Source organism: Candidatus Arthromitus sp. SFB-mouse-Japan (genome assembly GCF_000270205.1).
Classification (GTDB): Bacteria; Bacillota; Clostridia; order Clostridiales; family Clostridiaceae; genus Dwaynesavagella.
Window position 1 is genome coordinate 173,014 of sequence record NC_015913.1, and the last position, 57,671, is coordinate 230,684.

At 28.7% G+C, this 57,671-nt stretch carries 48 protein-coding genes, 3 rRNA genes and 1 other RNA gene (2 of these 52 only partly in view); 44 read left to right on the plus strand and 8 right to left on the minus strand.

The genetic code is table 11. From position 1 onward, the window contains the following. Positions 1 to 501, minus strand: partial view of a hypothetical protein gene (locus SFBM_RS00885; protein ID WP_005807431.1) — the 5' portion only. Its footprint begins 129 nt before the window's first position; 501 of the gene's 630 nt are visible here — the first part of the coding sequence; the start codon lies at positions 499 to 501; the stop codon falls past the left edge of the window. Positions 502 to 600: 99 nt separating this feature from the next. Beyond that, positions 601 to 960, minus strand: a complete 360-nt coding sequence (locus tag SFBM_RS00890) for a DUF1540 domain-containing protein (protein WP_005807428.1) — start codon at positions 958 to 960, stop codon at positions 601 to 603. A 148-nt stretch (positions 961 to 1,108) separates the two neighbouring features. Between SFBM_RS00890 and SFBM_RS00895 the strand changes: the two genes are divergently transcribed. The 11 genes from SFBM_RS00895 (at position 1,109) to SFBM_RS00940 (ending at position 11,500) form a co-directional block, all read left to right on the plus strand. Continuing rightward, on the plus strand, positions 1,109 to 1,957 hold the full coding sequence (locus SFBM_RS00895; RefSeq protein ID WP_005807426.1) for a YitT family protein: 849 nt from the start codon (positions 1,109 to 1,111) through the stop codon (positions 1,955 to 1,957). Between the two features lie 308 nt (positions 1,958 to 2,265). Next, positions 2,266 to 3,141 (plus strand): DUF11 domain-containing protein, encoded by an 876-nt coding sequence (locus SFBM_RS00900; protein ID WP_005807423.1) that lies wholly within the window; start codon positions 2,266 to 2,268, stop codon positions 3,139 to 3,141. Between the two features lie 181 nt (positions 3,142 to 3,322). After that, entirely contained in the window at positions 3,323 to 3,487 is a 165-nt protein-coding gene (locus tag SFBM_RS08025; RefSeq protein ID WP_005807422.1) for a hypothetical protein, read from the plus strand. Between the two features lie 43 nt (positions 3,488 to 3,530). Next, positions 3,531 to 4,427 (plus strand): hypothetical protein, encoded by an 897-nt coding sequence (locus SFBM_RS00905; RefSeq protein WP_005807420.1) that lies wholly within the window; start codon positions 3,531 to 3,533, stop codon positions 4,425 to 4,427. A gap of 21 nt (positions 4,428 to 4,448) precedes the next feature. After that, positions 4,449 to 5,363 carry a hypothetical protein gene (locus SFBM_RS00910; RefSeq protein WP_005807417.1) on the plus strand — a complete coding sequence of 305 codons (915 nt, stop codon included), beginning with the start codon at positions 4,449 to 4,451 and terminating at the stop codon, positions 5,361 to 5,363. A 74-nt stretch (positions 5,364 to 5,437) separates the two neighbouring features. Continuing rightward, complete coding sequence (locus SFBM_RS00915) at positions 5,438 to 6,445, plus strand: hypothetical protein (RefSeq protein ID WP_007441791.1); 1,008 nt, start codon at positions 5,438 to 5,440, stop codon at positions 6,443 to 6,445. Positions 6,446 to 6,627: 182 nt separating this feature from the next. Next, positions 6,628 to 7,947 (plus strand): efflux RND transporter periplasmic adaptor subunit, encoded by a 1,320-nt coding sequence (locus tag SFBM_RS00920; protein WP_005807414.1) that lies wholly within the window; start codon positions 6,628 to 6,630, stop codon positions 7,945 to 7,947. Further along, the gene (locus SFBM_RS00925; protein ID WP_014017815.1) at positions 7,944 to 8,603 is read left to right on the plus strand and encodes an ABC transporter ATP-binding protein; all 660 of its coding nucleotides are present in this window, start codon (positions 7,944 to 7,946) and stop codon (positions 8,601 to 8,603) included. Before SFBM_RS00920 ends, SFBM_RS00925 begins: the two co-directional genes overlap by 4 nt. Before the next feature lie 23 nt (positions 8,604 to 8,626). After that, positions 8,627 to 9,835, plus strand: a complete 1,209-nt coding sequence (locus tag SFBM_RS00930) for an ABC transporter permease (protein ID WP_007441790.1) — start codon at positions 8,627 to 8,629, stop codon at positions 9,833 to 9,835. After that, entirely contained in the window at positions 9,828 to 10,340 is a 513-nt protein-coding gene (locus tag SFBM_RS00935; protein WP_005807409.1) for a hypothetical protein, read from the plus strand. Before SFBM_RS00930 ends, SFBM_RS00935 begins: the two co-directional genes overlap by 8 nt. Positions 10,341 to 10,417: 77 nt before the next feature. Next, on the plus strand, positions 10,418 to 11,500 hold the full coding sequence (locus SFBM_RS00940; protein WP_005807407.1) for a hypothetical protein: 1,083 nt from the start codon (positions 10,418 to 10,420) through the stop codon (positions 11,498 to 11,500). Between the two features lie 8 nt (positions 11,501 to 11,508). Here the strand turns inward: SFBM_RS00940 and SFBM_RS00945 are convergent, their stop codons facing one another. Beyond that, positions 11,509 to 11,922 (minus strand): hypothetical protein, encoded by a 414-nt coding sequence (locus SFBM_RS00945; protein ID WP_005807405.1) that lies wholly within the window; start codon positions 11,920 to 11,922, stop codon positions 11,509 to 11,511. Positions 11,923 to 12,166: 244 nt separating this feature from the next. On the opposite strand from SFBM_RS00945, the gene SFBM_RS00950 reads away from it, so the two are divergent. The 6 genes from SFBM_RS00950 (at position 12,167) to SFBM_RS00975 (ending at position 20,344) form a co-directional block, all read left to right on the plus strand. Then, positions 12,167 to 13,686, plus strand: a 16S ribosomal RNA gene (locus tag SFBM_RS00950). 181 nt (positions 13,687 to 13,867) lie between these two features. Then, positions 13,868 to 16,761 (plus strand): 23S ribosomal RNA (locus SFBM_RS00955). 55 nt (positions 16,762 to 16,816) lie between these two features. After that, a 5S ribosomal RNA gene (gene rrf, locus SFBM_RS00960) occupies positions 16,817 to 16,933 on the plus strand. Together the 16S, 23S and 5S rRNA genes form the textbook arrangement of a ribosomal RNA operon. Positions 16,934 to 17,000: 67 nt before the next feature. Next, positions 17,001 to 17,912: a CPBP family intramembrane glutamic endopeptidase gene (locus tag SFBM_RS00965; protein WP_007441789.1), complete on the plus strand. Its 912-nt coding sequence runs from the start codon at positions 17,001 to 17,003 to the stop codon at positions 17,910 to 17,912. A gap of 247 nt (positions 17,913 to 18,159) precedes the next feature. Continuing rightward, positions 18,160 to 19,449, plus strand: coding sequence for an alkaline phosphatase family protein (locus tag SFBM_RS00970; protein WP_005807390.1), 1,290 nt, complete (start codon positions 18,160 to 18,162; stop codon positions 19,447 to 19,449). Between the two features lies 1 nt (position 19,450). After that, a complete protein-coding gene (locus SFBM_RS00975) occupies positions 19,451 to 20,344 on the plus strand; it encodes a phosphatase PAP2 family protein (protein WP_007439715.1) in 894 nt (297 codons plus the stop codon). Positions 20,345 to 20,376: 32 nt separating this feature from the next. On the opposite strand, the gene SFBM_RS00980 is transcribed toward SFBM_RS00975, so the two are convergent. From SFBM_RS00980 to SFBM_RS00990, 3 genes are read right to left on the minus strand one after another with little or no spacing between them, the layout of a single operon-like run. Then, complete coding sequence (locus SFBM_RS00980; protein WP_005807387.1) at positions 20,377 to 21,093, minus strand: amino acid ABC transporter ATP-binding protein; 717 nt, start codon at positions 21,091 to 21,093, stop codon at positions 20,377 to 20,379. Continuing rightward, entirely contained in the window at positions 21,086 to 21,730 is a 645-nt protein-coding gene (locus tag SFBM_RS00985; protein ID WP_005807386.1) for an amino acid ABC transporter permease, read from the minus strand. Before SFBM_RS00985 ends, SFBM_RS00980 begins: the two co-directional genes overlap by 8 nt. A 24-nt stretch (positions 21,731 to 21,754) precedes the next feature. Next, positions 21,755 to 22,558, minus strand: coding sequence for a transporter substrate-binding domain-containing protein (locus tag SFBM_RS00990; protein ID WP_005807384.1), 804 nt, complete (start codon positions 22,556 to 22,558; stop codon positions 21,755 to 21,757). Positions 22,559 to 22,726: 168 nt separating this feature from the next. On the opposite strand from SFBM_RS00990, the gene SFBM_RS00995 reads away from it, so the two are divergent. Then, a complete protein-coding gene (locus SFBM_RS00995) occupies positions 22,727 to 23,410 on the plus strand; it encodes a hypothetical protein (protein ID WP_005807383.1) in 684 nt (227 codons plus the stop codon). Positions 23,411 to 23,440: 30 nt separating this feature from the next. On the opposite strand, the gene cls is transcribed toward SFBM_RS00995, so the two are convergent. Continuing rightward, positions 23,441 to 24,907 carry a cardiolipin synthase gene (gene cls / locus SFBM_RS01000; protein ID WP_007439714.1) on the minus strand — a complete coding sequence of 489 codons (1,467 nt, stop codon included), beginning with the start codon at positions 24,905 to 24,907 and terminating at the stop codon, positions 23,441 to 23,443. Between the two features lie 178 nt (positions 24,908 to 25,085). On the opposite strand from cls, the gene SFBM_RS01005 reads away from it, so the two are divergent. From SFBM_RS01005 to SFBM_RS01010, 3 genes are all read left to right on the plus strand, one after another. Then, positions 25,086 to 25,340 (plus strand): hypothetical protein, encoded by a 255-nt coding sequence (locus SFBM_RS01005; RefSeq protein ID WP_005807381.1) that lies wholly within the window; start codon positions 25,086 to 25,088, stop codon positions 25,338 to 25,340. Positions 25,341 to 25,446: 106 nt separating this feature from the next. Beyond that, positions 25,447 to 25,821 carry a hypothetical protein gene (locus tag SFBM_RS08120; protein ID WP_014017816.1) on the plus strand — a complete coding sequence of 125 codons (375 nt, stop codon included), beginning with the start codon at positions 25,447 to 25,449 and terminating at the stop codon, positions 25,819 to 25,821. Continuing rightward, entirely contained in the window at positions 25,776 to 29,339 is a 3,564-nt protein-coding gene (locus tag SFBM_RS01010; protein ID WP_014017817.1) for a glycoside hydrolase family 2 TIM barrel-domain containing protein, read from the plus strand. Before SFBM_RS08120 ends, SFBM_RS01010 begins: the two co-directional genes overlap by 46 nt. A 49-nt stretch (positions 29,340 to 29,388) precedes the next feature. Here SFBM_RS01010 and SFBM_RS01015 read toward each other — a convergent pair whose 3' ends face one another. After that, a complete protein-coding gene (locus tag SFBM_RS01015; RefSeq protein WP_005807378.1) occupies positions 29,389 to 29,937 on the minus strand; it encodes a GNAT family N-acetyltransferase in 549 nt (182 codons plus the stop codon). 895 nt (positions 29,938 to 30,832) lie between these two features. Here SFBM_RS01015 and SFBM_RS01020 point away from each other — a divergent pair. The 23 genes from SFBM_RS01020 to SFBM_RS01125 form a co-directional block, all read left to right on the plus strand. Beyond that, entirely contained in the window at positions 30,833 to 31,069 is a 237-nt protein-coding gene (locus tag SFBM_RS01020; protein WP_005807376.1) for a BMP family ABC transporter substrate-binding protein, read from the plus strand. 1,458 nt (positions 31,070 to 32,527) lie between these two features. Continuing rightward, entirely contained in the window at positions 32,528 to 32,860 is a 333-nt protein-coding gene (locus tag SFBM_RS01025; RefSeq protein ID WP_242821633.1) for an ABC transporter permease, read from the plus strand. Beyond that, positions 32,803 to 33,084, plus strand: a complete 282-nt coding sequence (locus SFBM_RS01030; RefSeq protein WP_007440715.1) for an ABC transporter permease subunit — start codon at positions 32,803 to 32,805, stop codon at positions 33,082 to 33,084. Before SFBM_RS01025 ends, SFBM_RS01030 begins: the two co-directional genes overlap by 58 nt. Positions 33,085 to 33,810: 726 nt before the next feature. Then, positions 33,811 to 33,936 (plus strand): hypothetical protein, encoded by a 126-nt coding sequence (locus SFBM_RS08280; RefSeq protein WP_369727692.1) that lies wholly within the window; start codon positions 33,811 to 33,813, stop codon positions 33,934 to 33,936. A gap of 285 nt (positions 33,937 to 34,221) precedes the next feature. Continuing rightward, a complete protein-coding gene (locus SFBM_RS01040) occupies positions 34,222 to 35,064 on the plus strand; it encodes a hypothetical protein (protein WP_005807372.1) in 843 nt (280 codons plus the stop codon). A 245-nt stretch (positions 35,065 to 35,309) separates the two neighbouring features. Then, complete coding sequence (gene gap, locus SFBM_RS01045) at positions 35,310 to 36,317, plus strand: type I glyceraldehyde-3-phosphate dehydrogenase (protein WP_005807370.1); 1,008 nt, start codon at positions 35,310 to 35,312, stop codon at positions 36,315 to 36,317. Positions 36,318 to 36,389: 72 nt separating this feature from the next. Next, a complete protein-coding gene (locus tag SFBM_RS01050; RefSeq protein WP_005807369.1) occupies positions 36,390 to 37,583 on the plus strand; it encodes a phosphoglycerate kinase in 1,194 nt (397 codons plus the stop codon). 18 nt (positions 37,584 to 37,601) lie between these two features. Beyond that, a complete protein-coding gene (tpiA, locus tag SFBM_RS01055) occupies positions 37,602 to 38,348 on the plus strand; it encodes a triose-phosphate isomerase (RefSeq protein ID WP_014017818.1) in 747 nt (248 codons plus the stop codon). 12 nt (positions 38,349 to 38,360) lie between these two features. Continuing rightward, positions 38,361 to 39,893: a 2,3-bisphosphoglycerate-independent phosphoglycerate mutase gene (gene gpmI / locus SFBM_RS01060; protein ID WP_005807365.1), complete on the plus strand. Its 1,533-nt coding sequence runs from the start codon at positions 38,361 to 38,363 to the stop codon at positions 39,891 to 39,893. A gap of 22 nt (positions 39,894 to 39,915) precedes the next feature. Then, the gene (gene eno / locus SFBM_RS01065) at positions 39,916 to 41,211 is read left to right on the plus strand and encodes a phosphopyruvate hydratase (RefSeq protein ID WP_005807364.1); all 1,296 of its coding nucleotides are present in this window, start codon (positions 39,916 to 39,918) and stop codon (positions 41,209 to 41,211) included. Between the two features lie 226 nt (positions 41,212 to 41,437). Continuing rightward, the gene (locus tag SFBM_RS01070; protein ID WP_005807361.1) at positions 41,438 to 42,274 is read left to right on the plus strand and encodes a shikimate dehydrogenase family protein; all 837 of its coding nucleotides are present in this window, start codon (positions 41,438 to 41,440) and stop codon (positions 42,272 to 42,274) included. After that, positions 42,275 to 42,706, plus strand: coding sequence for a type II 3-dehydroquinate dehydratase (aroQ, locus tag SFBM_RS01075; RefSeq protein WP_005807360.1), 432 nt, complete (start codon positions 42,275 to 42,277; stop codon positions 42,704 to 42,706). Positions 42,707 to 42,715: 9 nt separating this feature from the next. Continuing rightward, positions 42,716 to 43,495: a shikimate kinase gene (locus tag SFBM_RS01080; RefSeq protein ID WP_005807357.1), complete on the plus strand. Its 780-nt coding sequence runs from the start codon at positions 42,716 to 42,718 to the stop codon at positions 43,493 to 43,495. 14 nt (positions 43,496 to 43,509) lie between these two features. Further along, positions 43,510 to 43,740 (plus strand): preprotein translocase subunit SecG, encoded by a 231-nt coding sequence (gene secG / locus SFBM_RS01085; protein ID WP_005807356.1) that lies wholly within the window; start codon positions 43,510 to 43,512, stop codon positions 43,738 to 43,740. 64 nt (positions 43,741 to 43,804) lie between these two features. Further along, entirely contained in the window at positions 43,805 to 45,883 is a 2,079-nt protein-coding gene (gene rnr / locus SFBM_RS01090; RefSeq protein ID WP_014017819.1) for a ribonuclease R, read from the plus strand. Between the two features lie 5 nt (positions 45,884 to 45,888). Then, positions 45,889 to 46,350 carry an SsrA-binding protein SmpB gene (gene smpB, locus SFBM_RS01095; protein ID WP_007441189.1) on the plus strand — a complete coding sequence of 154 codons (462 nt, stop codon included), beginning with the start codon at positions 45,889 to 45,891 and terminating at the stop codon, positions 46,348 to 46,350. Positions 46,351 to 46,405: 55 nt separating this feature from the next. Then, positions 46,406 to 46,765: a transfer-messenger RNA gene (gene ssrA / locus SFBM_RS07850) on the plus strand. A 278-nt stretch (positions 46,766 to 47,043) separates the two neighbouring features. After that, positions 47,044 to 52,800 carry a DUF4214 domain-containing protein gene (locus SFBM_RS01100; protein WP_014017820.1) on the plus strand — a complete coding sequence of 1,919 codons (5,757 nt, stop codon included), beginning with the start codon at positions 47,044 to 47,046 and terminating at the stop codon, positions 52,798 to 52,800. Positions 52,801 to 52,916: 116 nt separating this feature from the next. Continuing rightward, positions 52,917 to 54,380: an amino acid permease gene (locus SFBM_RS01105; RefSeq protein WP_007440680.1), complete on the plus strand. Its 1,464-nt coding sequence runs from the start codon at positions 52,917 to 52,919 to the stop codon at positions 54,378 to 54,380. A gap of 114 nt (positions 54,381 to 54,494) precedes the next feature. Continuing rightward, complete coding sequence (locus tag SFBM_RS01110; protein WP_005807347.1) at positions 54,495 to 55,022, plus strand: dihydrofolate reductase family protein; 528 nt, start codon at positions 54,495 to 54,497, stop codon at positions 55,020 to 55,022. 28 nt (positions 55,023 to 55,050) lie between these two features. Further along, positions 55,051 to 55,539, plus strand: coding sequence for a hypothetical protein (locus SFBM_RS01115; protein WP_005807346.1), 489 nt, complete (start codon positions 55,051 to 55,053; stop codon positions 55,537 to 55,539). A gap of 69 nt (positions 55,540 to 55,608) precedes the next feature. Then, entirely contained in the window at positions 55,609 to 56,337 is a 729-nt protein-coding gene (locus SFBM_RS01120) for a DUF4097 family beta strand repeat-containing protein (protein WP_005807344.1), read from the plus strand. A 148-nt stretch (positions 56,338 to 56,485) separates the two neighbouring features. Further along, a protein-coding gene (locus tag SFBM_RS01125; protein WP_005807342.1) for a PTS mannitol transporter subunit IICBA crosses the window boundary here: on the plus strand, positions 56,486 to 57,671 show its 5' portion. 659 nt of this gene lie beyond the right edge of the window; the window shows 1,186 of its 1,845 coding nt (coding positions 1–1,186); the start codon lies at positions 56,486 to 56,488; the stop codon falls past the right edge of the window.

Here is a 57,671-nt window from a genome sequence, read left to right on the forward strand (position 1 = left end):
TTCATAAGTATAAAGAGTTTTGGAGATCTTTTTAGGTTTAGATATTGTAAAGGATTGTATTATATTTTGATTTTGTTCAATAAACCATGCTGGATTGTCTTTGAATAAATTTTTAAGCTGGTTTTTTACATTGTCATTTGAAATTACAAATAATAGAGTACCATTTTTTTCTTTTATTCCATTAGCCCAAAGAGTTGCAGCTTCATCTCTATTTAATATTTTTACAAAATTTGAAGATTGTTCCCATAGTGTGTTCCTAAAGCTTAAATTTTCAATTATTTTTAAGTATATTTTTTTTATGTTCTCAAGTGTGACAAGAGGATCATCTGATAACTCACCATTTTCAATATTATGCTTTTGATCGCTGATTAATTGAGATTCATCAACAACTGAAACTTCACAAGAATTTTTGATTTTCTTTTTGTTAGCTAAAGCGTATACTGGGTTTATACTACATAGAGTGTATGCTCCAATTATAAACGATAGAATAAGTCTCTTCATTTAATATGTACTCCTTTATAATTATCTTTTAGTTTAGTTTTTCTATAAAATTGAGAATTATTCTAAAAAATAAAAACAACACACTGGATGTATGTTGTTTTATTTGCAAAAAGTATTACAGTAGGTAAAATTTGAATTCATAGCATCACTACCTATGATATTTACATTTTGTGAGGAACACATACCTGATTCATTGAATTTGCATGCTTTTGCATCGCATTCAATTTCTGGATACATAACTATACCTGAATTTGTGAAGAACTGTTTGATTTCTCCATTTATATTTAAGTTTGATAAAGAGTTTAATGTGTTTTCTAAATTTCTTTCTTGAAATGTTGAACAGTGAGTATCGGGGGTAATTGATGCATTCAAGCCACTTACGTGAATTTTATTTGCAGTACACATATTATTTGTATAGTGAACACAATTATTTGCAGAGCAACTTAGGGAACCATTCATTATCTATCACCTCTAACAAAAATATATTTTTTAGTATTATTAACTTATTTTCAAATAATATTCTAAGTTTTATTAACAAAATTAATAATAATCAAACAATTAAATGTGTTAAAATAAACAATGATAAATTAGAAGGTAGGAGAATCTGATGAGGATCAAGATTATTTTTTTTGAATTATGTACCATATGTTTTGCTTGTCTTTTGATAGCTGTAGGATTAAATTTATTTTTAGCTGATGCTAAACTTGTAAGTGGAGGATTGACTGGTATAGCACTGCTTATAGAATATACAACTGGTATCAACTCGGGTATATTATATTTGATTTTAAATCTTCCTCTATTTGTTTTAAGTTATTTTAAAGTTTCATTGAAGTTTACGATATATTCTATAATTGGAACTGTTTTATTATCTGTATTTTTATATTTGACGAGCCCTCTTAAATCTGTACTTAATATACATGATGTATTTTTAAGCGGGGTAATCGGAGGAGTTATATCGGCTATTGGATATTCTCTTATGTTCAAAGTAAGAGCGACGACTGGAGGGATAGATATATTGGCCGTTATAATAAGGAAGAAAAATCCAGCTAAAAATATTGGAGACGTAACATTTACAGTTAATTTAATTATTGTAATAGTTTCCATATTATTATTAAAGGATATAACAAGAGCATTATATTCTTTAATATCAATGTTTGTTACATCTACGGTTGTAAATAAAATGATATTTGGATTTAATAAGAAATATCTAGTTCTTATAATAACTAAGTCACCTGATCAAATATCTGAATATATTTTGAATGTTATAAAAAGGGGTGTAACATCTATAGAGGCTGAAGGATGTTATACAAAAGATAAACAAAATATACTTTATACGGTTCTTGATATTAACCAGTATGTAAGTTTAAGAAGAAGAATACAAAATTTTGATCCTAATGCATTTTTATCTGCGATTGAAACAAAGAGTGTCACGGGTAATGGATTTAATGAGATATAAAACTAAGTTTGTAACGATTTAAAACTATTTTCATATATTGGAATTAAAAAATATTTTATAAGTTATGATTATTTTTTAAGAAAAGTATGAGGATGCAGGTATTAACAATAAAACTAGTAAAGATATGATCAATATAGAGAAGATGCTTCTAAATACGGAAGTATCTTCTTTTTTTGATCATGAGTACGGGTAGTACAGATAATGGTGATATGTTTTATATAATAGATGGAGTTAGTAAAATGATAGAAGTTAGTTGAAAGATTAGAAATTTAAAACAAATTAATTAGTAATTTAAAGGAGATTTTAAATTGGAAAATAATGATATTAATTATAAACTAGATGAAGTGGATGATATTAGTAAAACGCATCTTTATGATGAGATAAATCTTTATAGAGCTACGGTATATACAAACTTTATATTAAATTTTATATTATACAAGCCACCATATAATTTACCAAATGAGCTTGTATTAGATAATACTGGATTTTATTACGTTTATGATGCGGATAAAACTTTAGTTAATGGTGAATCTATTAATTTATCAATTGGTGTTAAAGGTACATTTATGGTACTTAGAGCCTTAAATGGGAATAAAACGCTCCAAATAAATTTATCAGATACTTTAACTGAAATTAATAATTATAGTTTAGATTATAAATGTTTAGATACACCATATGGATTTAAGTTATCAGATGTTATAAATAACTTGGGAACAGATTTAAATGATATAAAAATAAATTTTAAGGATGGAGATGGTCAGGGAGATGCAAATCTTTCATTGATTCAAACGGGATTTTCTGTAAAGGATGATGGTGAGAAAACAGTAACATTTAATTTCACTATAGAAAATAATGGAAGTGAAGTTGCGAGAAAAGTATTATTTAAGGATATTTTACCTAATAGTGTTAGTTTAAATCTTGCAGGAATTTATATAAATTCAGTTTATCCAAATAGTAGGGATGTAAAATTAAATTCTAAGAGTTTATTTGTTAGGGTTCCTGATATATCTGTTGGTGAGTCTGTTACTTTAACAATTGTTTGTAGATTAAACGATGAATCTTGTAATGAATTTAATGTTGGGGTTATAAGTTATGTTTCAAAGGTGGTTCCTGATGGAACGGGAGCACAAGCATCCAACATAACAATTAAGCAGATTGTTAGTAATTCTAAGGAGATACAATAGCTAAGAAACTATTTATAATTAGTAACACTTAATAGTTTATGCTCATATACTTAAAATAAAAAACTTAATAGTTTTATTTTTAATATATGGGGACGAATTTATAATTGATTTTAATAAAATGAGAAATGTAAGGTGCCTCTTATTTTGGGCACCTTTTTAAATTAGATTGGAGAGTGAAATTATGAATAACAATATTCCAAAAAAAGGAAATAGAGAGATTTTTAATAGTGAGGTTCCGTTTTCGATATATGAAATTGAGAAAATTATTTCAGGAGATAATTTGAATTCTAATTTTAGAGAGGAAAATGGAGGTCATTATAAAGTAGAAGAAATTTTAGACAAATAAGATAACGAATTATTTTAGAAATTTATTTTAAGAGGTTATTAAAATGGAACAAGATAAATTAAAAGATATAAATGATCTTAAGGCTATTATGGATTTTAGAGTGGATGAAAACATTACTCAAATTAAGTTTAATATTAAGTTGGTTCATCCTCCATATAATTTTTCTGGCATAAGTAATCAATTAATCTTAGATAATTTAGGAAAATTATATAGTTTAAATTCTAAGGGAACAAATACTTTGGATGGTGAATCGTATTCTTTCCCACTTAATATAGAGGGTTTATTTGTAGATATTAATACGGTTAATGATGATAGAATTTTAGAACTAGATTTAGAATTATCTAAAAATGAGGTTTCTAATTCAAATAAATGTATGGATACTCCTTATGGATTTAAATTATCTCAGATTGCTAATAATGTAGGAGATAATAGTACACTTAATATTACAAACGGTGTAAATGGGGATGCAGCATTAGATAATAATATGATGAAGTCTGGGGCTAATTTGATTATCAATCAAAGGGCATTTTCTATAAGAAGAGGTGGTAGTAAGTACTTCTTATTTAATTTTAATATTAAAAATGTAGGAGAATTTAGTGCTCAGAGGGTATTATTTAAGGATATTATACCTAATGGATTAGTTTTGTGTAATAGGGGAATGTTTATTAAAAATAGTGGATCTCCAATGATGAGAATATCGAGTGATAATTATACGATAAATGGAAGAGAGTTATTTTTAACGCTTCAAAATATTGATAAAAACAATAGCATTTCTTTAATTTTAGTGTGTTTAGAAAGTTCATCTTGTCATATGAGTGATTTTAATGTTGGGTGTTTAAGTTATGTTTCTTATTATGGTGTTAATGATGCTACAACACCGACTAGCTCTAGAACCTTAGTTATAAATGATCTTAGTAATATAAAAAAACTTTTTAATTAGTCAAAGGGGCAGCAGATTAATATGAATGATTTTATAGAAACTGGATCAAAGATAACCCCAAGGGTTTTATCAAGTAATGAAAACGTAGATTCTAATACTAAAAATAATAGAAAATATACAATTTATTTGATTAACAAAGCTCTTAATGAAAATCCAAAAGGCATAATTAATCGACTTATTTTAGATAATTGGGGAGATTATTATTATGATTATAGGGTGACGGATTTAAATTCATTAATTGCACCACTTGAGTTTAATTCTTATGGATTTTCCTTTATCTTATCTTCTTTGAATGAAGATAGATATGTGAAAATTAATTTATATAAAAACCCTCAAGAGGGGATGCGTAACTTGCTTTCTCCAAGAGATACAAATAAAAGATCTTTATGTACTGACACTCCTTATGGATTTAAATTATCTCAAATTATGGATAATCTTTTAGATATTGATCAGATATCCTTAGATGGTAAACCGGATGGGGAAAATTTTGATGGTATTATGTATCCAGAGCTTACAATAACCCAAAATATTAATATAGATCGCGATAATTCATGTAATTACGCCATTTTCAAATTTAATATATTAAATCCAAATGTTTCAGGAAAAACGGTTTTAGTTGCGAGGAGGATTTTATTTAAGGATATACTTCCATTAGGAACTTTATTTAAAGAAGTGCTTTTAAATGGAAGGAAGTGTGATAAAGAATTTGTTAATTTAGATGGAAGAAGATTGTTTGTAAAATTACCTATCATAAAAGAAGGGGAATCTGTTGAGCTTAGTGTTGTGTGTTTAATAGATGAATTTAGTGGAGAGGCTTTAAACACAGGAGCTTTAGTTTATGTTTTTAATAATTTATTTAATGCGGAAGAAAATTCGCTTACAACTAAGGTTTACACACTTTTAAGCAATTCATTAAGTTTGGGAGATATGATTTAAAGGAGTAACTTTTTGATTCTTATTTTCATATAGTTAAAATAAAATATTTTATTATTTTTATGAGGATGAGATTTATGGATCATAATAAAATTGATGATGTGAAAGAGACTTCACAAACGTGTGATACATCTTTTGAAGTGGGAGGAGATCCTTTTACTTTTTGTAAGATTCAGGGCATTATTGAAGAAAGTGAAAACTTTGATCATAGTAATTCAGATGAATACGCTATATGTTTTGATGTAAATTGTAATTGCAATGAGAATTTAATGGACTCAAATTACAGTAATTCCAATGAAAAATGTTCTAATATATCAAAATATTTTTTAGAAGTTATTTTGAAAAGCTCAGGAGATAATTCTTATAGTATTGCTAACAATTTAATATTAGATAGTTGTGGAAAGTATACTTGTGATATTAATCAATTTGTATTAGATGGGAATCAATTTTTCCCAAATATATATAAGGTAGGAATACTTGAAAATATATATGCAAGAAATAGTGATAGATGTTTGGAATTTAGTTTGTGTGATGTGAGAGATGGTTGTGAAGAGTGTAGTGAAGATGAGAAAGCAGACACATCTTATGGATTTAAATTATCTCAAATCATATCAAATTTGGGAGATTTATCACAAATAACTAAAGATTTAACCGTTAATGAGTTTGGGAATATTGAATTTACGCAAAAAGCTGTTATATTTAGTAAATATAATAGGAAGCATATAATTTTTAGTTTTAAGCTTAAAAATGTGGGAAGTAATACTGCTAGTAAGATATTATTTAAGGATGTATTACCAGGTGGCGTATGTATTTACGATAATGCAATTTTTATAAATGGCAAATATGTAAATAAAGATAACCTAAGTATGGATGGGAGAAGAATCATTATAAAATTTGATGATATTGGTGCAGATGAGGAGATTGATTTAATAATGGTTGGATCAATGCAAGATGGGTATGAGTCCATTAATTGTGGAGTCTTAACGTATGTTAGTGGATTTAAAGAAACTTATGGTGTTAAAGTAATGAGTGTTGTTCAGGTTTTAAGTAATATTAAAGCTTTAAAATTAAAAGGATGTAATTAATTACATCCTTTTTGTATTTACATAAAAATATTTTGAATAGGAGAAAATAACAGTATTAAATAAATATAACAATTTATTAATATACTATGAATAAGGTTATTAACAGTATAATGAACCAATTATTTGAAAATAATAAGTTAGTGTTTATAGTAGATAACTACACTTATTAGGGGGATATATACATGATTTTAAGAAGAAATAGTTCTAGTCTATTTGTAGTTTTTTTATTAATTGTCTTAAGCCTTATAGTATTGTTTTTATCATCGAGAGTTGTTAAAGGAATAAAAGTTAAAAATGAAATTAATGTTAAAGTTTGTAAGGTTCAATCTGGCAATGTTCAAGATCAAATTGATGTAAGGGTAATTGTAAAGTCCCAAAATTATAAGGAATATTATGGGAATCAATTGAGGATCAGAAAACTATATGTGAAACATGGAGATTATGTTGAAAAGGGTAAAAAGCTTTTATCTTTTGATAATAATGATATTATGAGTCAGTATACCCAAGCGAAGATACAACTTGAAAATGCTGTATTACAAAAGAATCAAATGCTAATAACAAGAGATAATTTTAAAAAACAGAGGATTGCCTTACAAGAAGAGATAGACAGATTAAGGGAAGATCAAGAGGATAATGAGAGCTTTATTGCAGAACTTGAAGAATCTTTTGAAGATAAAAAAACATTATCTTCAAAGAATGGTTTAACTATATCTGATTATAGTGAAGAAATTGATAAGCTTATAAAAGAGAGTGAGGGATTAAGAAAAATTTCATTAGAATTGGAAAGGCAAATGGATACTATACCTGAGATTACAGATGATCAAATAAAGCTTTTAGATAATGCTATAGTTTTAGCAGAGAATAGTCTGAAGAATATCTCAGATAAAATTGAGATGTGTAAAGATATAACAGCTGATTTTAATGGAGTTATTACGGATATAAAAGTAAACGAAGGGAGTTATACTCAACCAGGATCGGTGATACTTGTTCTTCAGGATCTTCAAAATGTAAAGGGTATCTCTTTAATTCCCCAACAAAATATTTCAAGTGTAAAAGTTGGGCAAGAAATTGTAATAAACGATCCTATTGGTGTGTATAACGGGAAAATAACAGCTATAAGTGATTTAGCAGTGAATTCTAACAATTATTTGAATATTATAAATGAAGATATGAGGGATAATTATTTAGTTGCTGATATTGAGATATTAAATCCTAATGATAAATTAAAGGTTGATTTTGATTTAAATGGGAAAATTAATTTAGATAATACAATGGATATTTTAAGGATACCAATAGAGTGTATTTTATATGATGAATCTAATACTCCTTATGTGTTTATAGTTAAAAATAATATCGCTTGTAAAAATATTATATATCCAGGGAAAGTTTCCAATAATTACATAGAAATTGTTGGGGGTATAACTTTAAATGATAGCGTGATTTTAAATCCTCCCAAAACTTTATCTGACAAGACAAAGGTAAAGGTTGTGTCAAATAAATGATGATGAGTCTTAAGAATATAACAAAGTTTTATAAAGATGGAAATTTAGAGTATAGAGCTTTATATAATATTTCTTTTGATATAGATTATGGAGAATATGTTTTTATATATGGGGGAAGCGGATCTGGTAAAACTACGTTATTAAACATTTTAGGATGTATGGATACTTTTGATTATGGTAAGTATACTTTTTGTGATATGGATATAGGAAATAAAAAAGATATTGAATTATCTAGACTTAGAAATGAAAAATTCGGTTTTATATCTAACAGTATTAAGTTGATACCTGAGCTTAATTTATTTGAAAATGTTGGAATACCACTTTTGTATTCAAAATTCTCAAAAGAAGAAAAAAGAGAAAGAATACTCAAATATTTGTCTATGTTTTCTATAGAGAAATATAAATATTTATCTATTGACTCTTTGTGTAAAAAAGATAAGCAAATGGCTTGTATAGCTAGAGCGTTAGTTGGAGGAGCTAAGATAATTATAGGAGATGAGCCTTGTAAGTACTTAGAAAGAAGTGATTGTAAAGAAATATTTGAAATTCTTTTTAGTCTAAATAAACAAGGTATTACTTTAATAATAAGTGGGGCTGAATTAAATCCATACTTAGATGTTGGTAAAGTTATAAATTTAAGAGATGGAATGATGTAGTATAAATTTATTAGGAGGTAGTTTTGATTATTGATGATATAAATTTATCCATCAAGATAATTTTGAGAAATAAATTTAGAACATTTATAGCGATAATTGGAATAGTCACAGGGGTTAGCTTACTTATAGTTACATTTTCATTATTAAAAATTGGAGAGATGAAGATTTTATCTAATATAGATAAAATAGGAAAAAATATTATAAAGATAAATATGATAAATTCTGAAAATTCTGATAAATATTTAAAATATTATTTTAATTTTGAAGATATAAAATCTCTAAAGAATTCAAGTTTATCAATAAATTCAATTTCCCCAGAAGCTTATTTTAAGGGTACTATAAGTAATGAATTTGATAACTTAACATCTTATGTTATAGGTGGTACTGAGGATTATAAGGATTTTATGATGATGGAGATGCTCAATGGTAGATTTTTTTCGAGGTATGAGTGCGCAAATAAAGAAAATGTAGTAATAATTGATAATGTTATGAGCAATAATTTATTTGGAACAGAGGATTCTATAAATAGAGAAGTTTACATAGGGAATTCTAAAAAATTATGTAAATATAAAGTGATAGGAGTTATAAAGCATCCATCCAATATATGGGAAATGAATGATAGTGTAGTATCGTTTTCCATAATACCTATTTCTACATATGTAAAGGATTTTAATAAGGATCCATTCTTTGATTATTTGTATATCTCTTTAAATAATAAGAAGGATATGAATATAATTGGTGACTCAATAATTAATTTTTTAAAGATTAAGAATAATATTACAAAGGATATATATAAGGTGGAAAATTTTTTAAGATCTGAAGATAAAATAAATGAAATAAATAATTTGATTATTAAAATAATAAGGATAATTGGATATATATTCATAGTTATAAGTGGAATTAATATAACAAATGTTATGCTTTTTAGTGTTAATAATAGAGTTAATGAAATAGGATTGAGAAAAATAAGTGGAGCAAATAAGTATGATATATTTATTCAATTTATAACTGAATCTTCTATATTATCTTTAGTAGGGGGTATAATTGGGGTATTTTTAGGTAGTATGGTTACATTTTTTTTAGGTAGGATAATAAATGAAAATTTAAATATTAATTTTATAAATTTATTTAGATTTTTAATAATTTCCTTAATTACTGGAGTTATATTTGGGCTATTTCCAGCGATTAAAGCCTGTAATATTAATTTAGCAGATATTTTTAATAATGAATAAAAAAAATATTATTGGGAATAATGAGATATATTTATTGTGGGGTGATGTCACTTTGTTGTACAATGATGATTTTAATAATCATGTTTCAGGTGAAACGGAGAATTTTAATAATGGATATTCATTTGATGGTGAGTATTCTGGAAATAATTTAGGTGATTTTAACTATGATTCACAGGATAGTATTTCAAATATTGTTCAATATTATAATAATAGGGAATCGTATTTAAAGAGTTTGGTAAGCAATTTTTCAAGTAATAATCTAAATATAGAAAACCAAATAATTGAGTTATTCAATAATGTAAGAAATATTTTAGAAAATAGAGATTTAAATCTTATAAAAAATTCTATAAACTCTATTTCTCAAGGAAGAGAAAATGCACTTAGATTTATAAATGATCAAAATAATTATTTGGACGAAAACACAAAGCAAATTATGAATGTGATAATAGACGAGTATTCTAATCACTTAAATTATTTAAATAAGGCTGTTAATATTTTAAGGTAATATCTAAGTTAATCTTAAAAATTTTATAGGCTTATAAATATTTTCATTATTGTTTGAATTTTAAGAGGGAGATTGTAGTGAATCATATAACTGGTAAACGACATTATGCTACTATTATATATATTTTACTTATATCATATTTTATATTTTTAGTAACGACAGGTCTTGGAATATTGCAATATGGGAGTACTAAAAATTTAGATTTTTTAAAGAATAAATATGAGGAAATTGAAGGAAAATACAATTATTTAATAAGTAATATGTCTGTAGGAAATATAGAGGAGAATAATAGGGAAATATTATATTTAGATGAAATGAGAAGTGAGATACTGGATAGTGTTGATAAGGAAGGAGAATTTTGGAAAGTTGAGTTAAAAAATATTATATTACAAAAAGAGGAATTACTTTTAAAAAGTTCTTTTGACAGAGATACGAATTATTTGCGTTTGAAAAATGAAACTGATGAGTACAATCTGTATTATAGTTTAGGTAAGAAACCTTTAGATTATTTAGATGGATTTTTTATAAGGTATTTTCTATTTCTTTTTAATAGTTTAGGACATCAAATATTTTTAACTTGTACAGTTTTGGGGATATGTTATTTATATATAAGTGATACGAAGTATATAGGATTTTTTAAAACAATAGGTATTATCTGTGTACCTTTATTATGTATACAAATATTTAGTTTAATTTTTTGTATAGCGTTAGATAGTAAGATAGATATATTTTACCCTGTACGTGTTGTTGGTGATTTTAATATTTATAATTTTAATAATAATTTATCGACAATAAATAATGTTCTCCCCTTGTATATCGTTATTTTAAAAGTTTTATTATTAGAAGGATTATACATAGTTTTTATAGTTAGTTTTATAAAAATTATTGATTTAGTATTCGTTCGATATTGTATGAAAATTATGGGAATATTGGTTTTTTTATTTAGTATGTTTGGGATGTTATACACGAGATATTCAAGTATATCATTTTTATCTTATGGTAAATTTTTAGATATAGTTAGAGGATATGAGGCTATTTATAGGGGAGATACATATTTGAATATTAAATTTTTATCAATATTTATATTTTTTGTTTTGGTAATTTTAGGTTTTATATATTTTTTAAAAAAATATTTTTTGAATGATGAGTATGTAAGTTGATAAAGAAATTATTTTGTATATACGAAATTTGTATTGCAATCTTTTACCCAACCATTTATTTTATTTCCATTTTGATTATTTATTGATACTTCGTACCATAAAATATTCATTATATATATTTTAGAAATTATATCTACAGAGGAGTTCTCGGAAAGTTCTAATAATTTAGGAGAAAAATCGAATGGGGCTAATTTTATAGTTGTAGTGTTTTTTATACATACGTTTTTTATATTCAGTAGTGTAGGTTTAAACTCAAGATTTTTAGTATTATTATAAATATTTTTTGTGTTATCGATTTTTTTTAGCAATAGATGATTTTGTTTTGATATATATAATATTTTTATTTTTTGTTTTTCAATCTTATTTAAAAGATATAAAATGATTACAAACATAATTGTAATTAAAATAATAAATAATTTCATAATTTAAACCTCAGAATTAATTTTATATAAAAAAATTATATTTATTAAAAAGTAGAAATATGATAAAAGAATTTAGGTAAAATGTGTAGAAAGGTATTGACATGGTGGTATGAAGTTTGGTAATATGAGTGAGTTAGCTGTGGGACAGCCAGGAGGAAGGTTAGATAGATTATAGATCATTGACAATTGGATAGGGAAAAGGAATGAAGAGAAGAAGTCAACGTTAATTTTGAGAGACTGGGAGAAGGATAAGAGTTTGATCCTGGCTCAGGACGAACGCTGGCGGCGTGCCTAACACATGCAAGTTGAGCGGAGATATATGGAGCTTGCTTTATATAACTTAGCAGCGAACGGGTGAGTAACACGTAGATAATCTATCCTATACTGGGGGATAGCCCGATGAAAGTTGGATTAATACCGCATATAGCTATATAGTTGCATGATTATGTAGTGAAAGATTTATTGGTATAGGAGGAGTCTGCGGCACATTAGCTAGTAGGTGAGGTAAAGGCTTACCTAGGCGACGATGTGTAGCCGGTCTGAGAGGATGAACGGCCACAATGGAACTGAGACACGGTCCATACTCCTACGGGAGGCAGCAGTGGGGAATATTGCACAATGGGGGAAACCCTGATGCAGCAACGCCGCGTGAGTGAAGAAGGTTTTCGGATTGTAAAGCTCTGTTAGCAGGGAAGAGGAAGGACGGTACCTGCAGAGGAAGCCACGGCTAACTACGTGCCAGCAGCCGCGGTAATACGTAGGTGGCAAGCGTTGTTCGGAATAACTGGGCGTAAAGGATGCGTAGGCGGTTAAACAAGTTATATGTTAAATATATAGGCTTAACCTGTAGAAAGCATATAAAACTGTTTAACTAGAGTGCAGGAGAGGTAAGTGGAATTCCTAGTGTAGCGGTGAAATGCGTAGAGATTAGGAAGAACACCAGTGGCGAAGGCGACTTACTGGACTGTAACTGACGCTGAGGCATGAGAGCATGGGGAGCAAACAGGATTAGATACCCTGGTAGTCCATGCTGTAAACGATGGGTACTAGGTGTGGGTTGTGAATAACAATTCGTGCCGTCGCAAACGCAATAAGTACCCCGCCTGAGGAGTACGATCGCAAGATTAAAACTCAAAGGAATTGACGGGGACCCGCACAAGCAGCGGAGCATGTGGTTTAATTCGAAGCAACGCGAAGAACCTTACCTAAACTTGACATACCTTGAATTACCTTGTAATGAGGGAAGCTCGCAAGAGCAAGGATACAGGTGGTGCATGGTTGTCGTCAGCTCGTGTCGTGAGATGTTGGGTTAAGTCCCGCAACGAGCGCAACCCTTGTTGTTAATTGCTAACAGGTTAAGCTGAGCACTTTAGCGAGACAGCCTAGGTTAACTAGGAGGAAGGTGGGGATGACGTCAAATCATCATGCCCCTTACGTTTAGGGCTACACACGTGCTACAATGGTGAGAACAGAGAGAAGCAAGCTAGTGATAGTGAGCAAAACTTATAAAACTCATCTCAGTTCGGATTGCAGGCTGAAACTCGCCTGTATGAAGATGGAGTTGCTAGTAATCGCGAATCAGAATGTCGCGGTGAATACGTTCCCGGGTCTTGTACACACCGCCCGTCACACCATGAGAGTTGGCAACACCCGAAACCTGTGGGCTAACCATATAGGAGGCAGCAGTCTAAGGTGGGGTCAGTGATTGGGGTGAAGTCGTAACAAGGTAGCCGTAGGAGAACCTGCGGCTGGATCACCTCCTTTCTAAGGAAAGAAAGAAGTGGATAACTTTTTCCTATTCAATTGTGAGTGACCTATAATTGGAAGGTTACTTAAGGATATAGATCTTTGAAAATTGTATATAAATAGTAAAGATGCGAAAGGTAGCAAGTTAAATTATTAGCAATAGTAATTTAAGAGCTGGAAGAATATAGAAAGAAAAATAGGTCAAGCTACTAAGAGCGCACAGAGGATGACTTGGCATCAGGAGCTGATGAAGGACGTGATAAGCTGCGATAAGCTACGGGTAGACGCAAATAGTCATGGATCCGTAGATTTCCGAATGGGGGAACCCACATAGTGAGAGACTATGTATCTAGTAATGAATTAATAGTTATTAGAAGGTAGACGCAGGGAACTGAAACATCTAAGTACCTGTAGGAAGAGAAAGAAATATCGATTCCCTAAGTAGTGGCGAGCGAAAGGGGAAGAGCCCAAACCCAAGGAAACTTGGGGGTTGAGGGGGTCTATAATTGAGAAAGTAGGTTAGATGAATATAGATGGAAATCTAAGCCGAAGAGTGTAATAGCCACGTAATTTAAAACTGAAATTGAGAGAGACTTACCCAGAGTACCACGAGACACGAGGAACCTTGTGGGAAGCAGGGTGGACCACCACCCAAGGCTAAATACTACCTGATGACCGATAGAGGAGTAGTACCGTGAGGGAAAGGTGAAAAGAACCCCGGGAGGGGAGTGAAATAGAACCTGAAACTGTGTGCTTACAACCGCTCAGAGCACGTAATATGTGTGATGAGGTGCTTTTTGTAGAACGAGCCAACGAGTTACGATGTGTAGCGAGATTAAGGTCTTAAGGACTGTAGTCGAAGAGAAATCGAGTGTTAATAGCGCGAATAGTTGCATGTTGTAGACCCGAAACCGGGTGACCTATCCATGATCAGGTTGAAGCGAAGGTAAAACTTCGTGGAGGACCGAACCACGTTGGTGTTGAAAAACCATGGGATGAATTGTGGATAGCGGAGAAATTCCAATCGAACTCGGAGATAGCTGGTTCTCCCCGAAATAGCTTTAGGGCTAGCGTTAATACATAGAATATAGGAGGTAGAGCACTAAATGGGCTAGGGGCCGTAAGGTTACCGAACCTTATTAAACTCCGAATGCCTATATTTGTTTATTAGCAGTCAGTCTAAGAGTGATAAGATTCTTGGACAAAAGGGAAAAAGCCCAGATCACCAGCTAAGGTCCCAAAGTATGAGTTAAGTGGTAAAGGATGTGGAGATTCTAAGACAACTAGGATGTTGGCTTAGAAGCAGCCATTCATTTAAAGAGTGCGTAATAGCTCACTAGTCGAGAGTTTCTGCGCCGAAGATAAACGGGGCTAAAACTCATCACCGAAGCTGTGGAATGGAAACATTGGTAGGGGAGCGTTGTATAAGAGTTGAAGCTAAAGCGGGAGCAATAGTGGATTTTATACAAGAGAGAATGTTGGCATAAGTAGCGAGAATTAGGTGAGAATCCTAATGGTCGAAAGCCTAAGGTTTCCTGGGGAAGGTTCGTCCGCCCAGGGTAAGTCGGGACCTAAGCTGAGGTCGAAAGGCGTAAGTGATGGATAATCGGTAGATATTCCGATACCACTAATTATTGATTGATCGATGGAGGGAAGCAGAAGGATAGGATAGCCAACAGATGGAGGTTGGTCTAAGAGAAGAGATAGCATGTAGAGGCAAATCCATATATGCGATTAAGTTGATTCTTTATGGGGAGACGAATGAGTTGAAGTATCTGATTTCACACTGACGAGAAAAACTTCTAGGTAGATAATTAGTGCCCGTACCACAAACCGACACAGGTAGGCGAGGTGAGAATCCAAAGACCAGCGGAAGAATTGCAGTTAAGGAACTCGGCAAATTGACCCCGTAAGTTAGCGAGAAGGGGTGCCATAGAGATATGGTCGCAGAGAATAGGCCCAAGCAACTGTTTATCAAAAACACAGGTCTCTGCAAAAGCGAAAGCTTAAGTATAGGGGCTGACGCCTGCCCGGTGCTGGAAGGTTAAGGGGAGCTGTTATCGTAAGAGAAGCAGTGAACTTAAGCCCCAGTAAACGGCGGCCGTAACTATAACGGTCCTAAGGTAGCGAAATTCCTTGTCAGGTAAGTTCTGACCCGCACGAATGGCGTAATGACTTGGGCGCTGTCTCAACTGCAAATCCGGCGAAATTGTAGTGCAAGTGAAGATGCTTGCTACCCGCGATTGGACGGAAAGACCCCGTAGAGCTTTACTGTAATTTAGCATTGAGTTTTGGTAATATTTGTACAGGATAGGTGGGAGACTGGGAATCTAGATCGTCAGATTTAGAGGAGTCGATGTTGGGATACCACCCTGATATTGCTGAAATTCTAACTGGGATCCATGAACTGGGTACAGGACACTGTTAGATGGGCAGTTTGACTGGGGCGGTCGCCTCCAAAAGAGTAACGGAGGCGTTCAAAGGTTTCTTCAGAAGGGATGGAAATCCTTCGTAGAGCGTAAAGGCATAAAGAAGCTTGACTGCGACACCTACAAGTGGAGCAGGTACGAAAGTAGGACTTAGTGATCCGGTGGTACCTCGTGGGAGGGCCATCGCTCAACGGATAAAAGCTACCTCGGGGATAACAGGCTGATCTCCCCCAAGAGTTCACATCGACGGGGAGGTTTGGCACCTCGATGTCGGCTCGTCGCATCCTGGGGCTGAAGTAGGTCCCAAGGGTTGGGCTGTTCGCCCATTAAAGCGGCACGCGAGCTGGGTTCAGAACGTCGTGAGACAGTTCGGTCCCTATCCGTCGCGGGCGCAGGAGATTTGAGAGGAGCTGTCCTTAGTACGAGAGGACCGGGATGGACTAACCAATGGTGAACCAGTTGTTCCGCCAGGAGCACGGCTGGGTAGCTAAGTTAGGAAGGGATAAACGCTGAAGGCATCTAAGCGTGAAGCCCACCTTAAGATAAGATCTCCCATAGCGTAAGCTAGTAAGACCCCTTGAAGAACACAAGGTTGATAGGTAAAAGGTGTAAGTATGGTAACATATTTAGCTGATTTATACTAATAGGTCGAGGGCTTGACCAAAATTAGCAATATATTATTTATATACAATTTTGAGAGATTAAAATATTTCTCAATATCTGGTGATTATAACGTGTAGGCAACACCCCTATCCATACCGAACAGGAAGGTTAAGCTACACTGTGCTGATGGTACTATAGGGTTACCCCTATGGAAGAGTAAGTCATTGCCAGTTTGTTTTAGAAGTAAGAGCATCGCTCTTACTTCTTTTTGTTTACTATAATATATTATTTGGAGGAATTATGATAAATTATAATTTGGATCGTAATAGCATGGATTTTAATTCAACTAATATTCCAATTAATGAAAGTAATTTTAAACCTAAGTTTTATGTTATTTTTATTATAGTACTATCTATATATTATTTCTTTTCTCCAATACTTTCACAAATTATTATTAATATTTTTAGAAATAACTTTAATTTTGATGAATTGAATTTGTTATCTGAATTATTTTATAGATTATTTCTACCTAATTTTTCCATATTATTGATATTATTTCTTTACATATTGTTAATTGAAGAAAGGAAATTGGGTTTTTTATTTATAGGGATAAAAAAGAACTTTGCACTATCTAACATTAAAGGCCTGATATTATCAATAATTTTTTTGTTTTTATTGGTATTTGTATTTATTATTAAAGATCAAGTTATATTTTTTAAATTTAATAGTGAATTTAGTTTTACAACTGTTTTTCAGCTTTTATTGGTTTTTATATTTATTTATATAGAAATATTTTTTTTAGAAATATTGTATAGAGGATGGCTAATTAATATACTTAATTCAAGATATAATATTTATTTATCTTTGGTACTTGCTTCTCTACTTTTTACTCTTATATATTTTATAGAGTATCAAAGATTGGGAATATACTTATTATATGTGTTTATTTTTAATATATTTTTATCATTTATGTTTTTGATTTATAAAAATATATTTGTAGTTACCTCATTTCATGCATTTTATAAATTTTTAAAGCAGTATGTTTTATCTATAGAGGATATGGAAATAAAATTAAATTCTATTTTTTATACGGGTATAGATATTAATAATGCTATTTATAATATTGAAAATAGTAAATATTCTTTAATTATAATTATTAGTTTAACTATTGTTGCATTTATGATTTATAACTCTAAAAATAAAAATAATTAATATTTGTAGAAATTTTAAATTTTTTAGTTCTTAATTATATTTTGAATAGTTGAATTTTGTAGTAATATATGGTATAAATAAAGTATGCTTTATAGAAAGTATAAAGCATGAGATGTGTTGAATTTATAATCCCAAAGGATAGATACATCTGAAAATTCCCCTCTCTACCACATTTTTGTGGTAGAGCCCCCAATTCGTATTGATTGTATGGTTTTTGGCTTTTATATTTTTAAAAAGGTGAGTAATTATGAAACAATATATTTTGGTTATTTTTATTAATTCTTTAATGAGTAGAGACTATGATATTATAAAGGAATTCGATAACTTTAATTATATTATTTCAAAAGGTTCAGTTGTTAGAAAGGTTAAAAATCATTATCCTAATTTTAAAAATCCAGTTAATACAACCATTCTTACTGGAGAGCCTCCCGAAAAACATGGAATTTATTTTAATAATTATAATGTTAAAGTTAGGAAATATAGAGATAAAGAATATGAGGATATTCAATCTCCTAATATATTAGATTTATTTAAGAGTAATGGAAACAATGTTAGTGTTATTTCTTGGCCTAATGTAGGTTATAGTAGTTTTAAGTACAATTTTTCAGATATTAATAGTGTAAATATAAAGGATTTATTTAGGGGAATTGTAAAAGGTTCTTCTTTTTATATGCTTAGAAATATATTTAAATATTTAAATGTATTGAGAATTGGAATACAGCCAGAAGCAGATAATTTTTCATCTATTTTAGCTATGGAAATTTTAGAAAGTAAAAAATCTAATATTTTGTTTATGAATTTTAATCATTTAGATTATGTAAGACAGAGATATGGAATTAATTATGGACAAACTTCATTTGATGCATTAAGAGATATTGATAGAAAAATAGGGGATTTGCTTGCATGGTGTGATAATAAAAATATATTGGGTAATTTGACATTATCACTAGTATCAGGAGGAAGTCCATGTGAATGTAAATATATAATAAATATTAATTATATGTTTATCAAGAGTGGATTATTGAGTGTTACTAAAAGTGGAAGAATTGACAATTACATAGCTTATGCTCATTGTGAAGGTGGTAGTGCATTTGTATATTTAAAAAATCCAAATAACATTAATGATTATGGAAAGGTTAAGGTGTTTTTGGATGATATAACTAAGAAGTATAGTAATTATATTAAATGTGTTCATGAAGTATCAGAGTATGAAAGATTTAATTTAGATGAATTTTCTTTTAGAATAGAAGGACGTGTTTTTTGTATTTTTAGTGGAGAATTAGATAAAAAGGAATTTATAGATAATATGACAGTGTTTTCTTATATTAATGAAAAGATTAATAAATCATTTTATGGATATTCTAATGATTATGAGAATTCACAAGGGATGTTTATTAATTATGGTTATAAAATTAGACAAGGTATTGAGTTAAGTGAGTGTAATCTCGTAGATATTGCACCAACTATAGCATCTTTTATGGGACTTGATTTTAGGAGTAGTGGTAGAATTATTAGAGATATTTTGGAGGAACGTTGATTTGGAATTAATACAGTTTTTACAGAGTTTTTCCTCTGATATATTAAATATTATTATGTTAATTATAACATCATTTGGAAGCGCTTATTTTCCAATATGCATAATATGTATTATTTACTGGTGTTATAATAAAGATGTAGGCTTTAAACTTGCTATTATTATGGCTTGTTCAGGGGTTTTAAATAGTATTGTTAAAAATTTAGTTCAGTCGCCTCGTCCTATTGGAGTAGATGGTATAAAGTCTATTGGAGAATTTTCTGCTAAAGGATATTCATTTCCGAGCGGACACACTCAGAATATAACGGTTTTTAGTACAAGTTTAGCTATATTCATGAGAAGTAAAATGGTACTTTTTATAAGTATTATTTTTATATTTTTGGTTGGGTTATCAAGGCTATATTTAGGATTACATTGGCCTATCGATATTTTAGGCGGGATTATATTAGCTATTATAGTTTCTATAGTTTTAAACGAGGTATTAATAAAGCTTGATAGTTTTAAAACTAATATATTTATAGGAAGTTTAATCTTAATATTTTTTCTGGGAATACTTCTCGTAGGAAATAATTTTATGGGAGAAGATTATTATAAGACTATGGGCATATTTGTTGGAGTTTTTTTGGGACATTTATTTGAATATAGATATGTTAATTTTTCTCCTGAGGCAAGTAATGTAGATAATATAATGAAAATTATATTAGGTATATCTACAACAGCATTATTATATATAGTTCTTAGTTACATATTTAAAATATTTTCTATGCCTTTATTTTATATGGTTAAGTATCTTATATTAGGTTTTTGGATGTTTGGTGTTGTTCCTCTTATTTTTAAATTAAGTAATCTTTATTATAAGGAAGCGTATGAAATAACTAATATTAAATATAGGAAGTAAAAACAGCTTAGAAATTTATTCTAAGCTGTTTTTTATAATACTTTACTTAAGAACTCTTTAGCACGAGCACTTTTGGTATTGTTAAAGAATTCGTACGGAGAATTTTCTTCAATTATTTCCCCATTATCCATAAAAATTATTTTATTTGATACTTTTTTTGCAAAGTTCATTTCATGAGTAACTATAATCATAGTCATTCCTTCATTGGCAAGTTCGTGTATAACGTGAAGAACCTCTTTAACCATTTCTGGATCTAATGCAGAGGTTGGTTCGTCAAATAGTAGTACATGTGGTTTGTTTGCAAGAGATCTTGCTATTGCAATTCTTTGTTTTTGTCCACCAGATAATTTTGATGGATAGCTATCTTTTTTATTGACTAATCCTACTTTTTTAAGTAAATATAATGCTAACTCCTTAGCTTCTTCTTTAGGTACATTTTTGACTTTTATAGGTCCTAAAGTTATATTTTCAAGTACAGTCATATGAGGAAATAGATTAAAATGTTGAAATACCATTCCCATATTTTCTCTTATTTTATTTATATTGGTTTTTTGTATATTTGTATCTTCGAAAATAATTTCACCATTAGTAGGTATTTCTAATAAATTCATGCATCTAAGTAGAGTACTTTTTCCAGATCCACTTGGACCAATAATAGATATTACATCGCCTTTTTTTATGTTACATGAAATGTTTTTAAGTACATGATGTTTACCGAAATATTTATTTAAATTTTTAATTTTAATCATTATCTTTATTTAATTTCCTTTCAAAATAATGTATAAATTTTGATAAAGTAAATGTTATTATTAAATATATTAGAGCAGCAACTAGTAGAGGTTCTAAGGTTAAATACGTTAAGCTCCTTATTTGGTTTGCTTTATACATTAAATCTGCTAGTCCTATATAAGAAACAATAGCTGATTCCTTTATAAGTACTACAAATTCGTTTGCAAGTGCTGGGAGTATATTTTTAATAGCTTGAGGAATTATAATTAGTTTCATTGCGTTGAAATGATTCATTCCAAGACTTTTTGCAGCCTCCATTTGGCCTTTATTTATAGATATTATACCAGCTCTCATTATTTCAGCTATATATGCTGCACTATTTAAAGATAATGCAATAGATGCTGATGTAAGTTCTGTCATATTTATTTTAAGACCATAATGTATAATAATTAATTGTACGATTAATGGAGTACCGCGTATAATCTCAATATATATAGATGCTATTGCTCTTAATATTTTGTATTTTGAAATCTTTAGTATGCATATTACAAGTCCAAGTATGCTTCCAAATATTATTGTAATTAAAGCTAAAAGTAGAGTTAATTTTATACCATCTAGAAAGAATGGATAATATTTTATTAAAAAACTGAAATTCAAAAATCAATACCTCCATTTTATATTTTATTTATTAAGTTTTTCTGAGATTTTAATTGATTCATTGAAGAATTCATTGATTTTGCCTTCTTTAATTAATCTTGAAATTGTTTTGTTAATTTCAGCGAGTAAATCTTCTTGTCCTTTTTTAATACCAACAGCAGATCCTGCAACTTCATTATTTAAAATTTTGTCATTTATTACTGTTAATTCAGGATTTTTCTTTTGATATTGAAGTGCAACTGGCATTTCCATTAGTATTGCATCAACTTTTTTAGATAATAACTCAAGAACTAATTCAGGTATTCTTAGGAGTGTTTTTATTTCAGAATTTTTTAAATATTCATGAGCAAGTCTATCTTGAATACTTCCGAGTTGTACACCCACAGTTAAATTATTTAAATCATTTATAGATTTAATATTATTATTTAAAGTAAGTATAACGTGTTGAGCTGTATAGTATATTTCTGAGAAATCTATACTTTGCCTTCTTTCTTCTGTTGGAGATATTCCAGATAATATAAAGTCTACATTGTTTGAGTTTAATGCATCCAGTAGTCCAGAAAAGTCTAAATTTTTAATTACAAGTTCTACTCCTAAATCTTTTGCAATTTCTTTTGCAATTTCTATATCAAATCCAACTATTTGTTCATTTCCATTTTTATCTATAAAAGGGAATTCATATGGTGGATAATCCGCAGAAGTTCCCAGAGTTATTTCCCCTTTTTCTTTTATTGATTCTAATTTATTTTCATTTGAATTGCATGATATCAAAAATATGGGTAGTATAAGGATTAAAAGCAACCTATTTAATATTTTGTTTAAATTCATTTTTAATAAAACTCCTTACATAATTCTAATAATAATGTATAATTATACATTATTTTATATTTTGTATTCAATCAAAATATTTTTATGTAATAAATGCTGTATAAGCTTGAAATATATATGCTATAATATTTAGCATATTATAGTAAGAAATTTTAATAGGGGAAACTTATGAGTTATTTATTGCGGTTTAAGAGGAATAAAAAGGAAATAATTTGGACTTTTATTATTACATGTGCACTGGTATGTCTCTCGGCTTTTATGTTTTTATATAATAGATATATTATATATGTTAAGAATATGGAGGCTTCACAAGTAAATTTAACGAATCACTTGAATTATACTTATAGGGATAAATTTTATGGTAATATTGATGTTGATTATGATATTAATTCTAATACATATATTGGGACTGTCGATTTTTATATACCAAATGAGACATATACTTTTACTTTATCTTCTAGAGGACATATAATAGGGGATGGATATCTTCATAATAATAAAGATAATTTAATAAGCCAAAGATTTGCAAGGCAATTAAGAGAGAGTTTAGAAGAAGATTTAAAAGATGAATTTCCAGAAATATTTAAAATATATACTGAAATGCAAGTGCTAAAAGGTAAGTATGATCACAAGGATTTTTATAATAAAAATATTGATGAACCACATGTGGTTCATATATATCTAAATACAAAATATATAATTTCTAAGAAGAGATTTAATGATATAGTAAAGGATATAAAAAATGTATTAATGGAACGAGGATATACAAATTTAAATAATGTTCATGTCAATTACATGGTGAGAAAAGAAGCACCAGCACTTTATTATTCTCCAATAGATTTTAGTAATTAAAAAATAGGGCGATAGTATCTGCCCTATTTTTTAAAGCAATGATGAAAATAATCTTGCTATATTTTCGTATAATCGTTGGTATATTGATATATTTTTAAATGATTCTATGTTTGCAAGAGTACTATTTTCAATATCTTTTTTAAATATATCTATAAATTTATTACAAATATTATGATCGTATATTATTAAATTTAATTCATAATTGAGTTCGAAGCTTCTTATATCAATGTTGGTACTTCCAACAGTTACAATATAATCATCAATTATTATAAATTTAGAGTGTATAAATGAATTTACATCATAAAAATATATTTTACATCCAATATTTGAAAGTTCTCTTAAGTATGTTCTTGATGCATAATAGACTAGCTTATGATCAGGTTTTCCGGGGAATATTATGCTTATTTCTACACCTGATAATATGGAAATTTTTAATATATCAAGAAATCCAGTTGATGGGATAAAATATGGGGTGCAAATTCGTATAGTTTTTTTAGCTATACTTATGAGTTTTATTATAGGAAGTATCATACTATCTTTTGATAAATTAGGACCACTTTTTATTATTTGAGTTAATAATATATTGTCTTTTTTAGGTTTTGGGAAATAATTTGATATATCATTTATTATATCTTCTTTCGAATAATTTTTATTTTTTAGTTTTTTTAAATTTGTATAATCATCTATGAAAACATCCTGTATAGCAAGGGAACATTCTCCTTTTATCATTAAATGTGTATCTCTCCAATTTCCAATAGATGATCTGCCGAGATATTCATCACCAATATTAATTCCACCAGTAAAACTAGTATTTCCATCTATTATAACTATTTTTCTATGATTTCTATAATTTATATGGGTGTTTATAAGTTTTAAAAATGGTGTTGACATGTATGAGTAAAATAATACATCAATTCCATTACATTTGAGTTCATTTATATATTTTTTAGGTAGCTTATGACACCCTATTTTATCCAATATAAATCTTATTTTTACGCCCTCTTTAGATTTTTTAATGAGTATATCTTTTATTTCATTTCCGATATGATCATCTCTTACTATGAAGTATTCCATATGTATGTGATGTTTTGCATTAATTAATTCTTTTTTTAATGATTCAAATTTTTGTATGCCATGTGAAAATATTTCTATTTTTGAATGTTTAATTAAGGGAGATATATTAATTTTAGAAACTAAATCTATTGTTTGTATAATTTCATCATAATCACTATTTTTTGGTATGAAATCAGTTGAATTATTATTTAGTGTGTAGTTAAATAAATTAAGATTAGACAATAAATTATTTTTTAAATAAGGTCTTCGTATGTCTTTTCCAAGAAATGAATAGAATATGAAACCTATGGGCCCAAAAAAGACCAATATTAAAATCCATAGTAGTGTTTTTTCGGGAGAGCGTTTTTCGTTTATTAGTACAAAAAATACTATTGATAAATTTATTATAAAGAAAGAAATCATAATTAAATTTAAGTATTGCATATTAATCTCCTTAAAGTTAAATAAAAAAAGTAATGACATTAATTAATAAATATTTTATACTTAAATTCAAGTTTTAAATATATTATTATTAAGTATATTTATAAAATATTTGTAACATAATTTATAATATATAAGAACTTAAGGTAAAAATTTGCTTTAATACAAGGGGGGTAATCTTATGAAAAAAATAAATAAGGGAACTGCTATTGCAGCAATATCAGCAATAGGCATAGCATCAGTTGTAACTATAGCAGGAGTTGTATCTAAAACTTTAAAGAGAAATTTAATTAAGGATTTAAATGATTCTGACTTTAAAGATTTTAATTCATATGGTAAATGTTGTTCTTCAAATCATAATATAAAGGATGATTCCTATGATGAGGTTTTAAGACATAGAAAAGGTAGATATTATCAAAAAATGGGAATGTATTAATAAGGTACTTGCATATGCAAGTACTTTTTATTTTTTACGTAATAAAAAATAGTATAGTGAGGTAAGATAATCGTATGTTTACTTTTGTTATTTAGGATGGTGAATCTTGTTAAGTGTAAGGAGAATATTAGGAAAGGTACTTAAGTTATCTATTTTATCAATTATGTTGATAATAATTGGAATCTTAATATTTATAAATAAAAATATTAAAGGAGCGGTAATTTCAAATGGTTTTTTTAATGAGTTTCCTAAAATTCATGTTGATTTTAATGAATGGGATGATAGAGTTGATGTATTTCAGATAAATAGGGAGTTTGCTAGGAGCTTTTTTCTACCGTATCCTAATCGTGAAACTTTATTGATGGATGTTAAGAATGAACCATTAAATAGTGTAAGGATAAAAGATTCTGATAATATTAGAGTTTTAAATGGTAAATGGAGATTTTTTCACTTGATTATGCACCAGAAGATAGAAATTTAGATTTTTATAGGAGAGATTATGATGTATCTAGTTGGGAATATATAAATGTGCCGAGTAATTGGCAAATGGAGGGATATGATTTCCCCATATATGTTAATTTTAGATATCCTTGGACTGGATTTGAAAATTTAGAATTTTATAAGGCTCCTAAGATTTTTAATCCTGTTGGTAATTATAGGAGAGATTTTTATGTAGATGAATCTTGGCTTGATGATAAAGTTTACATATCATTTCAGGGTGTTGAATCTTGTTTTTATTTATGGATAAATGGAGGATTTGTTGGATATAGTGAGGATAGTTTTTCACCTAGCGAGTTTGATGTTACCGATTTTTTAGTATGTGGTAATAATTCTATATCTGTTCAGGTTTTTAGATGGTGTGATGGAAGTTTTATTGAAGATCAGGATTTTATTCGGTTAAGTGGAATTTTTAGGGATGTATTTTTATATAGAACCCCTAAGATACATATTGCAGATTTTGAGGTTATAACTAAAGCGGATGATAACTATATGAATTTTGATTTGTTAGTTAATATTAATATGCTCAATCACATTAATGAGAATAGGAATTATACCATATCGGCCGTTATATTTGACGAGAAATGGAATTTAATAAATAGTGTTGAGAATATGGGTAATTTTGACAGGAATTATCCATATAGAGATGCTATCAAGAGTGATTTTAGTTTATGTTTGAATATAAAAGAGCCTAATAGATGGTCGGCAGAGGAACCTAATTTATATAATTTAATAATTTCTCTTAAAAATGATTTGCTTAATGAAACACAATCAATACATACAAGGGTTGGATTTAGAGCATTTGAGATAAAAGGAAATAAAATGTACATAAATGGGAAACCGATTTTGTTTAAGGGTGTAAATAGACATGAAACTCATCCATTAAAAGGAAGGGCATTATCTACACTGGATATGGAATTCGATATAAGAGAGATTAAGAAAAATAATATAAACTCTGTAAGAACTTCACATTATCCTAATCATCCTTATTTTATTTCATTATGTAATGAATATGGAATTTATGTAGTTGATGAGGGTAATATAGAGGCACATGGCGTTGAGGGTGAGATACCTGGGAATAAAGAGATTTGGAAGAATGCATGTTTTGATAGAATTAATTCACTTGTAGAGAGAGATAAGAATAATCCTAGTGTTTTAATATGGTCTCTTGGAAATGAGAGTGGAGGAGGAAGTGTATTTAGAGATTTATATAATTATGTTAGTTTAAGAGATGGAACCAGAGTAATACACTATGAAGGCGAGAGAGATGAATACTATGCAAGTGATGTTGTAAGTAAAATGTATGTTAAAATAGATGACATTGAGAAACAGAGTAAATATATGTATCACAAGCCTTATATTTTGTGTGAATATGCTCATTCTATGGGAAATAGTGGTGGAAGTTTAGATAAATATATTGAAAAATTTGAGAGTATTGATAATGTTCAGGGAGGATTTATATGGGATTTTATAGATCAAGGAATTTATAGAGATGTTCCTGATATGGGTATTTTTATTAATTCTCATAGTATATTTCATGGAGATTTTGAAGGATATATAGAAAATGGATACAAAGATAAAGGGTATAGGGGATGTATATTCTATGATAATGTTAGTAATTTAAAGTTTGATGAATTTACCATAGATTTAAAGGTAAAACCAAGTGTATATGAGGGAGAAGGATGTGTTTATCTAAAGAAAGGTAATGAATTTGGATTAAGGGAAATTATGAATTATGATAAGTCTAATAATAGGGCTGTTGAATTTTATGTAAGAGATAATTCTGGGATATTTGAGACAATTGTATTTATAACACCTAAGGATTGGGTGAATAATTTTCATAGTGTAAGTGCGATATATAAAAATAAGATTATGAGATTATTTATAGATGATAATTTGGTTGGAGAGAAGACATTTAATTATAATATAGCATATTTCAAAGATGGTATTCAAATTGGAGGAAATGATGGTTATACTCACTGTGAAAGTATGAATGGGATAATAGATGAGGTTAAGTTATTTTCTAAAGGAATGGATATAGAGGAATTACGTAAAAAGAGTTTTTATAATATAGATGCTACAAGGATAATATGGAATGATTTTGATAATGAGAGAAATATGATTATGAAAAAATTATCCAGAGATAAATATTTGGCTACGGGAGGTGACTTCAATGATTCTCCAAATGATTCTGCATTTTGTGCTAATGGTATATTGTTAGCATCTAGAAAGATTAAACCACAAGTAAGTGAGGTTAAGTATGCATATCAAAATATAGATATTAGGGATTATGATATTTTAAATGGTAAAGTAATTATTAAAAATAAAAACTTATTTAAAAATTTAAGAGATTATATATTGAAATGGGACTATTTAGTTGATGGCAAAATAGTAAGAGGAGATACAGCTATAGTTAATGTTGATCCCATGAGTGAAATTATATTTAATGTACATGATATGGATAAAATTAAGGATTTAAATGGAAAAGAATTTTTTTTAAATATTGGATTTGTATTAAATGAAAGTACAAATTGGGGTAACAGGGGGTTTGAAATATCAAGGAATCAATTAAAAATAAACTTAGATAATTTGTTTTATGAAGTAGGTAATGTTAGCAAGGTAGTTCAAAATTTTATGATTGATGATTTGTCGGATAAATTGGAAATTAAATCTAAAGAATATTATATTGGATTTAATAAAATATCAGGTACTCTCCAAAATTATAGGTATAAGAATGAGGATTTAATAAATTCTGAATTATATGTTGATTTTTGGAATCCATTAAATGATAACGAAAGATTATGTAATATATATAATAAGATAGTATTCTGGAAAAATATATTTAATAGAAGTAGGAATAATAGTTACAATATTTTGCATGAAGATGGTTGTATATTGGTAAAATTTTACAAACCAATCTATGATTTAAATAATTCAGTTCTTATTACAACATATAAGATAGATGAGTACGGGGAAATTAGTATTGAGCTATATATGGAGTTATTAAAGAATGGTATACCGCATGCTAGGTCAGTAGGATTTAAGATATTTATACCTACTAATTTTAAAAATATTGAGTATTACGGAAGAGGACCATTAGAAAATTATAATGATCGAAATAAAGGTAGTAATTTAGGAGAATATAAAAGCGATGTAGATAGTCAATTTACAGATTATATGACTCCTCAAAGAACAGGGAATATAACAGATATTAGATGGATAAATTTTTATAGGAACAATGGTATAGGTATTAGAATCAAATATATTAATGAATTTCTTCAAATAAATGTTAGTTCATATAATGATGATGAATTTGAGAAAAAACATTCTTATCAAATGAATAAATATTCGTCAATTATAGTAAATGTTAGATCAAAGGATTATGGAAGCACATTCGAAAGTTTTGAAGATGAATGTATTAACTATATTGATAAAAATCATATATATAATTTTTCATTCAAATTATCACCTTTATTAACGGATAATGTATTAATTAATTGAACACTGAATCTTGAATTAGAATATAAGTCCATTGTTTTAATTAATATATTTATTTAATTCGATATATATGATATATGGATTTTTTATAAGTAATAAAGTTTAATTTATTTATATAGTATACACGTTTTAAGGTATTACGATCTATTAGTGAGCCAATAAAATCAAACATCATATTATTTTCTAGTATATGCCTTGATATCGTATTCGAATCTTCGACTAGAGAATATATTTTATTTATATTTGTATTATTAAATATATAATTTAAAGTATTAAATATTGCTTCACACATAAAACCATTATTTCTGTAATGCTTTATCATAAAATATCCAAGTTCATTAACTAAATTCTCATTTATATATCTAGGAATAATAGATAAAAAACCTATTGGTATTAAACCATTATTAAGTTTAATTATAAAATATCCTAATGAATTGAAACAACGTATTTTATCATTATGTGAAATAAATTTTTTAATTTGATATTTGGATGCATGCTTAGGTATAGGCATATTTAGTTCGTGATCAATATTTTTTAATATATAAGATAAACTTTTTTCACAAATAGGTTCTATAAGTAAATTTGAAGTTTGAATAATCATAATTAGTCCTCAAAGGTATTATGAATATATATTCATAATACCTAATTCTAATCAATATTTTATTATGTACTAATATAATAACTATATATTAAAAAAATACAAAAATCAATTTTAAAATTTATATAATATGATTATTTTTTCAATATATAGAGGAAATATTTTATAAATTATTAAAATAAAACGTTTACATAATATTAGATTTTAATTATATAGATTATCTAAATAGGTTTAATTGTCATTTTAATAAAATAAAAAATAATTTTTATACAAATTACTAAAAAAAATGAGTTAATTAATATGATTTATTGCTATATAACTAATATAGAATGATTAAAAGATTTTAATTAGTTGGGAGGTTATAAAAAATATGAACAATAGAAAGTTTTTTGTTGTGTTCATTTCTATATGTGTTTTGATTTTTTCTTAGTAGGTTGTAATTCTATTGTACCCACTTAAGAAAGTACACTTAATAACAATCTAAATTCTGTATGAGTAGTTGAGGGAATAGAATTAGAAGCTGGTATGATTACTGATGAAAGATCTATTAGTGATAAATATTTTAATGGTATAACTTATAAGGGACTGGCAAATGCTTAAGGAATATTTTAGAATTGACCTTTAGGCGTTTAAACCTAAACAAGATACAGATTTCATATCTTATATTTGGATATTATCAAAAAATAATGATTTGATTATAGATGTTGGATATAAGTTAAAGGAAGCTATTATCGATGTATCTAAAAGGAATATTTAAGTTAATTATGTCATGATAGATGATGTATTGGAATATAACAAAGTTTACAATATTAATTTTAAAGGATAATAAGGATCGTTTTTAGCTTATATGGCTACAAAGACTAATAAAGTTGGTTTCATTTGAGGAATTGATTCTCCGTTGATTAAAAAATTTGAAGTTGGATTTGTTGATAGAGTTAAAAATGTTAATACGGAAGTAAGAGAATTTAGGTATGCAGCTACATTTTTAAATATATCTAGAGGTTATGAAATAAGTAAGTTTATTTTTGGTGATGGTGTTGATATGCTATATTATGTTGTTGGAGATATGGGTATAGGTATATTTAGAGATTTAAAAGAAACTGGAAATTATTGTATTGGTTTAGATCAAAATTAGACACTTACATTTTCCGAATATGAAGATGTAATACTTACTTTAATGATTAAAATTTAGATATTACTGTATATGATGTTGTAAAACAAACTTTAGAAAATGGATTTGTTGGTACTAATGTTGGATTAGGATTAAAGGATGGGGCCATATCTTTAGTTGAGAATAAAAATAGAAAAGTTAATCAAGAAATATTAGATAAAGTTGAAGAGTGTAGTAATAAGATAAAAAATGGAGGGATAGTTGTACTTAAAATTATTGAAGAACTTAAAAATTTTAATATGTAATCCTGAGTGATTTAAAGCTACTTTTATAAGAAGAGAATAGTTTTTTTATAAAAGTAGCTTTTATTATTAAAAGAGGTTATGAGTATGAGTGATAGAGTAACAATTATAAGGAAGGGAGAGCTTATCGATACCTTAAATACCAAAGATATATCTCATAGAAGAACTTGCAAATCTTGTGGTAGAAATACCAGTTGATCTCAATGTATATATTTAAAAACCAAGGTAACTTGAAGATGTATTAAGTATTCGAAGTTTAATGGTAAAAGATAATAGGAGTATAGATGTGATTAAAGATTTAAATTTAGATGTTAAGTTTGGAGAAATATTTGGGATTATTGGAGTTGATAGTAATTGACAAAGTGAATTTGTAGAACTTTTAACTAGTATAAGAAAATGTTGTGGGGATGAGATATTATTTGATGAAGAAAGTATTAAAAATTTATCACCAAAGAAGGTCATAATAATAATTTAGTAAGTATACCGGATAATAGGCATAATGTGAGATTAGTACTTCAACATTCTTTATATAAAAATTCAATTCTAGAAATGTAACACTTAAGTAAATTTTTAAAAGAGATTTTTATTGATTATGGGAAAATAAGAGATCATGCAAAAAGAATTATAGATTAATTTGACGTGAGAACGATAAGTGATAGGGTGAAGGTCATAATTTTATTCGGAGGTAATCAACAAAAATTCATAATATGTAGAGAAATTTATAAAAATTCTAAATTTATGATGTAGTGTAACTAACTAGAGAACTTAATGTAGGCTCTATTGAATATAGTTACAAAATACTTATAGAGAAAAGAAATAATGGTAAGGTTATTTATTATAGCTTTATTAAATATTAAATTTATCTAATAGGATAGGAGTTATATATAGTGGAAGTATTCTTAGAATTTTTGATATGAAAAAAGTGGATAAGAATGGGATATTAATGACAGGAAGTGTGGTTAATGAATGAAAATTATAAGGTTAATAATATACTCAAGTCTATTATTTTTTCTTTATTATTTATAGTTATTTTTTGTAATGTGCTTCACAACAAAGCGGATTTATTGAATCACTTACATTACTTTTAAAATCTTTTTAGGATGGTAGTTTTAGTAGCTTATTTAGTTTATCTGAAACTCTAGTGTATACAACAACCTACATATTTACTGGATTTGATCATTTGGATGCATTTAAAACAAATTTATTTAATATAGTCGTTGAAGGACAATTTATTATGGACATTTTGGGTGATGTAATAATTAAAGTAGTACTAGTTATACCTATGTTTATATATTTGAGTTTAATTATTTTAGGGAATAATGATAGCTGGATCTTTATACTGGCGTATTTAAAAGTAAAGTTAAATTTAAATGAGGTTGTTAATATTATAATGATGAATTTTATAGCTATGAATGTTTTGAATTTATATATAAGTACTTTCTTAAAAGAACCGGGATGTTACTTAGATTTATTAGTGATGAATCATTTAGAGCTAATTATAGATTTGTTATAGGCATTGTACTTGTTGTAATTGTATATTTTTTTATAAATAATACACGTGTTGGATATGAACTCAGAAGTGTTGGATATAATAAATATATATTCGGATATGGTGGAATTAATATTAAAAAATTTATAATAATTTCCATGGTAATATCTGGACTTGTAGCTGGATTGGTAAGGATATATTTGTTCTTGGGATTCAGTATAGAGTATCTAAACTTTTTAATTTTTTAAATTATGGTTTTGGTGGTATAGCTGTAACTTTAGTTGCTAGGAAAATCCTATAGCGATAGTTTTAATATCTTTATTGTTAGGTGCATTGAATGCATCTGCCTTAGAATTGCAGTTTAATATAATACCTAAAGATATTGTTTTTTTTGCGCAAGCAGTTATAATCTTGTTTATATAAGGTAAGTATTTATTTAAATATATTATAATAGGTTTAAGAAAAGAGGTGTAAAATAGTAGGAAATACATATTTTTAGACTTTATATTTATCATGGTTACAATGCTTAGATTTGCAACTCCACTAATATTTGCATCTATAGGAGCAGTTTTTTCTGAAAATATAAAGTTGTAAATATATGAATAGAAGGAATGATGGTGATGTGAGCTTTTTGGAGTTTGGGGAACCTATATATTAGGAAGTTCTATTGTAATAATTTTAATGCATTATTTGTTTGTGGGTATTACAGCAGTTATACATGGAATATTGAGCATATTTTTAAGAGTGAATCAAAATTTATCAGGGATTGGTATAAATTTATTTGCAACATCTATAACAAGTTATTTGGATCTCGGGGTCAAACAGATACAGTTAAAGTGGTACTGTATTCTAAAGAAATGTTTGAGAATATACATATTGTATTAAAATTATTGTCTAAATTAAATTAGTTTGTAATAGGTGCACTTGTAGTTATTGTATTATTACGGTTCATTTTATATAAGATTAGTATAGGGATAAGGGCGCTTGGTGAACATACAAAAGTTATAGATACCTTAGGAATAAATGTTTATGAAGTTAGATTTGTATGTGTGGTATTATCGGGAGTTTTGGCATGGCAACATTCTATATTGCTAATATAAATTTGATTAGAGTTGGTATAGTTAATTGAAGAGGATATATAGCCTTGGTTGCTATGATATTTGGTAATTGGAAATCATATATAACTTTTATGCATGTGTGATTTTTTCTTTATTATAAAAAAATTGGGTTAATGTATCTACAGAGATATATTATATGTTACCATATATATTGACCATGGTTGCGCTTATATTTTTCGCAAAGGAATAGTAATTTTCCATTATCTTTAGGAGAATTTTATGAAAAGGGTAAAAGATGATTTTATAATTGATAGAAGGGACTAATTTATGAGAAAATTATATGTATTTATTTTTATAGCAATATTTTTAATTATGAGCTCTTGTAGTGCTAATGGATATGATGTTATTTATATTCATAGTGATGAATTTGAGACTCTTGCTGAAGAAAATTTTAAGTATAATATGGAAAAACTGTTGGATAATTTTAAAGTTTTGAATATACCTAATGATGAAGAATTTATAGAATATTTCAATAAATTATCAAATGAACAAAAGAATAATAAAAATATATTTATTGTATCTGAAAAATTTTCAAATGTAGACATTTCAGATAAAATAGATAAAGTTATTTATATAAATAATAAGTTTAATATGGATATAAATAACTTATTGATAGATCAAAAACCTGTAAGTTATTTGCTAGGTATAATAAGTGGATTGGTGACAAGAAGAAACAGTATATTTATACTTTATTCAGAAGATTATGTTGATCATAGAGAGATTATTGATGCATTCATTACTGGTGTTAGGGAAGTTAATCTAAGAGCATATGATTCATTATCGAGTTTAGAAAATGTTAAATGTATAACACTAGATAATAAGGAGGAAATACAGGAGATTATCAACAGTGAAAGTGATATTGTATTTAATTTATCTAAAGAAGATATTATTGTTGATGATAAGTTTTTATTTGATTTAAATATGGATAATATTTCTGAAAATTTAGTAAGTATTTTATATGATTATGGGAGTTTTATAAATATACTTGAAAGTGGAAAAATTGCAACTTACTCAATTGGAATACACGATGAAAGTATAAAATTTAATCTGACTAATTTGCCTGAAGAAGTAGTTAATATATTTAATAAATATTTAAATAATATTAATTAGATTATAATAGGGTTTTAGAATCTATGTTCTAAGACCCTATTTTTTGTTTGTATATAAAAAATTATTAGTTATTAAAAATAATTATTTAAAAAATTAATTTTATGTTTTATAATTTATGTTATAAATTTATTTAAAAATATCATTGATTTCGATATTTTTAATATGTTAATTAAATAACAAAGAATATTTTTAACCATTCAGTTAAAGATATTAGTATATTTATTAGAAATTTAGGAGGAATTCTAATGGTTAAAATAGGGATTAATGGTTTTGGAAGAATAGGAAGAAATGTATTTAAGGCTTTACTCGAAAACTATGGAAGCGAACTACAGGTTGTTGCTATAAATGATTTGACTAATGCTAAAACTTTAGCACATTTGTTAAAATATGATTCACTTTTTGGAAAATTTGAAGGTACAGTTGAAGCTAAAGAAGATTCAATTATTGTAAATGGCAATGAAATAAAAATATTTGCAGAAAGAGAGCCATCAAATATTCCTTGGTCTAGTGTTGGATGTGAAATAGTAATTGAGTCCACAGGATTCTTTACTGATGGAGAAAAAGCTAAGGCACATATAAATGGAAGTGTTAAAAAAGTTTTAATTTCTGCTCCAGCTAAGAATGAGGATATAACTATAGTTATGGGAGTTAATAATGATAAATATGATCCTTCAAAGCATAATGTGATATCAAATGCTTCTTGTACAACAAATTGTTTAGCTCCATTTGCTAAAGTTCTTCATGAAAATTTTGGTATAGTTAAGGGTCTTATGACAACAGTGCACTCTTACACAAATGATCAAAAAATATTAGATGCACCTCATAATGATTTAAGAAGAGCTAGAGCTGCTGCTGAGTCTATGATACCTACAACTACAGGAGCTGCAAAAGCTGTTGCTTTAGTATTACCAGAACTTAAAGGTAAGTTGAATGGATTTGCATTGAGAGTTCCAACTCCAACAGTTTCTTGTACTGATTTAGTTGCAGAACTTTCAAAAGAAGTGACTGTTGAAGAGGTTAATGCGTCATTTAAAAAAGCATCAGAGACTATTTTAAAAGGAATTTTAGGATATGAGGAAGCTCCTCTTGTATCTATGGATTATAGACAAGATAAGAGAAGTTCTATAATTGATGCTTTGTGTACGATGGTAATAGAAGGCAATATGGTTAAAGTTGTTTCTTGGTATGATAATGAATGGGGATACTCAAATAGATTGGCAGATTTAGCACAGATGGTTGCTAAAAGTTTATAAGGAATGTATTTAAAGGTTGGTTTTATTTAAGATCAACCTTTATTGATAATTGGAATTTAAGGGGTAAGATATATGACATTTAATAAAAAGAGTATAGAGGATATTCAGTTAACTGGTAAAAAAGTTTTGATTAGATGTGATTTTAATGTTCCTATAGTAAACGGTAAAATAACTGATGAAAATAGATTATTAGGAGCGCTTGATACTATTATATATGCTCATAAGAATGGTGGGAAGGTTATACTTTGTTCACATTTAGGGAAGGCAAAAGGCCCTGATCCATCTATGAGTTTAAAGATTGTTGCTTTGAGACTTTCAGAACTTTTAGGTGTTGATGTAAAGTTTCTCCAGAGTGATTTGGTAATTGATGATAACATAAGAAGTGAAATAGATAAGATGAATAATGGTGACATATCACTTCTTGAGAACACAAGATTTAGATGTGAAGAAGGTAAATGTGAAGATAGTTTTTCGAAGGATTTAGCATCTATTTGTGATGTTTATGTTAATGATGCTTTTGGTACTGCTCATAGAGCTCATTGTTCAACAGTTGGGGTTACTAAGTTTGTAGATACAGCTGTTTGTGGATATTTAATACAAAGGGAATTGGAATTTTTGGGAGGAATGATTGAAAATCCTGAAAGACCTTTTGTTGCTGTTCTTGGTGGAGCTAAAGTTTCAGATAAGATAAATGTTATAAATAATTTATTAGATAAAGTTGATACTTTAATAATAGGCGGTGGTATGGCTTATACCTTTTTGAAAGCTCAGGGTTATTCAATTGGGATAAGTTTAGTTGAAGAAGATAAGTTAGAGTATGCGAAAGATATGATAGAGAAAGCTAAAATAAAAGGCGTTACATTGTTACTTCCAGTGGATCATGTTACAGGAGATAAGTTTTCAAATGATGCGATCAGAAAAATTACTAGCGATGAGAATATAGATGATGGATTTATGGGATTAGATATTGGAAATAAGACAAGTAAATTATTTGGAGATGCTTTAAGAAGTGCAAAAACAATAATTTGGAATGGACCTATGGGAGTTTTTGAATTTTCTAATTTTAATCAAGGAACAATAGAGGTTGCTAAAGCTATGGCAGAATCTGGTGCTGTAACAATAATAGGTGGGGGAGATTCAGCAGCAGCTGTTAATATTTTAGGTTTTGGAGATAAAATGACCCATATATCTACGGGTGGAGGAGCTTCTCTCGAATTGTTAGAAGGTAAAGTTTTACCTGGAATTGATGTTTTGAATAATAAATAATAAAGTAGGTGTATTTTGGTGAGAAAGAATATAATAATGGGAAACTGGAAAATGCATTTTACAATTGAGGAAACTGAAGAATTTTTAAATAGTTTGTTACCTAAAGTTAAGAATGCTAAAACTGAAGTTGTTGTGTGTCCTCCATTTACTTCTCTTGCTTTATCTTCAAATATACTTAAGGGTTCAAATGTAAAATTAGGTGCTCAAAATGTACATTTTGAGGAAAAAGGAGCATTTACTGGTGAAATTTCCCCAAATATGCTTAAGAATTTAGGAGTTTCTTATATTATAATAGGTCATAGTGAGAGAAGGATGTACTTTGGAGAAACAGATGAGACAGTTAATAAAAAGATCCATATGTGCTTAAAACATAAATTTAACCCAGTTTTATGTGTTGGAGAGAGTTTGGAAGAAAAAGAAAGTAATAACATGGAGAAAGTATTGACTCGTCAAATAGAAAAAGCCTTTTTTAATATATCTGAGGAAGATGCAAAAAAAGTTGTAATTGCATATGAACCAATATGGGCTATTGGAACTGGCAAGACAGCAACAAGTTCTGATGCTGATAATATAATTTCTTTTATAAGAAAAGTTATTAGTGGTATTTATAATAAAGAAGTGTCTGAGAATATAGTTATGTTATATGGTGGATCAGTTAAACCCAATACTATAAAAGAGCAAATGTCTATGGAAAATATAGATGGTGCTTTGGTTGGTGGAGCTTCTATAGTTGTTGAAGATTTTGAAAGGATTGTTAATTTTTAGGGGGAGCTCATTGTGGATAGAAATGCGTGTATTTTATTAATTTTAGATGGATTTGGGATATCACCAGATTCAAATGGTAACTCCATAGCTAGAGCTAAAACAAATAATATAGATAGAATTACTAGTGTTTATCCAAATGCTAATTTATATGCAAGTGGTATGAATGTAGGTTTACCTGATGGTCAAATGGGTAATTCTGAAGTTGGTCATTTAAATATAGGTACAGGAAGAATAGTATATCAGGAACTGACAAGAATAACAAAATCAATAAATGATAGTGAATTTTTCGAAAATGAAGATTTAATAAAAACTATGGATAATTGTATAAAAAATTGTAGTAATCTTCATATTATGGGACTTGCTTCAGATGGAGGGGTGCATTCTCATATTGAACATTTAAAAGCAGTTCTTAAACTTGCTAAGGAAAAGAATGTTAAGCAAACATATATACATTTGTTTACTGATGGAAGAGATGTTTCTCCAACCTCTGGATATACTTATGTTCAGGATATTATGAATTATATTGATGAAATATCATATGGAATAATCTCAACTATTTCTGGAAGGTATTATGCAATGGATAGAGATAAGAGATGGGATAGAGTCCAAAAGGCGTATGATGCTATAGTTCGTGGAATTGGAGAAGATAAAATCTCTAAAAATCCTGTTGATATTTTAAAAGATTATTATAAGGATGGTATAACGGATGAATTTGTTCCTCCAACTTTAGTAGAAAGAAATGGTAATATTAGAAATAAAGATTCTTGTGTGTTTTTTAATTTTAGACCAGATAGAGCTAGAGAACTGACTTATGCTATAACTGATAAAGGATTTAAGGATTTTGATGTCGAATATTTAGATATTACATTTTTATGTATGACAATGTATGATAAGAAATTAAAGGATGTATTGGTAGCATTTAAACCTGAAACTTATTCTAATACATTAGGAGAGTATTTAAGCAGTCAAAATAAGAAACAGTTAAGGATTGCAGAGACTGAAAAATATGCTCATGTTACATTTTTCTTTAATGGAGGTCTTGAACAATCGTATAATGGGGAAGATAGAATTTTAATACCTTCCCCAAATGTTAAAACTTATGATTTACAGCCGGAGATGAGTTTGCCTGAATTGACAGATACATTGATTGAAAAAATAGAATCTATGAAGTATGATTTTATAGTTTGTAACATAGCAAATCCGGATATGGTTGGTCATACAGGTAATTTTGATGCTGCTGTTAAGGCTATTGAGGCTGTTGATCTAGCTGTTGGAAGAATATCTGATAAGGCTTTAAGTTTAGGATATACATTGTTTATTACAGCTGATCATGGAAATGCTGAATGTATGATTGATGAGAAAGGTGGACCTATGACTGCTCATACTTGTAATAAAGTTCCTTTTATATGTGTTACAAGAGACTATGAAAGTATAAGAATGAAAGAAAGTGGTAAACTTGCAGATATAGCACCAACTATTTTGAGTGTGATGGAATTAGATATTCCATCAGAAATTACTGGGGAAAATTTAATCATAAAAAAATAGGAAATTATGGAGGTAAGTGTTAATGAAAAATTATGTGGAGATTGTTAATGTTCATGCTAGACAAATACTTGATTCAAGAGCTTTTCCTACTGTGGAAGTTGAGGTTACTCTTGAAGATGGGACAGTAGGAAGAGCTGCGGTACCATCAGGAGCATCTACTGGTGAGTACGAGGCTGTTGAGTTAAGAGATGGAGATAAGAGTAATTATGTAGGTAAGAGTGTTTTAAATGCTGTAAATAACGTGAATACAGTTATAGCTCAAGCTTTGGAAGGATTAAATATATTTGATCAAGTTAAGATAGATACAACTATGATAGAACTTGATGGAAGTGATAATAAAGGAAATTTAGGAGCCAATGCAACGCTTGGTGTATCTCTTGCTTGTGCTCAAGCTGCAGCTAACTTTTTGGGATTGTCTTTATATCAATATATCGGTGGATGTAATTCTAAAGTTTTACCAGTACCTATGATGAACATAATAAATGGAGGAAAACATGCTGATAATAATGTAGATTTACAAGAGTTTATGATAATGCCAGTTGGGGCAGGATCATTCTCTGAGGCATTGCAAATGTGTTCTGAAATATATCATTCTCTAAAGAAATTATTACATGATAAAGGTTTATCGACAGCTGTTGGAGATGAAGGTGGATTTGCACCAGATCTAAAATCAAATGAAGAGGCGATACAAATAATATTAGAAGCTACACAAAATGCTGGATATAAGCCAGGTGAGCAGATATTTATTGCTTTAGATCCAGCTTCATCAGAATTTTTCGAAGATGGAAATTATAATTTGGCAGGAGAGGGAAGAATATTAAGTCCTTCTGAAATGGCAGATTTTTATGTTGATCTAGCTACTAAATATCCAATTATTTCTATTGAAGATGGTATGGCTGAAAATGATTGGGAAGGATGGAGTATATTAACTAAGAAATTAGGAGATAGAGTTCAGCTTGTTGGAGATGACTTATTTGTTACTAATGTTAAAAGATTAAGTATGGGAATAAATAAAGGTGTGGGTAATTCAATACTTATAAAAGTTAATCAAATAGGTACTTTGACTGAAACGTTAAATTCTATTGAAATGGCTCAAAGGGCTGGATATACTGCAGTTGTTTCTCATAGATCTGGAGAAACTGAAGATACGACTATAGCTGATTTAGTTGTTGCAGTAAATGCAGGACAAATAAAAACTGGAGCTCCAGCAAGAAGTGAGAGAGTTGCTAAATATAATCAATTATTGAGAATTGAAGAAGAACTTGGATCTATGGGAGAGTATAGAGGAGTAAATGCTTTCTATAATTTAAAGAAATAATATAAGTGGGGTTTTGAGACCCCACATTTTTATTTTTGGAGGATTTTTACAGGATTTATATATTGAATAAAAACATATACAAATAGTTATAATTTTTATATATACTAATGGAAAAGTTAATTAAAATTTAAATGTTATTTATTTTAATCATTATTTGTGATATTATTTTTTTGGATATAAAAATACTTGTAAAGAAGTATGGTAGTACTTTTATAGGGAGAATATAATGAGTTTTATGATTAATTATGAACAATATTCTGTTATAGGAGATCCGGTATATCAGAGCATTTCTCCGTTTATACATAGAACTATTTTTAATTATTTTGATGAAACATATAAAATGTATTCTAAGCTTAAAATTACTTCTGATGGACTAGTGTATAATTTTAGTTTGTTGAAGAGTAATTTTCAAGGATTTAATGTAACTTCTCCTCACAAGATTAACATAATAAAGTATTTAGATGAGTTAGATGATTTTTCTAAGAAAATAGGGTGTGTTAATACTGTTAAGGTTTTAAATGGTAAAACTATAGGATACAACACCGATGCTTATGGTTTTTTAAAAGGATTCGAAGATTACAAAGACAAAGTTAGTGGTAAGGATGTATTGGTTTTGGGAAGCGGAGCTACTTCTAGAATAGTTATAAGCTCTTTAATTGATTTGGGAGCGAATGTATATGTGCGTGCTAGAAATACTGAAAAGTTAAATGTTCTCAAAAAGTTAATACATGATATGCACGGTGGATATGAAATTGATATTGATGTATTGGATAAAGTACAAGGTACATATTTTGGGTTGGTAAATACGACAAGTATAATGAGTAATTTAAATTTGGGTAATTTAGATGTTTTAAGTTTTGTTTATGATGTGAATTATAGTGTTAGAAAGCTTACAGATTTTTTGAGCAAATTTTTGAATAATAATCTAATGCTTATTGATGGTCGCGATATGGTTTTTTATCAAGCGATAAAGTCCCAAGAAATTTGGAGAGATTGTACTATAGATCAAGAGGATGTTTCTAATATATATAATGAATTTACAAAGATTTTTTCGGAGGATTAATTGAAAAAAGTACTTGTTATAAATGGGCCTAATTTAAATTTTTTGGGTAGGCGTCAAAATTATATTTATGGGAATGAAACCTTAGATGAGATAAATGATTATATAAAGTTAGAGGGAGAGAAGATTTCTATTTCTGTTGATTTTTACCAGAGTAATCACGAGGGAGAAATTATAAATAAAATTTATAATGAATTTGAAAATTATGATGGTTTTGTGATAAATGCAGGTGCATTTACTCATTATAGTTATGCTATATATGATGCTATATTATCTGTAGATAAGATATTTATAGAGGTTCATTTATCTAATATATTTTCAAGGGAGGATTTTAGAAAAAGGAGTGTTATATCCGAGGCATGTTTAGGTCAAATCTGTGGTTTTGGTAAGCATTCATATGTTTTGGCACTTTATGCTTTAAGAGAAATATTTTAGAGGTTTGGAATGGATTTAGAAGTTTACAGGAGCAAAATTGTTAATTGTGATTATAAGATTTTGAAGATACTTGAGCAGAGATATAATTGGGTTCTTAAGGTTTCTAATTACAAAGAAAAGAATGGAAAACCAATTCTTGATAGGAAGAGAGAAGAGGATATCAAGAATGATTTTTTGAAAAATATGAACCATACATATTTTAAAAAATATCACGAAGAAGAATTTGAAAAGATTATAAATATAATAATGGAAGTTAGTCGTGATATACAGTATAGGAAAATTTATAAGAAGAATATTGTGCTTATTGGATTTATGGGTTGTGGTAAGACTACACTTGGAAGGATACTTTCAAGGAAGTTAGGCGTTAAATTTTTGGATACGGATTATCAGGTTGAAAAAAGATTGATGATGAAAGTAGGAGAGATATTTTCATCTCTTGGCGAGGAATATTTTAGAAAAATTGAGAGTGATGTAATTAGAAATGTTGCTAATGGATTTCGTGGGGTGATTTCAACAGGTGGAGGAAGCGTGCTTAATAAATCAAATGTTAAATATTTGAAGTCATCTGGAAAATTAATTTACCTAAGGTCCTCTGCAGAAAATATATTGTATAACTTAAATAGGAGTACTAAGGATAGGCCTCTTCTTAAGCAAAATTTAAATATAAATTATATACAAAAGTTTATAAAATCTAGGCATGAAATTTATAATAAAGTTAAGGATTATGAGATAAATATAGACGATATGTCTACAGATAAAATAATCCATTATATATCTAGAATAATGTAGGGAGGAATTTTGAGATGCAAACTTTTCTTTATACAATTCAGTTTATACTTGTAATTGGTATTTTGATTATTGTGTTGATGCAACCTAGTAAAGCTGATGGACTTAAGGGATTTATGACAGGATCTCAAGAAACATTCTTTAATAAAAATAAATCTAAAACAAGGGAAGCGAAACTTGTTAAAATAACGTATTTACTAGCGATATTATTTGCTTTAAATACGATTTTGATTAATATTCTATTATAGAATTTTTAGGACTTTATTTAGATTTTCGAATTTAAATAAAGTTTTTTTGTTTATGGAGGAAATTATGATTGAAAAAATATTAAAGTGTATTTATATAGATGATTTGAAATTAAATTATAAAGAAATGTTAAAGAAACTTAAGAGTTCTAATATAAAACTATTTAATAAGAGTTTAGATAAGCTTAAAAATGATGGAGTTATATTTAAAGATAAAGATGGGAGATTTGTAAAAAGTAAGAAGGAAGATATTTATTTTGGAGTTTATGAGGGTACTAGAAAAGGATTTGGATTCTTATTACTTGAAGAGGAAAACGATATTTTTATACCTAGAACTTCATTAAATGGATGTATGGATAGAGACACTGTAATTGTTAGGCTTATAGAGGATAAGTGCACTAGTATAAGGAAAGTTGGAGAGGTTATTTATGTAATTGAGCATTATAATAAAGAGATAATCGGAGAGTATCAGGACTCAAAATTTTTTGGATTTGTTATTCCAAGAAATTATAATATAAACTATGATATTTATATACCAAAGAAATATAAAATGGGTGCTAAAAGTGGGGATATTGTTTCTGTTAAGATAACAAAGTATCCAAGCGAGGGTAAAAAGCCTGAGGGAATAGTTAGTGATATACTTGGGAATAAGGACAGAAAAGATATTAATATGCGTGTTCTTATGAAGAAGTACAATTTAAAAGAAGATTTTCCTAAGGGAGTTTTAAATGAACTCAAACGTTTTCATATGGAGGTTATTGAGGATGAATTAAGTTCTAGGAGAGATTTAAGAGATTTACCTATTGTTACTATTGATGGAAGTGATGCTAAAGATTTAGATGATGCGGTTTATGTTAAAAGACAAGGGGAGGAGTATATACTTTCTGTACATATAGCAGATGTTAGTCATTATGTAAGATATAGAAGTGAGCTTGATAAGGAGGCTTTAAAGAGAGGAACTTCTGTTTATTTAATAGATAAGGTTGTGCCAATGCTTCCCAAAGAGTTATCAAATGATTTATGTTCTTTAAATTCTGGAACGGATAAACTTACTTTAAGTTGTGAGATGGTTATAAATAAGTCTGGTGAAGTAACTCGTTATGATATATTTGAGAGTGTAATAAGAACTAAATATAGATTAACTTATGACAATGTTCAGGATATAATAGATGACAATACAAATGAATTTTCTGATATATACGAGATGATTTTTAATATGAAGGATTTAGCAGAGATATTAAATAGTAGGAGAGAGCGTAGGGGAGCTATTAATTTTGATTTTCCAGAATGCAAGATATCTTTAAATGAAGATGGAGATGTTTTAGATATAAGTGCTTTTATGCGTAAATTTTCTCACAATATAATAGAAGAATTTATGCTTTTATGTAATGAGACTATTGCAGAGCATATGTTTTTTTTAAATTATCCATTTCCGTATAGGATACATGAGGAACCTGATATGGAGAAAATTATGAATTTAAGGGATATACTTCATAATTTAGATTATAATTTTAGGATTAATGATAAGGTGTATTCAAATCAAATACAAAAGGTGCTTATGCATTTTAAGGGTAAAGATGAGGAGATGTTTTTAAGTAAATTTATTTTAAGGAGTATGTCAAAGGCAAGATATTTAAAAGACTGTATTGGTCATTTTGGACTTTCGACTAAATATTATTGTCATTTTACATCACCTATTCGAAGGTATCCTGATTTAGTTGCTCATAGGATTATAAAATTATCTTTAAAAGGTGGTATAGGGGAGAGATTATTTAAAAATTTATCTGAAGAGGTCTCTATTTGTTGTGAGAATTCATCATTAAGAGAGATGGAAGCAGAGGAATGTGAAAGAGAACTATATGATATTAAAAAAGCTGAATTTATGAAAGATAAGATTGGTGAAGAGTATGCTGGAATAATATCATCATTGACGAGTTTTGGATTTTTTGTTGATCTTCCAAACACTGTAAGGGGGCTTGTTCATATTAATGATATGGAGGATGATGATTATTATTTTGATGAGGAGAGTATTTCTTTAATTGGAAGAGAGAATAAAAATGTGTTTAAGATTGGTATGAAGGTTCAAGTAAAGGTTTTAAATGTTATTTTGGAGAACAATGAAATTTATTTTGGGTTAAGTAGGTGAAAATCGTGAGTAAAAAATCAAATGTAATATCTAAAAATAGGAAGGCTTTTCATGATTATTTCGTTGAGGAGAATTATGAGGCTGGAATTGTTTTGGTTGGTACTGAGGTTAAATCTATAAGATCTGGTGGGGTTAATTTAAAAGATAGCTATGGAGTTTTTAAAAATGGAGAGTTATATATAATAAATATGCATATAAGTCCCTATGAGAAGGGTAATATATTTAATAGAGATCCGCTTCGTGATAGAAAGTTATTACTTCATAAAAAGGAGCTTTCGGAGCTTTTTATAAAAAATAATCAGGAAGGATATTCTCTTATACCTATTTCTCTTTATGTTAAAAATGGAGTTATAAAAGTAAATTTGGGACTTTGTAAGGGTAAGAAAAATTATGATAAGAGGGATTCTATGCTTGAGCGAGAACATAGAAGAGATATTGATAGAGCTATGAAGGAGAAATATAGGTAGTATAATTGAAAAAATATTTTTAAGGTGGTATACTTGTTAAGGATAATTTTTTTAAGGGGGCGTATTTTGGTTTCGACGGGGGTACTGGAGTATTTAAATAGCGAGTAGAGTTTTAGTGGATTCTCTTAAAAAATTTACTAAAAAAAGTAAACGACAAAAATTATTCTTTACAAGCTGCTTAATTAATAGCTAGCTTCATCTAGTTTGCGAGTCCTACGGCGTAGATGTAGGTGTAAAATTTAAGTAGGGAAACGAGCCTTAAAAAGCTTTGATTAAGGAACGGGATTTATGAAGCTACTTTATATAAATTTTGTTTATGGAAGTTATATAGGGGAATTTAAAACATAAACTGCACTCGGAGAAGTTTAAATATGACTACTTTCGGACAGGGGTTCAATTCCCCTCGCCTCCACCAAGTATGAGCGTTAATTTTAAATAATTAACGCTCTTTTTTATTTTTTAAATTAGATTAATGAAGTTTTATAAATATTAACTAATAGTGAATAAAATAAATAAAAAAATCAATAATAATAATTGTTTATTAAGAATTTAAATTAATTTTCTTATACATAACTAAAATGTTATGTTTCATGGACTAAAATGGAACTAATTCTGATTTTAAGTTTAGGGGGGAATTTTTTATATAGAGTATTTTAATGTTGGTTAATTATCTAAAAAAGGAGGAACGAAAAATTGGGGAAAACGTTTAGAAAATTTAGAAGTCTTGCATTCTTTTTATGTTTTATGTTTATATTTGAATTTTTAGTTTTAAATTTTGGTATTAAGTCAAAAGAGGCAAAAGCTTCTACAATAAATGCCATTGTATCTATCGATTATGATTTTAAAATTGTTGATAACAAAATTGCATTTGATTTTACAAAAAGTTTATCAGAAGGAGACTCTATTGAAAGTATTGTTTTGAAAAAAGGAGAAAGTAATTTAAATATTAAGGCACATGATAAAGCAAAGAAGATCTGGACAACAGATGTTCTTTTTGAAAAAGCACAATATGAGCTTAATATTACATTGAATACTAATAATTCAGTAAAAAAATTAATTTCTACATTTTACTATGAAGATTATGAAATGGAATATTTTGTACCTGTAGTTAAGGCAGATGGGAATAATTTAAAGATTACTGGTTTAACAAATTGGGCAAATAAATTTTTAGAAACAGATGGTGTAATTATTGATATTTTAGCAAGCAATGGCACTGTAGTTATTCCAGAAGTCACAAAGACAATTAAGGAATGCAAGAGTGATATTGTACTAACTGGTGCTAAATCAAAATTAACTAATCTTAAAGCATATGTTGTAAGAGCTAGATTGAGAGAGTCTGGTACAGAATTTAACCGAATTTTTTTAAGTGAATATACTGCAGATAGTAATAATGCGGCTAGACAAATGAATTCTAAGATAAAATCTATTACTAGAAGAGATAATGGAAATTATGATATTGATGTTTCTGTATATTATAATGTGGCATCTGATGCTTCGCTTTATATTTATTATGCTGGTTCTAATTTAGGATCAACCTCAGAAAGAGAGAGTAATAATAAAAAGATATTTAAATTTCAGGATATTCCAATTACTCTTGGTACAAGATGTTTTCTTAAAGAAGGTGGTAGTGCAGTTAGAGAAGACTATTTAGGATTTTATGAAAAAACTAAATTAGATGCTAGTAAAATTAATTGTGAAAGTTTAACACTTATCAATGATGAGGCTAGAGGAGTAAAAATAAAGCTTAATAAGTCTATGAGAGATGTTTTTTCAACTACTGGGGGAAATAATAAAGTAGTTATTTATGAGCTTAATGATAATTTAGGTAAAACTAAAATTGCTGAACAAAGCAGTATAAATTCTCTTAGTACAAATAATATTAATCTTAATAATGATAAAGTTTTGGAAAAAGGAAAAGCTTATTTTATTGAATTTACAAATGGAGAAAAATCATTTGGTCAGTCATTTATATATTATCCTATAAATTCATCAGCATCAGAGATAAAAGAAACATCTGTTAAAATAACTTGGAGTTATCCAAGCGGATATATACCAGCATCTGGAGATAGGGTTGAGATATTTTTAAGAGATAAGGCAAGTAGTGATACTTTTTCATCAATACCAAAATTAACTTTAGCTCATGGAAATAATGGTGTTAATTTTTCAAATACTAGCTCAACTGTTGTAACTGGAATGGCTCCAGGAACTAATTATGAGGCGAAAATTGTTTTATATAACCAAAGGGCAATAACAAATACCTTTGTAGATTTTACAACACTTCCTTTTGCACTTACTAATTTTATTGAAGTTGAAAATTGTCAGTATAGGGATGCTTATTATAAGGAGGCATGGCCTAGGAATAGAGAGGTTAATATAACTTGGGATTTTGAGCCAACTAATATGCAATTCAATGAAGGTGATAAAGTTGAAATCTTTATAAAACCAAATGGTAGTGGTGCTTTTTCAGGGTATCCAAATACCATAAATTCAGTTGATTCGTCCTATTCTAACCCAGTATTTTCGGCTACGCAGAATTTAAATAGTGTTAAGAGAGCAACTATTAAAATGCCTAGTTGGGAAAAAAACTATCATGTTGACCTGATTTATACGATAGGTGGTAAGCAAATAATAACAAACAAGCCATCTGGTACAGAAGGTGAAGATGGATATAATAGGAGAACTATTAATTCTAGACCAGGACCAGTTACTATAAATATTATTGATCAAAAACAGACTTCAGCTAAGATTGTTTGGCAAGTAGATACAGGCGATGAAAATAATGAATTTACTCCATATCAGCCAGAAAATGGGCATTTAGTAAAAGTACATTTAAGGAAAGTAAATTCTTTAAACGATACTAGCACTGCTTTTTATGATCCAGATAAAATTTTTGAATATGTTTATGGTCAAAATTGGAATTATAGTAGAGATCCTCAAGAATATATGTTAGAAAATCTTGAACCAGATCAATGTTATAGAGCTAGAATTCAGCATTTAGTACAGTTTCCAGAAAATTTTAATGGGGCTAGTTATGCAGGAAGTACAGCTTACTTTAATTTTAAAACAGAAGCTTTTAGCATTACATCATTAAATTCAGAAAATCAGACAGATGATATATCAAAGGTAAAACTTAAGTGGGAAACTCAAGGTGAAGTTGAGTTTGGAGAAGATGATAAACTAGAAGTATTCTTAAAAGAGAGTACTAGCTCAGAGTATCCAGAAACACCTATACAGGATTTGAATTTAACCCCATCAACTTCGAAAGAAGCAACAATAGAAGTTCCAAGATTTAATACTCTTTATAACGCTAAAGTTGAATACACAATCAAAGGTAAAAAGATTAATAAGTATGTTTTAGTTCAAGTAGATGCAGAACTTAATATTGATGTTACTGATATTAAAACTGCAAATAATAATTGGACTGCAAAAGTTAAATGGACTTATCCAGATGGATATAAGGAAAATAATAGAACAAATGATAAAGTTAAATTAACTGTAACAAAGAAAGAAGAATCAACAAGAAATTCGTCTCTTCCAAATAATGAAGAAATAGCAGTTACGACAAAAGAAAACACTTTAACGGATCTTGAAGCAAATGCAACCTACGATGTTACACTTAAATTCTTAAATGATGGGCAAGAAGTTTATAGTACTTCAACTAGCTTTAAAGCAACAACTGATTTACAAATTGTAGGATTAAATACGTCAAATGTTAAGACCAAAACAGGTACAATAAATTGGAGTTTTTCACCTAGTGATAAGAGTTTTAGTAATAGTGATAAGGTTGAGATATTTATAAAAGAAAATACTAAGACATCAAGAAGTGATGATTTATCAAACTTTACGAAAATTTATACCATGACTCAAGGTGCTAGTACTAGAAGTGGAGATGAAAATATTGTAGTACTTTCAAGTGAACCACAGCATACACAACATGTAAATAAGACAGGGGATCTTAGAACCTTTAAATCTCTAGATTTAAAGAATTTAGGAGTTAATAAAGATTATACTCTAAAAGTTAGATATACTATGACTGAAAGTGGATCAAGAGAGGGTGAAAGAGCAGGAGAGACTAAGACTTCAGAGGCAGAAGTAAAACTTAAAACACAGGTTGATGAACTTAAAGCTACAGTTTATGTATCAAATCAAACTTCTGCAACATTTGGTTGGGAATATCCACCAGAGTATGAACTTCAAGAAGGAGACAAGATAGAGATTTTTGTTAAAGAGCTTAGTGAAGAAGGAGGAAATTCAGAAACAAGAGATAGTGGAATTAGCACAGATTATAGTGATCCACTATTAACATTAACTCATGCATCAAGTCAGAATCCAGAAGAAGGCAAATATGATATGAATGAGGTTACAGCAGTTGATGTATCGGGATTAACACCAGAGAGGAGATATAAATCTAAAATTAAATTTACTATGGGAACAGGGGAGGATAGCTATTTTATAGAAAAAGAAGTTGATATATCAACAAAATCATTTGAGATAAAGTCATTTGAGATGGATAGTTATCAGGAATACGATATACTAGTTAACTGGACAGTAGAACCTGAAAATATGGTATTTAATCCAGCAGATACATTAAAGATATTTGTAAAACCTGCAACTGAAGATGCGTATCCAGATGAACCAGAATATAGTCTTAGGTATGAAGAAAATGCTGCAGGCAAGAGTATAAATAATACTTTTGGTGATTATGTATTAGCTCACTCTCTTGGAGTTGATCAGAAAATGAAACTAGAATATAAGGTCGGAGAGAGAACTTATGAAAAAGAACTAGAGTTTAATAATAAGATAAACCCAATTAAAGCGGAAGCAACTGAAGTTAATGAAACAAGAGCATTAATAAGTATTACTCCACCAGATAATTATGAATTTGTTAGTGGGGATAAACTTTTAATATACGCTATGGATGAATTTTCTGATGGCGATTTAATAGATGAAAATAATTTGGTATTTGAGGGAGTTCAAACAGATACTGCTAATATAGCTGATATGACTTTAATTGAATTAAGTTATCTACTACCAGAAGCAAAATATGATATAGCAATTGTATTAGACTTAGAAGATGGTTATGTCGAGCCAGTACAATTTGAGCTAACTACAACAGGACTTTCACTTACTGATATAAAACTTGAACAATTAAAATACAATGAGGCACTTATATCATGGAATTATGGTAAAAATGCAATAGATTTCTTTGAAGATTCTGATTACAGTATGACAGATAAATTAATAATAGCTCATAAAGAATCTGATGGAACACCTATGCCAGAAGATATAAATTTATTAAAGCAGTTATCTAATACAGAGTATTTAGGAGAGAAAATTAACTCTGTAGGTGATGCGAGCATAAAAATTGAAGATCCATCAAAAGATTATGATGTTGCCGTTTGTTATGATCTCGGAGGACTATTGTATATGAAAACATTTAAAGCATCGTATTTATCAGCATCAGTTGATGAAGCATCAATAACATCAGAAGGAGCAAAAATTAATTGGAAATATCCAACTAATATAACATTTGGAGATGCTGATAAAACAGAGGTTTTTGTAAGAAAATCAGATGAAACAAATTATCCAGATTCAGCATCCTTAACATCAACTGGATCAGGAACAACTTCAGGGGATTTAACAGGATTAGAAGGTGGGGCATCATATATAGCAAAAGTTCAAATAACCAAAGAAGGACTTCAAATAGATCCATTTGAGGTAACTTTTGAAACACAAGCAGGATTTGGGGAAGAAACAATAATTGAAGAAATACCTATGGATATTCAAGGAACTGCAGCTGAATTTGTAATACCAGCAGAACTTCCAGTAGATACATCAGGAACTATTTCATTAAGTATGGGTGATGAGGTTTATCAAGGTTTCACAGCTACATTTAATGAAGATGGAACAGGATTTACAATAGCTCCAACAATACCTAAGAAGGTTTATACAAACATTGAATTGGAAATTCCATTAGAAAATGGCTCAACTCACAAAATTATAATTCCTGAGTTTACAACACAACCAGAAGATTTAGCTCAAGATTGGTTAAGTAATGCATACTGGTTTGCATTTGAGAGATTTCCAGATGAGGAAGGATATAATTATTGGTATGCACATAGAATGAAACCAAAAACATTAAATGGCGAGTACTTCTTAAAGAATTTGATGTTCGCTGAAGATGAGTTTACAAATAGAAACTTAGCAGATAATGATCTTATAGCAGCATTATATCAAATAGTTGTTAATAGGGAATATGATCAGGGAGGACTTGAATTCTGGATAGGAATATACAATGAAAATCTTCAAAATGCTCAAGGCAACAAAAAGCTTGCCCAAGAAGTTTTGGTTGATAGAATGGTTCACGAACCAGAGTTTGGAAAGCTTTGTGATAAGGTTGGAATATTCTGGAGACAACAAGATCAAGATGCAGCTGGAGTGGTTGCGTAAAAATAAAAGTGGTGAGGATTTCCTTACCACTTTTTTACATATATAAATTACCCTTTTTAAACGATGGATTTTATATTATAATGTGATTGGTTGAACATAAAAGGAGAGTTTAATTTATGGTGAACAATAGAAAACAAATATCTAAAATTGCATTACTTCTTATGACATTCTCTGCAATCTTTAATTTTCCAAATATAATAAATAATAGTATACAGATAGGACTAGCCAACATATCCGGATATTTATTCTCAACTGTAGTTTATTTTATTCCGATTACATTTATAGTAGCTGAATTTATATCCATAAATAAAGATAGTGAATCGGGCATATATAGCTGGATAAAAACTTCTTTAGGAGATAAGTGGGCGTTTTTGGGTGCTTGGTCTTATTTCTTTGCAAATTTATTTTATTTTACATCCCTTATTCCAAACACTTTAATATATGCATCCTATACTCTTTTTGGGAGAAATCTGTTTGATGGGAAAAGCAGTACTTTTATTTTAGCTTTGGCAAGTGTTATACTTTTTTGGATTGGAACTTATGTTTCAATAAAGGGGGTAAAAGTTTTATCTAAGGTTACAAATATTGCAGGTATAGCTAAAATATTAATGGGAATTTTATTTATAATATTAGCTTTTGTATTTGTGTTTTTTATGAAAAATCCTCCAGCACAAGAGTTTACGGTTGAAACTTTAACCCCAAAATTTGATTGGACGTTTTTTATGGTTATGGCATGGATACTTCAATCACTCGGAGGATCTGAAAGCACAGGAGTTTATGTTAAAGATACAAAAGGAGGAATAAAGTCTTTTATAAAAACTATAATAACAGCTGTTATTTTAGTTGGTATTATGTATACTTTAGCGTGTGTTGCTATAGGACTCGTGGTACCTAGGGAAGTTTTAGAAAATAATTATTCAAACGGAATATTTAATGTTTTTTCTATATTAGGTGGTTATTTTGGAATACCTAATATGTTGATGAATAGATTTATAGGTTTAATACTTCTACTCTCAAATCTTGGATCGCTTGTTATATGGACATCTGTACCTGTTAAAGCTCTATTTTCTGAAATACCTAAAGGAGTATTTGGGACTTGGGTTGCTAAGACTGATGAGTTTGGAACTCCATATAATGCACTAAAGGCTCAAGCCATTATAGTAACAGTTTTATTGTTGATACCAGGGATTGGCATTGGATCTTTGGAAAGTTTTCTTGAAACCGTTATAAATATGACAGCTGCGACTTATCTCATTCCAATACTTTTTTTGCTTATAGCTTATATTGTTCTTAGGCTTAAAAAGAATAATATTGAAAGAGATTTTAAAATGGGGAATAGAGGATTCGGAATTTTTATGGGAATACTTTTATTTCTTATATTAATATTTGTGATATTTATGTCTATATTCCCTGAGCCAGCGTTAATTTTTGATGCTATAAATGGAATTATACCAGAAGGAGAAGGAAATCCTATAATTATATGTGCTTATAAAGTTTTAGGGCTTATTGTGTTTATATGGTTTGCTCTTATATGTTGGGGAAGACATTCTAAGAATAAGTTAAATATAGATAAGAATTAAAAGCTATGGAAATTTTCTATAGCTTTATTTATGTTTTTATAAAAATAATTTAAAATTGTTGTATTAAATGAGGTCAATCAGGAAATTAATAAATTTATATATTAGGAGATAAGTATGGGCAGAAAAATTGTACTTAATTTAGCTATGAGCCTTGATGGATATATTGCTAAAGAAAATGGAGAGTATGATTGGATAAAGGGTCAAGGTGATAATTCTTTAGATACTGATGATAAATGGAGATATGAAGAATTTTTAAATGATGTAGATGTTGTTTTGATGGGAAGAGATTGTTATGATCTAGGATTTCATAAAGATTTTGAGGGTAAAAAGATATTTGTAGCTACTTCGAAAAAACTTGAGAATTATGATAATATTCATTTTATAAATGGAGATATAGTATCAATAATACTTGAAGAGTTAAAGAAGGATGGTAAAAATATATTTTTGTTTGGTGGGGGAGTAACGCTTACTCAATTTATATCTAGAAATATAATTGATGAGTATATTATAGGAATTATACCTGTTATACTTGGTAAAGGTAGGAGACTCTTTGTTCAGGAAAGTGATATCTTGATCAAACTAAAATTGATTAAATATTTAGTTGATGATGGGATTTTGATATTAAGGTATAGTAAATGTTAAAATATTTTTAGAAAGGAAGCTTGTCTAAGTGTTAAGGAGAGCAACCATTCAAGATTTACATAAAATAGTTTATGTTTTTAATGAATCAATGGAAGATATGGAAGAACATGGATATGATAAATTGGACTATCTAGGAGAGGATACTTTTAGAGATGGAATAGAAAATGGATATATTTATGTAAGGGGTATTGGAACAGATATTGGAGGTTTTATATTTATAAGTAGCAATGAGATATTAAATTCATCTCATATAAAATGGAGTAAAAATATAACAGGTACTTCTTTTCATAGCATAACCATTAATAAAAATTATAAGGATAGAGGTATTGAAGAAGAACTTATATTTCTTGCAGAAGATATATCAAGAAAATATAGGTTAAATTATGTAAGAGGATGTATATATGAATTAAATACGGATACAATAAGAGCGGTTGAAAAATTTAACTATAGATTTGTTGGCGATATACATAAAGAGAATATGAAATATTTTTTTCGTTGTTATGAAAAACTTTTATAAAACCTATTGAAATATTTCAATAGGTTTTTTTATATGTTAAAATAGTATTAAGTAAGGAGGGGTTGATTTGTGTCTACTATTTATATAATAATACTTCTCGTTTTAATCTTATGTTTTATATTTAGGGATATAATATTTAAGGTATTAAAAGGAGAGAAAAGCAATTTTTATAAATCAAAGAAGGTAACTACACAAGAATATAACATATGTGAGCCAGAAGGAAGAAATATATTGATAGATATACTAGATACTGATGTAAAGATATTGGGAGATGAGAATATAAAGGATATTTTTATACAGACTAGTTATTTAGTTGATGAGTTTTTTTATGATATATCTCATGATCAAAAAACTATAAAGATTATAAGAAATAATAAAGAAAATTTTAAGGAAATAGGAAATTGTGGACGTGTTTTAATAAAAGTACCTATAAATAAAATGCTAAATGATATTGAAATATCAGTCAATAATGGGGATATTGAGATATACGATATAACTTCACATGAATTGAAGATTGAGTGTGGGAATGGTGCTTTAAGACTTGATTCAAGTAGGGTAAAGAGCATAAACCTTTCTAAATCTAATGGCGATGTGTATTTATCGCATGTATGTGGAGATTCAATTGATCTTGATATTAAAAATGGTAATGGTGATTTTGTTGATGTACACACTGAAAGAGTTCATGTAAATGTTTCTAATGGAGATTTTATATACGCAAATGCAGATGAGAATTATAAGATAGGTGATTTAAAAGTTAATGTAGATAATGGTAAGAAGAAGTTAAAAGTGAATTATTGATTTTAAATAGTGCATTTTGCACTATTTTTTATTATATAAATGTCATCATTATTGATGACATTTATGAAACTTGTTTTAATTGAAACCGTTTAACATAATTCATTATAATAATTATAATGAATTATGAGATATTAAAAGGAGAAATAAAATGGGTAATTTTAAAAGCAAAGTGCAAAGATTTGGGAAGTTTTTAAGCGGTATGGTGATGCCAAATATTGGAGCATTTATTGCTTGGGGTCTTATAACTGCATTTTTTATTCCATCAGGATGGATTCCGAATGAAACTTTTGGAAGTTTAGTTGACCCAATGCTTAAGTATTTGTTACCTCTTTTGATTGGTTATACTGGTGGTCGAGCTGTCGGAGGTACACGAGGTGGAGTTATTGGAGCGATTGCAACAAGTGGAGTTATAGTTGGATCAGATATACCAATGTTTATCGGTGCTATGGTTGTAGGGCCTATAAGTGGATTTGTAATTAAAAAATTTGACAATTATGTGGAAGATAAAATTCCTTCAGGATTTGAAATGCTTGTAAATAATTTTTCTATAGGAATTTTGGGATTAATATTAGCTATAGTATCACTTATCTTTATAGGACCTATTATAACAATATTGACAGGATTTTTATCTGTTGGAGTTTTTACAATAATTGAAAAGGGATTACTTCCTCTTGTGTCTATATTTATTGAACCTGCAAAGGTTTTATTTTTAAATAATGCAATTAATCATGGAGTATTAGGGCCTATAGGTATTAATCAGGTTCAGGAAGTTGGAAAATCTATATTATTTTTATTAGAATCAAATCCAGGACCAGGACTTGGTGTTATACTTGCATATTTTGTATTTAGTAAGGGCATGGTGAAACAGTCAGCAACTGGTGCTGCTATTATACATTTTTTCGGAGGAATTCATGAAATATATTTTCCTTATATTTTAATGAATCCTATGCTAATACTTAGTGTTATACTTGGAGGAGTTAGTGGGGTTTTAATATTTTCTATATTTTCAGTTGGACTTGTGGCTACGCCTTCTCCTGGAAGTATATTTTCGATACTATTTTTAGCAGCTAAGGGTGATGCTTTTAAAATATTACTAGGGATAATGGTATCAACTGTAGTTTCATTTTTAGTTAGTGGATTTTTTATAAAGAGAACTTCAGAAGATGATTTAAATAAGGCAAAATCTGGTGTAAAAGATCTAAAAAATAATTCTTCAAGTGTGGTAATTGATTTTTCAAATATAAATAAAATAGTGTTTTCTTGTGATGCTGGAATGGGTTCTAGTGCTATGGGAGCATCAAAGTTTAGAAATAGACTTAAAAAAGAAGGTATTA

Coding starts and splice junctions, on each gene's coding strand:
- SFBM_RS00890 (WP_005807428.1), bottom strand. CDS start 960: ATGAATGGTTCCCTAAGTTGCTCTGCAAATAATTGTGTTCACTATACA.
- SFBM_RS00895 (WP_005807426.1), top strand. CDS start 1,109: ATGAGGATCAAGATTATTTTTTTTGAATTATGTACCATATGTTTTGCT.
- SFBM_RS08025 (WP_005807422.1), top strand. CDS start 3,323: ATGAATAACAATATTCCAAAAAAAGGAAATAGAGAGATTTTTAATAGT.
- SFBM_RS00905 (WP_005807420.1), top strand. CDS start 3,531: ATGGAACAAGATAAATTAAAAGATATAAATGATCTTAAGGCTATTATG.
- SFBM_RS00910 (WP_005807417.1), top strand. CDS start 4,449: ATGAATGATTTTATAGAAACTGGATCAAAGATAACCCCAAGGGTTTTA.
- SFBM_RS00915 (WP_007441791.1), top strand. CDS start 5,438: ATGGATCATAATAAAATTGATGATGTGAAAGAGACTTCACAAACGTGT.
- SFBM_RS00920 (WP_005807414.1), top strand. CDS start 6,628: ATGATTTTAAGAAGAAATAGTTCTAGTCTATTTGTAGTTTTTTTATTA.
- SFBM_RS00925 (WP_014017815.1), top strand. CDS start 7,944: ATGATGATGAGTCTTAAGAATATAACAAAGTTTTATAAAGATGGAAAT.
- SFBM_RS00935 (WP_005807409.1), top strand. CDS start 9,828: ATGAATAAAAAAAATATTATTGGGAATAATGAGATATATTTATTGTGG.
- SFBM_RS00945 (WP_005807405.1), bottom strand. CDS start 11,922: ATGAAATTATTTATTATTTTAATTACAATTATGTTTGTAATCATTTTA.
- SFBM_RS00965 (WP_007441789.1), top strand. CDS start 17,001: ATGATAAATTATAATTTGGATCGTAATAGCATGGATTTTAATTCAACT.
- SFBM_RS00970 (WP_005807390.1), top strand. CDS start 18,160: ATGAAACAATATATTTTGGTTATTTTTATTAATTCTTTAATGAGTAGA.
- SFBM_RS00980 (WP_005807387.1), bottom strand. CDS start 21,093: ATGATTAAAATTAAAAATTTAAATAAATATTTCGGTAAACATCATGTA.
- SFBM_RS00990 (WP_005807384.1), bottom strand. CDS start 22,558: ATGAATTTAAACAAAATATTAAATAGGTTGCTTTTAATCCTTATACTA.
- SFBM_RS00995 (WP_005807383.1), top strand. CDS start 22,727: ATGAGTTATTTATTGCGGTTTAAGAGGAATAAAAAGGAAATAATTTGG.
- cls (WP_007439714.1), bottom strand. CDS start 24,907: ATGCAATACTTAAATTTAATTATGATTTCTTTCTTTATAATAAATTTA.
- SFBM_RS01005 (WP_005807381.1), top strand. CDS start 25,086: ATGAAAAAAATAAATAAGGGAACTGCTATTGCAGCAATATCAGCAATA.
- SFBM_RS01010 (WP_014017817.1), top strand. CDS start 25,776: ATGGAGATTTTTTCACTTGATTATGCACCAGAAGATAGAAATTTAGAT.
- SFBM_RS01015 (WP_005807378.1), bottom strand. CDS start 29,937: ATGATTATTCAAACTTCAAATTTACTTATAGAACCTATTTGTGAAAAA.
- SFBM_RS01030 (WP_007440715.1), top strand. CDS start 32,803: ATGTTACTTAGATTTATTAGTGATGAATCATTTAGAGCTAATTATAGA.
- SFBM_RS01040 (WP_005807372.1), top strand. CDS start 34,222: ATGAGAAAATTATATGTATTTATTTTTATAGCAATATTTTTAATTATG.
- gap (WP_005807370.1), top strand. CDS start 35,310: ATGGTTAAAATAGGGATTAATGGTTTTGGAAGAATAGGAAGAAATGTA.
- SFBM_RS01050 (WP_005807369.1), top strand. CDS start 36,390: ATGACATTTAATAAAAAGAGTATAGAGGATATTCAGTTAACTGGTAAA.
- eno (WP_005807364.1), top strand. CDS start 39,916: ATGAAAAATTATGTGGAGATTGTTAATGTTCATGCTAGACAAATACTT.
- SFBM_RS01070 (WP_005807361.1), top strand. CDS start 41,438: ATGAGTTTTATGATTAATTATGAACAATATTCTGTTATAGGAGATCCG.
- SFBM_RS01080 (WP_005807357.1), top strand. CDS start 42,716: ATGGATTTAGAAGTTTACAGGAGCAAAATTGTTAATTGTGATTATAAG.
- secG (WP_005807356.1), top strand. CDS start 43,510: ATGCAAACTTTTCTTTATACAATTCAGTTTATACTTGTAATTGGTATT.
- rnr (WP_014017819.1), top strand. CDS start 43,805: ATGATTGAAAAAATATTAAAGTGTATTTATATAGATGATTTGAAATTA.
- SFBM_RS01105 (WP_007440680.1), top strand. CDS start 52,917: ATGGTGAACAATAGAAAACAAATATCTAAAATTGCATTACTTCTTATG.
- SFBM_RS01110 (WP_005807347.1), top strand. CDS start 54,495: ATGGGCAGAAAAATTGTACTTAATTTAGCTATGAGCCTTGATGGATAT.